At 73.1% G+C, this 57,671-nt stretch carries 41 protein-coding genes, 5 tRNA genes and 1 riboswitch (2 of these 47 cut by a window edge); of the genes, 31 read left to right on the top strand and 15 right to left on the bottom strand.

Annotated features, from left to right (window positions below):
* Together ACFYS8_RS01485 and ACFYS8_RS01480 are read left to right on the top strand one after the other, a co-directional pair.
* A protein-coding gene (locus tag ACFYS8_RS01485; protein ID WP_387634143.1) for a condensation domain-containing protein crosses the window boundary here: on the top strand, positions 1–1,373 show its 3' portion. The gene continues 271 nt to the left of window position 1, outside the view; only the last 1,373 of its 1,644 coding nucleotides appear in the window; the start codon falls outside the window, past its left edge; the stop codon is at positions 1,371–1,373.
* A gap of 120 nt (positions 1,374–1,493) precedes the next feature.
* A complete protein-coding gene (locus ACFYS8_RS01480; RefSeq protein WP_387636782.1) occupies positions 1,494–2,438 on the top strand; it encodes a DUF5996 family protein in 945 nt (314 codons plus the stop codon).
* A gap of 10 nt (positions 2,439–2,448) precedes the next feature.
* Here the strand turns inward: ACFYS8_RS01480 and ACFYS8_RS01475 are convergent, their stop codons facing one another.
* A complete protein-coding gene (locus ACFYS8_RS01475; RefSeq protein WP_387634141.1) occupies positions 2,449–3,966 on the bottom strand; it encodes an ArnT family glycosyltransferase in 1,518 nt (505 codons plus the stop codon).
* Between the two features lie 132 nt (positions 3,967–4,098).
* Here ACFYS8_RS01475 and murQ point away from each other — a divergent pair, with 132 nt between their 5' ends.
* A complete protein-coding gene (gene murQ, locus ACFYS8_RS01470) occupies positions 4,099–5,049 on the top strand; it encodes an N-acetylmuramic acid 6-phosphate etherase (protein ID WP_387636779.1) in 951 nt (316 codons plus the stop codon).
* A 5-nt stretch (positions 5,050–5,054) separates the two neighbouring features.
* On the opposite strand, the gene ACFYS8_RS01465 is transcribed toward murQ, so the two are convergent.
* Positions 5,055–7,124 (bottom strand): SpoIIE family protein phosphatase, encoded by a 2,070-nt coding sequence (locus ACFYS8_RS01465; RefSeq protein WP_387634139.1) that lies wholly within the window; start codon positions 7,122–7,124, stop codon positions 5,055–5,057.
* A 227-nt stretch (positions 7,125–7,351) separates the two neighbouring features.
* On the opposite strand from ACFYS8_RS01465, the gene ACFYS8_RS01460 reads away from it, so the two are divergent.
* Positions 7,352–8,572 carry a sensor histidine kinase gene (locus tag ACFYS8_RS01460; RefSeq protein WP_387634137.1) on the top strand — a complete coding sequence of 407 codons (1,221 nt, stop codon included), beginning with the start codon at positions 7,352–7,354 and terminating at the stop codon, positions 8,570–8,572.
* A 111-nt stretch (positions 8,573–8,683) separates the two neighbouring features.
* Here the strand turns inward: ACFYS8_RS01460 and ACFYS8_RS01455 are convergent, their stop codons facing one another.
* Positions 8,684–9,328: a response regulator gene (locus ACFYS8_RS01455; protein ID WP_387634135.1), complete on the bottom strand. Its 645-nt coding sequence runs from the start codon at positions 9,326–9,328 to the stop codon at positions 8,684–8,686.
* A 95-nt stretch (positions 9,329–9,423) separates the two neighbouring features.
* On the opposite strand from ACFYS8_RS01455, the gene ACFYS8_RS01450 reads away from it, so the two are divergent.
* From ACFYS8_RS01450 to ACFYS8_RS01420, 7 genes are all read left to right on the top strand, one after another.
* Positions 9,424–11,277: an AMP-binding protein gene (locus tag ACFYS8_RS01450; RefSeq protein ID WP_387634133.1), complete on the top strand. Its 1,854-nt coding sequence runs from the start codon at positions 9,424–9,426 to the stop codon at positions 11,275–11,277.
* Positions 11,278–11,452: 175 nt separating this feature from the next.
* Positions 11,453–11,526 (top strand) — tRNA-Val (locus ACFYS8_RS01445).
* A 12-nt stretch (positions 11,527–11,538) separates the two neighbouring features.
* A tRNA-Ser gene (locus tag ACFYS8_RS01440) sits at positions 11,539–11,611 on the top strand.
* A gap of 35 nt (positions 11,612–11,646) precedes the next feature.
* Positions 11,647–13,113: an SDR family NAD(P)-dependent oxidoreductase gene (locus ACFYS8_RS01435; protein WP_387634131.1), complete on the top strand. Its 1,467-nt coding sequence runs from the start codon at positions 11,647–11,649 to the stop codon at positions 13,111–13,113.
* Between the two features lie 25 nt (positions 13,114–13,138).
* Positions 13,139–13,211: transfer RNA gene (locus ACFYS8_RS01430), tRNA-Trp, on the top strand.
* A gap of 12 nt (positions 13,212–13,223) precedes the next feature.
* Positions 13,224–13,296: transfer RNA gene (locus ACFYS8_RS01425), tRNA-Gly, on the top strand.
* A 65-nt stretch (positions 13,297–13,361) separates the two neighbouring features.
* Complete coding sequence (locus tag ACFYS8_RS01420) at positions 13,362–14,585, top strand: ribonuclease inhibitor (RefSeq protein WP_387634128.1); 1,224 nt, start codon at positions 13,362–13,364, stop codon at positions 14,583–14,585.
* Positions 14,586–14,592: 7 nt separating this feature from the next.
* On the opposite strand, the gene ACFYS8_RS01415 is transcribed toward ACFYS8_RS01420, so the two are convergent.
* Both ACFYS8_RS01415 and ACFYS8_RS01410 read right to left on the bottom strand, forming a co-directional pair.
* Positions 14,593–15,354, bottom strand: a complete 762-nt coding sequence (locus ACFYS8_RS01415; protein WP_387634126.1) for an SDR family NAD(P)-dependent oxidoreductase — start codon at positions 15,352–15,354, stop codon at positions 14,593–14,595.
* A gap of 50 nt (positions 15,355–15,404) precedes the next feature.
* Positions 15,405–16,544, bottom strand: a complete 1,140-nt coding sequence (locus ACFYS8_RS01410) for an acyl-CoA dehydrogenase family protein (RefSeq protein WP_387634124.1) — start codon at positions 16,542–16,544, stop codon at positions 15,405–15,407.
* A gap of 220 nt (positions 16,545–16,764) precedes the next feature.
* Here ACFYS8_RS01410 and ACFYS8_RS01405 point away from each other — a divergent pair, with 220 nt between their 5' ends.
* Complete coding sequence (locus ACFYS8_RS01405; protein ID WP_387634122.1) at positions 16,765–17,361, top strand: TetR/AcrR family transcriptional regulator; 597 nt, start codon at positions 16,765–16,767, stop codon at positions 17,359–17,361.
* A gap of 92 nt (positions 17,362–17,453) precedes the next feature.
* On the opposite strand, the gene ACFYS8_RS01400 is transcribed toward ACFYS8_RS01405, so the two are convergent.
* Positions 17,454–17,612 (bottom strand): hypothetical protein, encoded by a 159-nt coding sequence (locus ACFYS8_RS01400; protein ID WP_387634120.1) that lies wholly within the window; start codon positions 17,610–17,612, stop codon positions 17,454–17,456.
* Positions 17,613–17,715: 103 nt separating this feature from the next.
* Here ACFYS8_RS01400 and ACFYS8_RS01395 point away from each other — a divergent pair, with 103 nt between their 5' ends.
* From ACFYS8_RS01395 to ACFYS8_RS01365, 7 genes are all read left to right on the top strand, one after another.
* Positions 17,716–18,243, top strand: a complete 528-nt coding sequence (locus ACFYS8_RS01395; protein WP_387634118.1) for an STM3941 family protein — start codon at positions 17,716–17,718, stop codon at positions 18,241–18,243.
* Between the two features lie 193 nt (positions 18,244–18,436).
* Entirely contained in the window at positions 18,437–18,892 is a 456-nt protein-coding gene (locus ACFYS8_RS01390; RefSeq protein ID WP_387634116.1) for an STM3941 family protein, read from the top strand.
* Between the two features lie 119 nt (positions 18,893–19,011).
* Positions 19,012–20,304 (top strand): hypothetical protein, encoded by a 1,293-nt coding sequence (locus ACFYS8_RS01385; RefSeq protein ID WP_387634114.1) that lies wholly within the window; start codon positions 19,012–19,014, stop codon positions 20,302–20,304.
* Between the two features lie 110 nt (positions 20,305–20,414).
* Positions 20,415–20,933 carry a SigE family RNA polymerase sigma factor gene (locus ACFYS8_RS01380; RefSeq protein ID WP_387634113.1) on the top strand — a complete coding sequence of 173 codons (519 nt, stop codon included), beginning with the start codon at positions 20,415–20,417 and terminating at the stop codon, positions 20,931–20,933.
* Between the two features lie 82 nt (positions 20,934–21,015).
* Positions 21,016–21,987, top strand: coding sequence for a hypothetical protein (locus ACFYS8_RS01375; protein ID WP_387634111.1), 972 nt, complete (start codon positions 21,016–21,018; stop codon positions 21,985–21,987).
* A gap of 61 nt (positions 21,988–22,048) precedes the next feature.
* On the top strand, positions 22,049–24,181 hold the full coding sequence (locus tag ACFYS8_RS01370; protein ID WP_387634109.1) for a hypothetical protein: 2,133 nt from the start codon (positions 22,049–22,051) through the stop codon (positions 24,179–24,181).
* A gap of 730 nt (positions 24,182–24,911) precedes the next feature.
* Entirely contained in the window at positions 24,912–26,636 is a 1,725-nt protein-coding gene (locus ACFYS8_RS01365; RefSeq protein ID WP_387634107.1) for a hypothetical protein, read from the top strand.
* A gap of 7 nt (positions 26,637–26,643) precedes the next feature.
* On the opposite strand, the gene ACFYS8_RS01360 is transcribed toward ACFYS8_RS01365, so the two are convergent.
* From ACFYS8_RS01360 to ACFYS8_RS01350, 3 genes are all read right to left on the bottom strand, one after another.
* Complete coding sequence (locus ACFYS8_RS01360; protein ID WP_387634105.1) at positions 26,644–28,275, bottom strand: translation initiation factor 2; 1,632 nt, start codon at positions 28,273–28,275, stop codon at positions 26,644–26,646.
* 183 nt (positions 28,276–28,458) lie between these two features.
* Positions 28,459–30,327: an FAD-dependent oxidoreductase gene (locus ACFYS8_RS01355; protein ID WP_387634103.1), complete on the bottom strand. Its 1,869-nt coding sequence runs from the start codon at positions 30,325–30,327 to the stop codon at positions 28,459–28,461.
* A 133-nt stretch (positions 30,328–30,460) separates the two neighbouring features.
* Positions 30,461–30,688, bottom strand: a complete 228-nt coding sequence (locus ACFYS8_RS01350) for a hypothetical protein (RefSeq protein WP_387634101.1) — start codon at positions 30,686–30,688, stop codon at positions 30,461–30,463.
* Positions 30,689–30,782: 94 nt separating this feature from the next.
* Between ACFYS8_RS01350 and ACFYS8_RS01345 the strand changes: the two genes are divergently transcribed.
* The 7 genes from ACFYS8_RS01345 (at position 30,783) to ACFYS8_RS01315 (ending at position 48,526) form a co-directional block, all read left to right on the top strand.
* Positions 30,783–32,051 (top strand): MFS transporter, encoded by a 1,269-nt coding sequence (locus ACFYS8_RS01345; RefSeq protein WP_387634099.1) that lies wholly within the window; start codon positions 30,783–30,785, stop codon positions 32,049–32,051.
* Positions 32,048–32,329, top strand: a complete 282-nt coding sequence (locus tag ACFYS8_RS01340; RefSeq protein WP_387634097.1) for a sulfurtransferase TusA family protein — start codon at positions 32,048–32,050, stop codon at positions 32,327–32,329. Before ACFYS8_RS01345 ends, ACFYS8_RS01340 begins: the two co-directional genes overlap by 4 nt.
* A gap of 885 nt (positions 32,330–33,214) precedes the next feature.
* Positions 33,215–33,359: riboswitch (cobalamin riboswitch) on the top strand.
* A gap of 66 nt (positions 33,360–33,425) precedes the next feature.
* A complete protein-coding gene (locus ACFYS8_RS01335; RefSeq protein ID WP_387634095.1) occupies positions 33,426–33,872 on the top strand; it encodes an acyl-CoA thioesterase in 447 nt (148 codons plus the stop codon).
* Positions 33,873–34,150: 278 nt separating this feature from the next.
* The gene (locus ACFYS8_RS01330; protein ID WP_387634093.1) at positions 34,151–35,875 is read left to right on the top strand and encodes a putative Ig domain-containing protein; all 1,725 of its coding nucleotides are present in this window, start codon (positions 34,151–34,153) and stop codon (positions 35,873–35,875) included.
* A gap of 188 nt (positions 35,876–36,063) precedes the next feature.
* On the top strand, positions 36,064–37,350 hold the full coding sequence (locus ACFYS8_RS01325; RefSeq protein ID WP_387634091.1) for an MFS transporter: 1,287 nt from the start codon (positions 36,064–36,066) through the stop codon (positions 37,348–37,350).
* Complete coding sequence (locus tag ACFYS8_RS01320) at positions 37,347–40,640, top strand: type I polyketide synthase (RefSeq protein ID WP_387634089.1); 3,294 nt, start codon at positions 37,347–37,349, stop codon at positions 40,638–40,640. The genes ACFYS8_RS01325 and ACFYS8_RS01320 overlap by 4 nt, the downstream gene beginning before the upstream one ends.
* Entirely contained in the window at positions 40,637–48,526 is a 7,890-nt protein-coding gene (locus ACFYS8_RS01315; RefSeq protein WP_387634087.1) for a MupA/Atu3671 family FMN-dependent luciferase-like monooxygenase, read from the top strand. The genes ACFYS8_RS01320 and ACFYS8_RS01315 overlap by 4 nt, the downstream gene beginning before the upstream one ends.
* Positions 48,527–48,607: 81 nt before the next feature.
* Here ACFYS8_RS01315 and ACFYS8_RS01310 read toward each other — a convergent pair whose 3' ends face one another.
* Entirely contained in the window at positions 48,608–48,781 is a 174-nt protein-coding gene (locus tag ACFYS8_RS01310; RefSeq protein WP_387634085.1) for a hypothetical protein, read from the bottom strand.
* Positions 48,782–48,909: 128 nt separating this feature from the next.
* Here ACFYS8_RS01310 and ACFYS8_RS01305 point away from each other — a divergent pair, with 128 nt between their 5' ends.
* Positions 48,910–49,506 carry a hypothetical protein gene (locus tag ACFYS8_RS01305; RefSeq protein WP_387634084.1) on the top strand — a complete coding sequence of 199 codons (597 nt, stop codon included), beginning with the start codon at positions 48,910–48,912 and terminating at the stop codon, positions 49,504–49,506.
* Positions 49,507–49,629: 123 nt separating this feature from the next.
* Here ACFYS8_RS01305 and ACFYS8_RS01300 read toward each other — a convergent pair.
* Positions 49,630–49,714: transfer RNA gene (locus ACFYS8_RS01300), tRNA-Leu, on the bottom strand.
* Positions 49,715–49,960: 246 nt separating this feature from the next.
* Between ACFYS8_RS01300 and ACFYS8_RS01295 the strand changes: the two genes are divergently transcribed.
* The 3 genes from ACFYS8_RS01295 (at position 49,961) to ACFYS8_RS01285 (ending at position 52,954) form a co-directional block, all read left to right on the top strand.
* Positions 49,961–51,283: a M20/M25/M40 family metallo-hydrolase gene (locus ACFYS8_RS01295; protein ID WP_387634082.1), complete on the top strand. Its 1,323-nt coding sequence runs from the start codon at positions 49,961–49,963 to the stop codon at positions 51,281–51,283.
* 240 nt (positions 51,284–51,523) lie between these two features.
* Positions 51,524–51,766 carry a chaplin gene (locus ACFYS8_RS01290; RefSeq protein WP_387634080.1) on the top strand — a complete coding sequence of 81 codons (243 nt, stop codon included), beginning with the start codon at positions 51,524–51,526 and terminating at the stop codon, positions 51,764–51,766.
* Positions 51,767–52,132: 366 nt separating this feature from the next.
* Positions 52,133–52,954, top strand: a complete 822-nt coding sequence (locus ACFYS8_RS01285; RefSeq protein ID WP_387634078.1) for a chaplin — start codon at positions 52,133–52,135, stop codon at positions 52,952–52,954.
* Positions 52,955–53,054: 100 nt separating this feature from the next.
* On the opposite strand, the gene ACFYS8_RS01280 is transcribed toward ACFYS8_RS01285, so the two are convergent.
* Positions 53,055–53,264, bottom strand: coding sequence for a DUF5703 family protein (locus ACFYS8_RS01280; RefSeq protein ID WP_035874678.1), 210 nt, complete (start codon positions 53,262–53,264; stop codon positions 53,055–53,057).
* A gap of 330 nt (positions 53,265–53,594) precedes the next feature.
* Between ACFYS8_RS01280 and ACFYS8_RS01275 the strand changes: the two genes are divergently transcribed.
* Complete coding sequence (locus ACFYS8_RS01275; RefSeq protein ID WP_387634076.1) at positions 53,595–54,197, top strand: hypothetical protein; 603 nt, start codon at positions 53,595–53,597, stop codon at positions 54,195–54,197.
* A gap of 103 nt (positions 54,198–54,300) precedes the next feature.
* Here the strand turns inward: ACFYS8_RS01275 and ACFYS8_RS01270 are convergent, their stop codons facing one another.
* The 3 genes from ACFYS8_RS01270 to ACFYS8_RS01260 form a co-directional block, all read right to left on the bottom strand.
* Positions 54,301–56,295, bottom strand: a complete 1,995-nt coding sequence (locus ACFYS8_RS01270) for a helix-hairpin-helix domain-containing protein (protein ID WP_387634074.1) — start codon at positions 56,293–56,295, stop codon at positions 54,301–54,303.
* A gap of 29 nt (positions 56,296–56,324) precedes the next feature.
* Complete coding sequence (locus tag ACFYS8_RS01265) at positions 56,325–57,302, bottom strand: aldo/keto reductase (RefSeq protein WP_387634072.1); 978 nt, start codon at positions 57,300–57,302, stop codon at positions 56,325–56,327.
* A 125-nt stretch (positions 57,303–57,427) separates the two neighbouring features.
* Positions 57,428–57,671: the 3' portion of a hypothetical protein gene (locus ACFYS8_RS01260; RefSeq protein ID WP_387634070.1), read on the bottom strand. 134 nt of this gene lie beyond the right edge of the window; 244 of the gene's 378 nt are visible here — the last part of the coding sequence; its start codon lies off the right edge, out of view; the stop codon is at positions 57,428–57,430.

The following is a 57,671-nucleotide window of genomic DNA, read 5'->3' as shown; positions in this document are numbered from 1 at the left end:
CCGCAGGCGAGTTCATCGTGCACGTCATTGCTCTGGGCGACGACGAGGACCCGGCCGAGCGTGCCGAACGGTTCTGCTGGGACGGTCGCCGTCAGGCCTTCGACCTGGCGGAAGACTTCCCGTTGCGGTGCGCTCTGCTCACCCGGCACGGCGTCCCCGTGCTGCTCGCGGTGGTCATCTGCCACGCCCAACTGGACGGCGTCGCCACCGGGTTGCTCTACCAGGAGTGGCTCACGCTGGCCGCCGGTGGCACCCTGCCGGCACCCACCGCGCCCACCCCCGTCGAGGTCGCCGAGCAGGAGAGGTCGAGCTCCGGGCAGCGCCGCACCCGCGCCGCCCTGCGGCACTGGGAGCACATTCTCGCCGACCAGCCGTCCGCCGTGTTCGCCGACGACCGGATCGGCTCCAACGACACCCTGCTGCCCACCCTCGGCGTCCGCTCACCCGCCGGCGCCGCCGCTCTCGCCCGCGCCGCCCAGCGCACCGGCGCCTCCAACTCGGCCGTCCTGCTGGCCTGTTACGCCGCCCTGGCCGCGCACCGCGCCGCCCGCACCACAGTCGTGATGGCCGCGCTCTCCGCCAACCGCCACCGTCCCGGCCTCGCCGAGCACATCGGCACCCTCGCCCAGGACGCCCTGCTCGCCGTCGACACCGACTGCCCCGACCTGGACACCCTGATCGGCCGCACCCAGGCCCAGGCGCTGTCCGGCTACTGGCACGCCACCTTCGACGCCGAACGCATCTGGCAACTCATCGAGGACGTCGCTCACCGCCGCGGCGCCCGGTTCGCCCGCCACGTCGTCGTCAACGACCTCAGCGCCACAGTCCCCGACGCCGTTGCCGCCACCAGACCCGACCCGCCCGCCGACCCCGACCTGGCCTGGTACCCCGCCGAACCCACCCCCACCCGGCTGATGCTCAACATCTGGCGCACCACCGGCTGCCTCGAGTTCACCCTGCACACCCACCCCGACGTCCTCGACCGCGACGAGACCGAACTCTTCGCCCACGCCCTGCTCCGCCTGCTCGACCTGGCCGGCCGCCGCACCGTCCGACTCGGCCCCGACGGTGAACTCGCCGCCCTGACCGGCCTCCCCGTCGGCCGCCGCGACAAGGGCCGCTGGCAGCAGCTCGGCACCAACTGGATCGACCTGGACGCCGTCACCGACCTGTTGCGCGCCGCACTCGATGCCAGGAACGTCGAAGTGGACGTCCAGGAGGGAGAGTTGACGGCGACAGCCGACACCGGCGGGACGGTGCTGACCCCCGGGCAGGCGCACGCCGCCGTGATGGCCGCACTGCCCGGGCACGACACCGCGATGGCACCGCACCGCTATGTCCTCAACGGTGGCAGCGGCAGCGGACGGGACTGACCGCGCACCCGGGTGGAGCAGTCTCCCGGCCACCCGGGCGCGTCGTGCCCGGGCGGCGCGGGACGCCCCGTGAGGATGGGACGCGACACCGTCCCCAACTCACCTCAGCCGGAGCCCACCATGGAGCTGTTCCCGCCCCTGCCCCTGGAGTCCTGGCGGGACACCAAGGAGACCCTGCACCGATTCGCCCAGGTCATCGGCAAGATCCGGCTGGCCGGCAGCCCCCGCCGCAACCACTGGTGGAACGTACCCTTCCACCTCACCGGACGCGGCATCACCACCCGCCCCACCGGCCCGACCCGCGGCGGCGACGCCTTCACCATCGACTTCGACTTCACCGACCACCGGCTGTACATCCGCACCCTCGACGGCGCCGAGGACTCGTTCCCGCTCACCGGCCGCTCCGTCAGCGACTTCTACCGCGACACCCTGCGGGCACTCATCCACCTCGACATCGACATCGTCCCCGAGCACCCCTACCCGTACGACCTGCCCGACGCGCACCGCCCGTTCGCCGACGACGACGAACACCGCAGCTACGACCCGGCCGCCGTCACCACCTACTGGCACATTCTCAGCCAAGTCGCCCTGCTGCTGGAGGAGTACGCGGCCGGCTACTCCGGCAAGACCAGCCCCGTGCACCACTTCTGGCACACCTTCGACCTCGCCGTCACCCGCTTCTCCGACCGCGAGATCGACCAGCCCACCGCCGTCGATCCCGTCACCCGCGAGGCCTACTCCCGCGAAGTCATCAGCGCCGGCTTCTGGTTCGGCGACGACAACGTCCCCGAGCCCGCCTTCTACTGCTACACCGCCCCCGAACCCGCCGACCTGACTGCTCGCCCCCTGCACCCCGCCGCCGCCTCCTGGGCCACGAGCCGCGGCAGCCACCTCGCCCTCCTCAAGTACCAGGACGTCCGAACCGCCGCCGACCCCTGGGCGACCGCACTCGACTTCCTCGACTCGGCCTACCGCGCCGGCGCCGACCTGGCCGGCTGGGGCCGCGAACGCGAATGCCCGGGCGGCGTGACCGACACCGTGCTGCGCGTCGAGCCGTCGGCCTAGCAGGTTCGGATCAGTAGAAGTGCCGCAGCTGGGGCCAGAGTTGGGACCAAGGGAGGCGCGGGCCCGTGCACAGCAGGACCGGGGCGCTCTGCTCCTCGTTGGCCAGGCTGTGGCCGTTGTCGACCCGGGCGACGTCGTGGCAGCCGGTGAAGGCCTGCTCGACCTGCGGGTAGGGCGCGGGGTGGATCAGCAGGACGGGGCCGGTCGCGGAGTCCGGCGGCGGGCCCCAGTCCGCGAACGACATGTGGCCCGAATACGGCACGGGCAGACCGTACTTGGCGCCGTAGCGGGCCAGCGCTCCTGCCTCGCCGTAGTTGGTGGTGAAGACCACGGCCCGGCTCCGCTGCTCGGGCGGGATCGCCGCCCAGCCCGTGCCCGCCGCCTCGGCCAGCTCCGGCCAGCCGACCTGCTCCGCCGACTCCTTGTACACCCAGGCCACGGCCGGGAGTTGATGTGCGGGAAGCACCGGCAGGGTGATCACCGAGTTCAGCGTCGCCGCGAGCAGTAGCAGTCCCACCAGCCGTACCCGGCTGCGCCGCACCGGCCACGCCCGGTCGGCCACCGGCTGGCACCCGGCCGCCATGACCAGCAGCAGTGGGGGCAGCGCGTAGTAGGGCTTGCCGCCGAGCAGCAGCACCAGCGCGGACAGGCCCAGGTAGCCGAACGCCAGCGGCCGTGCCCAGCGCAGCTCGGGCTCCTGCCGCAGGCGGCGCAGGCCACCCAGCCACACCGTCACCAACACCGGTGACAGGTACAGCAGTTGCATCGGCACGAAGGTCAACCGGTTGGCCAGGCCGTCCTGCCCGCTGATGCCCGAGGCCACCGTCAGCTGCGGCCAGCCGTGCGTGGCCTGCCAGTACAGGTTCGGCGCGGCCACCAGCAGCGCCAGCAGCGCACCCAGCGGCAGCCAACGCCCGCGCAGCACCTGCCGGTTGCCCGTGAACCAGATGGCCGGCAGCAGCGCCGCCGCCAGCAGCAGCACCAGGTCCTTGTTGAGCAGCGCGACACCCACCGCCGCACCGATCGGCACCCACCAGCGGCGGTCACCGGTGCGCAGCAGCCGCAGGACCAGCACGCCGATGCCCGTCCAGGCGAACAGGTCGAAGCTCGCCGTGGACAGCATGTGGCCCAGCGCCAGCACCATCGCCGACACCGCCGCGCCCGCCGCCGCCAGCACCTGGCCGCCCCGGCGCGCCCCCAACTCCCGCGCGGCCAGAGCCGTCAGGACGATCGTGGCGGCGGCCAGCAGCACCGCGACCACCCGCAGGCCCGCCGGGATCTCGCCGAACAGCGCCGTCGACAGCCTGGCCAACAGCGGTGTCAGCGGCGGCTGATCGACATAGCCCCAGGCCAAGTGCCGCCCGGCGGCCAGGAAGTAGAGCTCGTCCCGGTGGAACCCGTACCGCCCCGTCAATGCCAGTTCGAGCGCTGCGACACCCGCCGCGACGGCGAGCACCGGCCCGAACGCGAATCGCGACAGCCCCGTGGGCGTGGCGACGCTGGTGGATCCATCCCCCCGAAGGTCCATGCCGGGGAGTGTGACAGATGCGGCGGGCCGTGCCGCTCTATCAACGGTAAAAACCTGAACGATTGTTCGGCCACGGCCGTCCGATTAGGCTCGGGCGCTGTGAACGGCACCCCGCACCCCAGTGACCCGCCCATCTCGTCCAGCGCGGACCTCAACCGGCCTGTTGCCGCGGACCTGGCCGCGCTCGCCGGGCTGGCCACCGAGACCCGGCGGCCCGAGCACGCGGGCATCGACCTGCTGCCGACGCTGGAGATCGCCCGGCTGATGAACGCCGAGGACCGCACCGTCCCGGACGCGGTCGCCGCCGAGCTGCCCGCGATCGCGGCCGCCATCGACGCGATCGCCGAACGGATGGGCCGCGGCGGCCGGTTGATCCACGCCGGCGCCGGAACGGCCGGCCGGCTCGGCGTCCTCGACGCCGCCGAATGCCCGCCGACCTTCAACACCGCGCCCGGCGAGATCGTCGCGCTGATCGCCGGCGGCCCCGCCGCCTTCACCGCCGCCGTCGAGAACGCCGAGGACGACCGCGCCGCCGCCGTCGCCGACCTCGACGCCCTGCAACTCACCGCCGCCGACACCGTGGTCGGCATCTCCGCCTCCGGCCGCACCCCGTACGCCGTCGCCGCCGTCGAGCACGCCCGCAGCCTCGGCGCGCTCACCGTCGGCCTCTCCGGCAACCGCGATTCCGCGCTGGGCACCGCCGCCGAGCACGGCATCGAGGTCGTCACCGGCCCCGAACTGCTCACCGGATCCACCCGGTTGAAGGCCGGCACGGCGCAGAAGCTGGTGCTCAACATGATCTCGACGATCACCATGATCCGGCTCGGCAAGACCTACGGAAACCTGATGGTCGACCTCCGCGCCACCAACGAGAAACTCCGCGACCGCAGCCGCCGCATCGTCGCCCTCGCCACCGACGCCGAACCGGCCGCCGTCGCCGCCGCACTGGACGCCACCGGCGGCAAGGTGAAGGACGCCATCCTGCTGCTGCTCGCGGATGTCGACGCCACCACCGCGGCCGCGCTGCTCACCGCGCACGGCGGACGCCTGCGCGAGGCCGTGCAGGCCGCCCTCAAGAACTGACGGGATCAGAGCTGCTGTTCGGCCCAGATGGTCTTGCCACGCGGCGTGTGCCGGGTACCCCAGTTCCGGCACAGCTGCGCGACCAGCAGCAGACCGCGGCCGCCCTCGTCGTAGGTGCGGGCCCGGCGCAGGTGCGGGGCCGTGCTGCTGGCGTCCGACACCTCACAGATCAGGGTCCCGCCGTCCCGGATCAGCCGCAGGCCGATCGGCGGCAGGCCGTAGCGGACCGCGTTGGTGACCAGCTCGCTGACCACCAACTCGGTGACGAACGCGGCCTCTTCGTGCCCCCAGTCGGTGAGCGTCGTGGTGGCCAACTTGCGGGCCCGCGCCACTTCCGACGGGTCGCGCCGCAACTCCCAACCGGCGACGTCCTGTTCGTGCAGTGCCCGGGTGCGGGCCAGCAGCAGTGCGACGTCGTCGCTGGGCGCGGCCGAGCCCAGCGTCGCGTCCAGCACCCGGTTGCACAGCGCCTCCAGCGAACCTGTGGGCTCGGCGAGCGCCGACGCCAGCCCGTCCAGGCCCAGCGCCGGATCGCCGCGCAACTCCGAGGCCCGCAGCAGGCCGTCCGTGTACAGTGCCAGTACGCTGCCCTCCGGTACGGCCAACTCCATTGACTCGAACGGCAGTCCGCCGAGGCCGAGCGGCGGTCCCGGCGGCAGCTCCGGGAACGTCACCGCGCCGTTCGGGTCGACCAGTACCGGACCGGGATGGCCCGCCCGGGCCATCGTGAACGTCCGCCCCACCGGGTCGTACACCGCGTACAGGCAGGTCGCGCCCACGCTGCCGCCCGCCCAGGTGGTGGCGCTGTCCGGCAGTTCCTCCTGATCGACCCGCAGCACCAAGTCGTCGAGGTGGGTGAGGAGTTCGTCCGGCGGAATGTCGATGTCGGCGAGCGTCCGGACCGCCATCCGGAGCCGGCCCATCGCCGCCGACGCGGGCACCCCGTGCCCCACCACGTCACCCACCACCAGCGCCACCCGGGCGCCCGACAGCGCGATCACGTCGAACCAGTCGCCGCCCACGCCGTCGCGGCCGTTCACCGGCAGGTAGTGGAACGCCACCTCCACCGCCGCCTGCCGGGGCGTCCGGGCCGGCAGCAGCGAACGCTGCAGGGCGAGCGCGGTGTCCCGCTGCTGGGTGTACTGGCGGGCGTTGTCCACGGACAGCGCCGCCCGCGCCGTCAACTCCGTGGCCAGCACCAGATCGTCGTCGTCGAACGCCTCCGGCGAACGGTGTCGCAGGAAGATCGCCACACCCAGCGTCACCCCGCGTGCCGTGAGCGGCACCAGCAGCGAGGAATGGATCCCGAACCGCTCCGCCGACCTCAGCCGCCGCGGCTCCCGCTGCATCCACGTCCGCATCTTCTGATCCCGCATGTCCGTCCGCACCGGCCGGCCCGCGGACAGCACCTGCGCCATCGGCGACTCCGTCAGGATCACGTCGCGCGCCCCCACAGCCACCGCCGACTCCGGGCAGCCCGGCAGCACCGACTGCTGCGCCACCCGGTAGAACACCAGGCCCGCGCTGGACGGCGGACCGCTGCCGAACACCGTCTCCAGCAGGTCCACGCCGACGAAGTCCGCGAAGTCCTCCGTTCCGACGTCCGCCAACTCCTGGGCGGTGCGCTGCACTTCGAGGGTCGAACCGATCCGCAGACCGGCCTCGCCGAGCAGTGCCAGGCGACGCCGGGCCAGATCCTCCGGGCCGGCCTTCCGCTCGGACACCTCGGTGATCGCGGCCGGCGGATCCGTCCCCAGCGGCTGCAACGGTTGCGCGGACACCACCCAGCTCTGCTCGCCGCTCGCGGTCAGCACCGGGACGATCGCCAGCTCCACCGCCACCGGATCGCGCTCCGCGCGGGTCAATCGGACCATGCCGGTGAACGGTTGGCGGCGAACCACCGCGCGCAGGACGGCGATCGGCGCGTCACCGGCGAGCAGATCGAACGCGGAACGCCCCAGTACCCGGTCGGCCGAGAACCCCGACATGCGCTCGGCCGCCGCCGACCATCCCGTGATCGAGCCGTCGCCGTCAACCGTCGCAGTAGCCGCACGGCCCGGTACCCGTGTCGCCATGTCCGCACATTCCCCTTCGGTGCAGCAACCCCCAGGCCATGCCTTCAGCATCGCCCCGCCACGCAGACGCCTCAAACCGCCACGCCGAGCCGGAACCGGGGCCGCGTGCTGTTGCGGGAGGTCGAACGCGGTGGTAGCGCCCGGCTTCGCAGGCCGGATGTGCGGCGTTGATCGGACGGTGTGATCAGCGGATCGGTCGGATGTGTGGACCCGGTACGCTGCCGCGCATGAACGGCGGTGGCGGAAGCGAGCGGGAGGCCGAGGTGCTGGCCGCGCTCGCCGAACTGGACCGGATCGAACGCGCACGGAACCACCGGATCGGAATGCTGGACGCCCGGCGCACCCTCCGGGCCGTCGCCGAACGGGCCCGCACCGAGCACGGCTTCGAACTCGGCCTCGGCGGCCTGGTGGAGGGCCGCGACCTGGTGCTGCGGGCCTGGTCGGGGACGCTCCACACCACCCTGCACGACCTGCGGATCCCGCTCGGACTCGGCGTCGGCGGCCGGGTGGCGGCCGTCGGCAGCGCCGTCGTGGTCCGCGACTACTACCGATCCAGCCGGATCACCCACGACTTCGACCAGCAGGTCGGCAGCGAAGCCGTCACCGGCATGATCGGCCTCCCGATCGGCACCGGCCCCGCCCGCGGCGTCCTCTACGGCGCCATCCGCGGCAGCGGCCAGATCGGCGACAGTGCCATCGACGGACTGACCCGACTCGCCCACCTCGCCACCCTCGCCGTGGACGTCGCCGACGGCGCCGCCACCCTCGCCGACGCCGCCGTCACCGGCGAACGCCGCCGGATCGCCGCCGAACTGCACGACGGCGTCGGCGCCATGCTGTTCGGCCTCGGCAGCTCCGTCCGCGACCTGCGCGCCGACACCGCCCAGCACCCCGAACTCGCCGACCGCCTGCGCCGCCTCGAACGCGAACTCGGCGACGCCGCCGCCACCCTGCGCGCCTCCGTCGCCCGCCTCCACCACGACCGGCCCGCCGGCCCCGACGCCACCGCCTCCGACGGCGACCGGCTCGCGGCGGACCTCGCCGAGACACTCCGCGACTTCGAACGACGCACCGGCACCCCCGCCACCTTCGTGCCCATCGGACCCGCCCCGCGCCTGGACGCCGCACGCGCCGCCCTGCTGCGCCGCACCGTCGCCGAGGGCCTGCTGAACGTCGAGAAACACGCCCGGGCCGACTCGGTCGCCGTCACCCTCACCCACGACCGCAACCGACTCGGCCTCGCCGTCATCGACGACGGACCCGGCCCGGAACCCAACGGGAAACCGCTTTCCCGCTGGGGTCCGGCCCCGCACGCACCCGCCACCGGCGCAGGCCTGCCCGCCCTGCGGGCCCAGTACGAACGCCTCGGCGGCACTGTCCACCTGCACAGCGACGAGGACGGCACCACCCTGCGCGGCGAACTCCCGCTCCCCGCCCCGCCGGCCTGAGGACGCGGCCCGACCGCCTGCCCGCCTGCCCCGCCGGCCTGACGGCGCGGCCCGACCGGCTGCCCCGCCGGCCTGACGGCTGGGCCTGATCGGACGCCCCGGCCGTTCCGGTCAGAGCAGCTGCTCCTGCTGCGCCCGCCGGATCGCCTCGACCCGGTTGCGGGCCCCGAGCTTCTGCATCGCCGTCTGCAGATACGTCTTCACGGTGTTCCGGGTCAGCCCGAGCTCCTCGGCGATCTCCGGGTTGGTACGGCCCGTCGCGGCCGACCGGATCACCTCGTACTCGCGCCGGCTGAGCGACAGCCGGAACAGCCGGGCCTGCAACTGGGCCGGGGCCGAACCGTTCAGGCGCGGGTCCATCACCCGCTGTCCCGCCGCGGCCAGCCGCAGCTGGGAGACCAGGTCGGTGTCCGTGACGTCCTTCAGCAGGCAGCCGTGCGCACCGGCCGCAAGGGCAGCGGAAAGCGCATTCCGGTCCTCGAACGCGGTGAAGATCACCACCCGCGCATCCGGTGCGGCCGCCCGCAGCAGCGGCACGGTGCGCGAACCCGGCAGGTCCGGCAGCCGCAGATCCAGCAGCACCACGTCAGGGTGCAGCGTCGCGGCCAGCGCCACGCCCTCGCGCGCCGTCCGGGCCGAGCCGACCACGGACACGTCCTCGGCCCGCCGAATCAGCGCGGACACGCCGTCGCACACCACTGGATGGTCGTCGACCACCAGGACCCGTACGGTACGACCAGTGGAGCCATCCGCCATCCGAGCGAACTCTCCTCTCCAGGTGGGGGGACCGCAGGCTTGCGACCGGCGGAAATATTGGGTGCGACGGTAACTGAACGCAGAGGGGTCAGGCCATGGGCTCAGCCGAGAACGTCGATAACAATGAGCAACTGCCGTCCCGGCCGGGCGACGGCGCCACCACCGCGGCAGGCTCCGGGGCGCGGCTCGACCGCGCCGCGTCGGTGGCCAACTTCCGGGCCGCCCGCGAGGTGCTGTGGCAGCACGCCACCGACTACGACACCGCGTACCGCACCTTCCAATGGCCCGAGTTGGGCGAGTTCAACTGGGCGCTCGACCACTTCGACCCGATGGCGCGCGGCAACGACCGGGCCGCGCTGTGGGTGGTCGAGGCGGACGGCAGCGAGCGCATCCACAGCTTCGACCAGCTCGCCCGCCGCTCCGACCAGGTCGCCAACCACCTGCGCGCGCTCGGCCTCGGGCGCGGCGACCGGGTGCTGGTGATGCTCGGCAACGTCAGCGAACTGTGGGAGGTGATGCTCGGAGCGATCAAGCTCGGCGTGGTGCTGATCCCCGCCACCCTGCTGCTGTCCGCCGAGGACCTCGCCGACCGCCTGGAACGCGGCGAGGTGCGCGCCGTGATCGCCGCCGCCGAGGTCACCGACCGCTTCGCCGGCCTCCCCGGCGCCCCGCTGCGGATCGCCGTCGGCGCGACCGGTGGTGCGACCAGCGGTGCGACCAGCGGTGCGACCGGCAGCAGCGCGACCGTCGGCGGCGAGCCCGTCGAGGGCTGGCACGACTACGCGGAGGTGGACAACGCTGCCGAGGAGTTCACCCCCGAGGGCGTCACGCTCGCAGACGACCCGCTGCTGCTGTACTTCACCTCCGGCACCACCTCGAAGCCGAAGCTGGTCGAGCACACCCACGCCTCGTACCCGGTCGGCCACCTGTCCACCATGTACTGGATCGGGCTGCGCCCCGGCGACATCCACCTCAACATCTCCTCGCCGGGCTGGGCCAAGCATGCCTGGAGCAACCTGTTCGCGCCGTGGAACGCCGAGGCCACCGTCCTGGTCTTCAACTACGGCCGGTTCGACGCCCAGCAGTTGCTCGAGGTGATCGCCCGCTGCCGGGTCACCACACTGTGCGCCCCGCCCACCGTCTGGCGGATGCTGATCCAGGCCGACCTGGGCGCGCACCGCACCGAACTGCGCGAACTCGTCGGCGCCGGCGAACCGTTGAACCCCGAGGTGATCGAACAGGTCCGCGCCGCCTGGGGGTTGACCATCCGGGACGGCTTCGGCCAGACCGAGACCACCTGCCAGATCGGCAACAGCCCCGGCCAGCCCGTCCGCCCCGGCTCGATGGGACGGCCGCTGCCCGGCTACCGGGTCGCCCTCCTCGACGCGGACGGAAAGCCCGGCGAGGAAGGCGAGTTGAGCCTCGACCTGGCCCACCGCCCGCTCGGCCTGATGCGCGGCTACCGGGGCGACCCGGAGCGCACCGCCGACGCCATGCGCGACGGCCACTACCGCACCGGCGACGTCGCCGCGCGGGACGCCGACGGATACATCACGTACGTGGGCCGCGCCGACGACGTGTTCAAGGCCAGCGACTACCGGATCTCCCCGTTCGAGCTGGAGAGCGTCCTGATCGAACACCCCGCCGTCGCCGAGGCCGCCGTCGTTCCCTCGCCCGACCCGCTGCGCCTGGCCGTCCCCAAGGCGTACGTGGTGCTGGTCGACGGCCGCACCCCCAGCCCCGAACTCGCCCGCGACATCCTCGCGTTCACCCGCGAGAAGCTCAGCGCCTACAAGCGCATCCGCCGCCTCGAGTTCGCCGACCTGCCGAAGACCATCTCCGGCAAGATCCGCCGCGTCGAACTGCGCACCCACGAGGCCGACCGCACGGAGAACCGCAACCCGAACGAGTACTGGGACAGCGACTTCCCGGAGCTCCGCCAGGGCTGAGCCGGAGCTCCGTCAGGGCTGAGCACGCCTGCTCCGCCGAACGGGAAACCGCTTTCCGCGTGCCGTCGCCGACTTGTTGGCAGGGGCGTGCGGAAAGCGGTTTCCCGTTGCGTCGGGGCGGAGCGGAAAGCGCTTGCCGACCGCCCCGTGCGGACCGGTAATATCCTCCCAACCTCCCGGGCGTAGCGCAGAGGCAGGCGCCCCGCGCTTACATCGCGGACCACGCCGGTTCGAATCCGGCCCCCGGGAGGCTCGGGTGTCGGGCCCGTAGCGCAGAGGCAGACGCGCCGCTTAGCTGAAGCGGAACACGCCGGTTCGAATCCGGTCGGGCCCGGCCTCGTTGACGCACCGCCACCCGGAGGACCCCCGATGAGCACGCCCGTGCCGGACGAGACGCCCGTGCCGGACGAGACGCCCGTGCCGGACGAGACGCCCGTGCCGGACGAGACGGTCGAGACGGTCGACCCCCACGGCCCCACCGAGGCGGAACTCGCCGCGCTCGACCGCACCATCCGGCAGCTTCGCGCCCTCCCCGCCGACCACCCGTCGCGACTGCGCGCCGAACGCGTCGCCGAGTCCTTCGTCCGCGACGGCCGCCAGCAGCGTCGCCGCGAACGCCGCACCGAGGCCGCCCTCGCCGACACCGAACTGACCGCCGCCACCGCCACCGGCGGCGCCGCCCGCCGCGAAGACGCCCCGCTGCCCACCGCCGCCGGGCACACCCCGATCGGCGAACTCGCCCGCCCCCAGCGCTGCTACGTCTGCAAGCAGTTCTACCGGCAGGTCGACGGCTTCTACCACCGCCTCTGCCCCGATTGCGCCACCGACCACACCGCCCGCCGCAGGCTCAGCACCGACCTGGCCGGGCGGCGCGTCCTGCTCACCGGCGGACGTGTCAAGATCGGCTTCCAGCTGGCTCTGATGATGCTGCGCGACGGCGCCGAGCTCATCGTCACCAGCCGCTTCCCGCACGACACCCTTCGCCGCTTCCAGGCCGCGCCGGGCAGCGACCGCTGGCTGCACCGGCTCCGGATCGTCGGCATCGACCTGCGCGACCCGCGCCAGGTCCTCGGCCTGTGCGAGCAACTGCGCGCCGAGGGACGGCCGTTGGACATCCTGGTGAACAACGCCGCGCAGACTCTGCGCCGCCCGCCGGAGTCGTACGCGCTGCTCGCCGCCGGGGAGCGTGGCACGGTACCCGCGCAGGTCGGGCACGCGCCCGGATTCCGCCCGATGCCCGCCCTCGCCCCCGCCTGGCCCGCCGCCGAACTGGCCTCCGAGGAAAGCGCGTTGGCGCTGCCCCGGGTCACCGCCACGGCGGTGGACGAGGCCGGGCTGCTGCCCGACACCGCCCCGCGGAACTCCTGGTCGGCGACGCTCGGCGGACTCGACCCGGCGGAGGTATTGGAGACCCAGCTGGTCAACGCACTCGCCCCCGCACTGCTCTGCGACCGGCTGCTGCCGCTTCTGGAGGCATCCCCGCACCCCGCCCGCTACATCGTCAACGTGACGGCGGTGGAAGGCCGTTTCGCGGTCCGCAACAAGATGCCCGGCCACCCCCACACCAACATGGCCAAGGCCGCGCTCAACATGCTCACCCGCACCAGCGCCGCCGAACTCGCCGACCGCGGCGTCTACATGTGTGCGGTCGACACCGGCTGGATCACCGACGAGAACCCGGCGCCCAAGAAGTCCCGGCTGGCCGACCACGGCTTCCGCACCCCGCTGGACATCGTGGACGGCGCGGCCCGCGTCTACGACCCGATCGTGCGAGGCGAGGCGGGCGAGCCGTTCGTGGGCGTCTTCCTGAAGGACTATCGAGTGGCGGAGTGGTGAACGCGGCCCGTACCATCGCCGCGACGGGGCCGTAGCACAGAGGCAGGTGCGCCGGTCTCCAAAACTGGAAGACGTCGGTTCGAATCCGACCGGCCCCGTCACCTCGGGGAGGGGTCGTAGCACAGCGGCAGATGCGTCGGCTTGCCAAGCCGGAGGACGCCGGTTCGAATCCGGCCGGTCCCGCACCCGGAGGCAGCGCCCCGGCACGACGGCCCGGAACGACCGAGTGAGCACGGCAAGGAGCGGAAGTGGTGCAGGAGTTCGCCGGAGTCCCGTCGGTCGTGCCCCGCCCGGTCGGCGAACTCGCCCCGCTGCTGGCCTGGTTGCGCACCGGAGCCGGCACCGACCGGCGGATCGACTTCCCGGCCGGCACCGCCCTGCCGGACGGCCGACTCGACCTGTGCAAGCAGCAACTCGGCCCACACGGCGCACAGTTGGTCGCCGACGCCCTCGCCGAAGCAGCCGAAGCAGCCGAAGCAGCCGGCGCAGCCCGGACGGCCCCCGACGGCGGTGAGGCCCCCGTCCGGCACCTGCTGCTCGGCACCGACGGCCTCGGCGACGACGGCGCGGCCGCTTTCGCCGAACGCGCCGCCGAAATACCCGTCCGCACCCTCTACTTGGGCTGCAACGGCATCACCGCCGCCGGTGCCTGCCGGATCGCCGACCGGCTGCGCGCCTCCACCCAGACCGTCCGCGCGCTCTGGCTCAAGCGCAACCCGCTCGGCATCCGGGCCGGCCAGGCTGCCGCCGAACTGATCGCGGCCGTCGAGCAGTTGCGCACCCTGGACCTGGTGCAGACCGGCCTGGACGCGGCCGGCCTGACCGTCCTCGTCGATGCCCTGCTGGCCGGCGGTCGGCACTTCGAACGGCTCTACTTCAGCGGAAACCCGCTCGGCCCGGCCGGAGCCGAACCGCTGGCCCGGCTGATCGCCGCCGGCGCCACCGACGAGCTGTACGCCTCCGCGGCCGGCCTCGGCGACGACGGCGCGCACACCCTCGCGGCCGCGCTGCGCACCGCCCCGCACGGGCGGCTGCGCCGCCTCTCGCTGGCCAGCTCAGGTCTCGGGCCGGTCGCCGCAGCCGAGTTGACGGCCGCCGCGGCCGCCGCCGGAGTGGAACTGCTCGATCTGGGCCGGGTCCCGGCCGCCCACGTGCTGGGCGCCGCCGACAACCGGATCGACCTGGCCGCCGCCGACCGGATCGGGGCCGCGCTGGCCGCCGCCCCCCACCGCCTCGACCACCTGGTGCTCACGCACACCGGCCTCCGCAGCCGCGAGGCGCACCGCCTGCTCGACCACGCCGCCGTTGCCGCGTCCCCCACCCGCTACGTGCTGGGCAAAGGCATCGCGAGCAGCATCCGCAGCCGCCTTAACGCCCTCAGCGTCACCGTCCCCGCGCCCGTCCCCGCCCCGGACGTGGCGGCGGTGCACAGCGTGCACCGCACCGCCGCGCCCGGAGCGGAACAGGACTGAGCAGGCGTCAGCGCGCGGACATCCGCAGCGCGCCGTCCATCCGGATCGTCTCGCCGTTGAGGTAGTCGTGGTCGGCGACCATGGCCACCAGGCGGGCGTACTCCTCGGGGTGGGCGAGGCGCTGCGGGAAGGTGACGGTGGCGGCCAGGCCGGACCGGATCTCGTCGGAGAAGCCCGCCATCATCGGGGTGTCGACGATGCCGGGGGCGATGGTGACGACGCGGATGCCGAACTGGGCGAGGTCGCGGGCGGCGGTGATGGTCATCCCGGCGACGCCGGCCTTGGACGCGGCGTACGCGATCTGGCCGACCTGGCCCTCGAACGCCGCGATGGACGCGGTGTTGACGACCAGGCCGCGCTGGCCGGTCTCGTCCGGCTCCTGGCCGGACATCGCCTCGGCGGCGAGCCGCATCACGTTGAAGGTGCCGATCAGGTTGACGTTCAGCACGGTGCGGAACAGGTCCAGGTCGTGCGGGCCGCGGCGGCCGACGATCCGGGCGGACGGGGCGATGCCCGCGCAGTTGACGGCCAGGCGCAGCGAGTGGCCGTCGAAGGCGATCCGGGCCAGCGCGTCGCGGACGGGCTGTTCCTCGGTGACGTCCGCGCCGAGCAGGGTGACGCCCTCGGGCTGGGCGGGGGCGGACTCGACGGCCTTGGGCAGGTCCAGGCCGTAGACGTGGGCGCCGAGGCCAGCCAGGTGGGCGGCGGTGGCCGCGCCGAGGCCGGAGGCGGCACCCGTGACCAGGGCGGCGGTACCGGTGAGCTGCATGCTGGAAAGCCTTTCCGAACGGATGGTGACGAACCGACTGGGGGAGTGGGTCAGCGAGCGAACTGGCGGCTGATCACCAGGCGCTGGATCTGGTTGGTGCCCTCGAAGATCTGCATAATTTTCGCCTCGCGCATGTACCGCTCGACCGGGAAGTCCCGGGTGTAGCCGTAGCCGCCGAGCACCTGCACCGCGTCGGTGGTCACCTTCATCGCGGCGTCGGTGGCGATCAGCTTGGCCACGCTGGCCTGGCGGCTGAACGGGCGGCCGAGGTCGCGGCGGCGGGCCGCGTCCAGGTAGGTGGCGCGGGCGGAGTCCACGGCGGCGGCCATGTCGGCGAGCAGGAAGCCCAGGCCCTGGTGGTCGACGATCTTGCGGCCGAAGGTGGTGCGCTCGTTGGCGTACGCGACGGCGGTGTCCAGCGCGGCCTGGGCGAGGCCGGTGGCGCAGGCGGCGATGCCGAGGCGGCCCGAGTCGAGGGCGGAGAACGCGATGGACAGGCCCTGCCCCTCGGCGCCGATCAGGCGCTCCGGCCCGAGCAGCGCACCGTCCCAGTAGGCGGCCGTGGTCGGCACGCCGTTGAGGCCCATCTTCTCCTCCGGCGGGCCGAAGGTCAGGCCCTCGGCCTCGCCGGGCGCCAGGAAGCAGGAGATGCCGTGCGCGCCGGGCGCGGTGCGGGCGAACAGGGCGTAGAAGTCGGCCTTGCCGCCGTGGGTGATCCACGCCTTGGTGCCGGTGATCCGGTACCCGTCCTCGACGGGTTCCGCCTTGCAGGTCAGCGCGGCCGCGTCGGAGCCCGCCTGCGGCTCGGACAGGCTGTAGCCGCCGATCAGTTCACCGGCGAGCATCCGGGGCAGCCACTGCTCCTTCTGCTCCGGCGTGCCGAACGCGTTCAGCGGGTGGCAGGCCAGGGTGTGCACGCTGGTGGCGACCGCGACGGCCGCCCAGCGTGACGCCAGCTCCTCCAGCACCTGGAGGTACACCTCGTAGGGCTGCCCGCCGCCGCCGAACTCCTCCGAGTACGGCAGGCCGAGCAGGCCGGCCTGGCCGAGTAGCGCGAACAGGCCCTCTGGGTACAGCTCCTGCTTCTCGTGGGACTCGACCTTCGGGGCGAGTTCCTTGTCGGCGAGATCGCGGGTCAGCGCGATCAGGTCGGCGGCTTCCTCGGTGGGAAGCAGGCGGTCCACGGCCATGTTCCGGCTCCAAGCGGTACGCAAAGCGGTACGTCAGTACCGGTGAGGGTAGCGCAGCAGAGCCCGCAGCGGGGGACCCGGGAACGGTGAACAGGGAAAAGTCCGAGAAGGGACGGGGAAAACGTGGGCACGGGGGGGCGCGGGGGAGTGCGGGCCGGGCCCGGGTGCGTGCGGCGGCCGGATCTGCGGCGGCGGAGAGGCCGACTGTCATACTGGCCGGGTGATCGACAGCGCCGCCGCACCTCAGACCAGTGGACGGGGCGCCGCACGCCGCAGCGCCCTCTTCGAGGAACTCGTCGCACTCTTCGTCGCCGAGGGCTTCGCCCAGTTCACGCTGGACGACCTCGCCGCCCGGCTGCACTGCTCCAAGCGCACCCTGTACGGACTGGCCGGCTCCAAGGAACAACTGGTCCGGGCGGCCGTCGTGCACTTCTTCCGGAGCGCCACCGCCCGGGTGGAGGCCGCACTGGCCGCCGAGACCGACCCGGCCGCCCGGCTGGCCGCCTACCTGCGCGCCGTCTCCGCCGAACTCGCCCCCGGCTCGGCCCGGTTCTTCGACGACCTGGCAGCCTTCGAACCCGCCGCCGAGGTCTACGGCCGCAACACCCGCGCCGCCGCCCGGCAGATCCAGCGGCTGATCGACGACGGCGTCGCGGAAGGCGCCTTCCGGGAGACCCATGTGGCGTTCGCGGCGGACGTCATCAGCTCGGTGATGGTCCGCATCCAGCGGCGCCAGGTCGCCGAGGCCACTGGCCTCGCCGACGCCGAGGCGTACGGGCACCTGGCCGAGCTGCTGCTGCACGGCCTGCTGCGCTGACAGTCCTCCCGCTCAACTCCCGCGCGTCCTGCTGCGCTGAGAGTCCTCCCGCTCAACTCCCGCGCGTCCTGCTGCGCTGAGAGTCCTCCCGCTCAACTCCCGCGCGGTGGCTCCGCGGCAGACTCGACCGGCCCGGAACCGCAGACCGGGCACCGCCCGCCCTCCCGCACCTTGCCGCACTCCTCGCAGACCAGATTCAGCCAGCAGGCGGGCTCGCCGCCCTCGCTCTCGACGCGCTCCATGGGGTCCATGACCTCCAGTGTGCCGCCGACGTCCGGCAGCTGGGAGAACGAGGGTCGCGGGCGGCCGCGAAACTCCGTGCACGGCAAGAGCGTTGGCCACTATCTTGGGCGGATGATCGACAAGGAACTCGCTGTTCCACCTCCCACCGTCTTCTTGCCCCGGCGCGGCATGGTGTGGCGTCAGCCGGCCGCCGCTGCGGCCGTCTTCGTAGTGTCCGCGCTGGTCGTCGCGGCGCAGCTGACCCCGATCCTGGTACTCCTGGGTGTGATCGCCCTTCCGGTCTCCGGGCTGATCGTGGTGATCGGGCTGAACACCCTGATCCGACGGACGCCCCAACTGGTCATGGACGCCGAAGGGTTGACGGTCCCACAGCTTGGGCGGATCCACTGGGACGAGATCGCGGGAGTCCGCCCCTCGACAGCAGGCACCCACGAGGTGATCCTGCTGACCGGCCACCCCGGCGCACCCTTCCCGCCCCGCCCCCCGATGCTCGGACGCCTCGCCGTCCGCACCAACCGCCGGACGGGCACGCGCGAGGCCATCTTCACCGTCGCCGCGCTGCCGATGGACGCGAAGGCGCTCATCGCGGACATGCGCCGGTACCACCGCGGCCTGACGGTCCTGCCGTCCGAGGACTGACGGCGCCGCCATCGCGGTGGGCGAGCAGGCGGGCGGTCAGGCAGGGGAGCTGCGGGGATTGCCAAGACTTGGGCAGGGAAGCCCTCGTGGCCCGGGAGCCCGATCGCTAGCTAGTGCGCGTGATCGACAAGGAACCCGCTGTTCCACCCCCACCGTCCACCTCCCCCGGCGCGGAAGGCTCGGGCGTCAACTGGTGCTTTTCGCCGCCATCTTCGCGGTGGCCGCACTGGTGGTCGTCGCCGCGCGGCCGAACCCGGTCCTGGTGATGCTGGGGGTGATCACCCTTCTGCTCTCCGGGCTGCTCGTGGTGGTCGGGCTGAACGCGATGATCCGGCGGACGCCGCTACTGGTGCTGGACGCCGACGGGTTGGAGCCCCCGCAGCTGGGACGGATCCACTGGGACGAGATCGCGGCGGTGCGGGCCGCGATGCTCGGCACGAACGAGGTGATCCTGCTGATCGGCCACCCCGGCGCACCCTTCCCGCCCCGCCCCTCGATGCTCGGAGGCCTGGGCCTCCGCGCCAACCGCCGGATGGGCCTACGCGTGACCTTCTTCGTGGTCACCTCCCTGCCGATGGACGCGAAGGCGCTCATCGAGGACATGCGCCGGTACCACCGCGGCCTGACGGTCCTGCCGTCCGAGGACTGACGACGCCGCCATCGCGGTGGGCGAGCAGGCGCGCGGTCAGGCAGGGGAGCTGCGGGGATTGCCAAGATTTGGGCAGGGAAGCCCTCGTGGCCCGGGAGCCCGGTCGCTAGCTTGTGCGCGTGATCAACGACGTACCGGCGGTCCTGCCACCCACCGTCTACCGTCTCCCGCCCGGCAGGCGCACCCTGGTCCTCTGTGCGCTGTTCGTCGCGGCGGGCCTGGTGCTCGTGGGGTCGGGCGAGTCGGTGACGGCCGGTGTGGTCAGCATTCTGTTCTTCGGGCTCGGCGGCGCGGCGATGCTGGCGGTACGGATCCAGTGGGGCCCGGAACTGGTGCTGGACGCCGACGGGTTGGAGGGCCGCCGGCTGGGCCGGATCCACTGGGCGGAGATCCGGACGGCGCGGTGCAGGGTCGCGGGCAACAAGTGGATGGTCGAACTCACTGGCCACCCCGGTGCGCTCTTCCCGCCCCGGCCGTCGAAGTTCGGCGCCTGGGTGACCCGCGCCAACCGCAAGGCGGAGTTCGGCACGGTCCAGATCCACCAGGACGTCCTGCCCGTCAACGTGGCAGAGGTCCTCGGCCAAATGCTCTTGTACCACCCGGACTTGACGGCCCTGCCGCTCGTGGAGAGGACGATCGAGACCGCTCTGCGCACCCGCGTCGCCAAACCTCGAAACCGCCCCGAGAAGGACCGGCCCGAACCCATGCCGCCCACCCCGCCGCCCCCGGCCGAACCTGCGGAACCGGCCGAACCTGCGGACCCGGCCGAACCGGCCGACGCCGACCGCCTGGTCGCGGCCTTCCCGCCCCAACTGGCCGACGACGTCCGCGCGGCGCTGGTCGTCCTGCCGCCCGCCGGGCACCTGACGTCCCACGGGTTCACCGTCCAGGTCTCCGGCCGACCGGTGGCCATCCCCGTCCGGATCTACCACGACGAGCCGTCCGCCGAGGCGGTGAACGCGCTGACCCCGCGGCAGCGGCAACTCCTGCACTGCCTCTACACCCGGCACCATGACGGCCGGATCCGCCAGCGCCACCTGGAACGGATCGTCGGCTCGACCGACCCGTGCGTCGCCCCGTTCGTCCTCCAACTGGCGGGCGAATACGTGCTGGTGATCCTGCGCCTGATCCACGACCACCTCACCGAACTCGCCGCGCCCGGTACCGAGGGCCGCCGCGTCTACGGGCGGTTCGTCGCCGACAACCCGGCGTACTTCGCGCTCACCGGGCAGCGCGTACTGAGCTACTGGAACGCCTACCACCGCGACGCGTACCCGGACTTCCGGACCTACCCGGGCAGCGCCCTCCTCGACCTGCTCCGCGCCGCCGCCGCGGATGACGCCGCAGATGGCGCCGCCGATGACGCCGCCGATGACGACGAGCCGCCACGAGTGAACCGGGTGCACCAATGAGGCGCCGGGAAACCACCGTTACCGAATCTTGATCTTGATGGCGCGACGGACGGCCCGGATGCGGCGTGTATTCAGCACGTCGACGAACACCTTTCCATCCGGGGGACCACATGACCGAGGGGCTCGGCTTCGACGAGTTCGCGGCCAGTCGGGCACGCCGCCTGTTCCATCTCGCGTACCTGATGTGCGGGGACTGGCACCAGGCACAGGATCTCGTGCAGACCGCACTGTCCAAGATGTACCCGGTCTGGGGGCGGCTGCGGCGCGCCGACGGGGACGCCGGAGTCGACGCCTACGCGCGGAAGGTGCTGCTGCGCTGCTACCTGTCGCACCGCCGGCTGCGCCGCTCCACCGAACTCGCGGTCGCGGAGTTCCCCGAGGAGCCGGTGGTCGGCGCCCGGGAGGGCAGTTCGGCCGCCCTGCGGATCACCCTGGTGGCCGCTCTGCGCCAACTGCCGCCCAGAAACCGGGCCGCAGTGGTCCTCCGCTACCTGGAGGACTACAGCCTGGAGGAGACGGCAGAGGCGATGGGTATCACCGTCAGCGCCGTGAAGAGCCTCAACTCCCGTTCGATGACCCGCCTGCGCGCGATTCTCGGCCCGGACCGCGCCCTGCTGCTCCAGGACTGACCCGGGGCCGACGCCCCACCCCTCGGCAACCACCCCCGCCACTTCTGTGACATACACCTGCCAGACCGGAAGGCATCGGACATTGGACCTGGACCTGGAGCTCTCCCGGATGATGGAGACGAGCGTCATGGAACTGAGCGTCCCGGTTGCCGTGATCGTCGCCGAGAGCAACCGCCGGGGCCGCCGGCGCAGACTGGCCCGGCGGCTGCGGGTGGCGGGCGCCGCGCTCACCGTCGTCGCGCTGGCCGCGGTCGGCGCGAACGTCGGACTGTCCACCGTGGCCTCGAACCTTCCCGCCCACAGCGCCGGCCCGGCCGGCGTGGGCGTGGGCGTGGGCGTGCCCCCGCCCACCACCTCGCCGAGCCCGTCCGACGGCGCCGCGGCGAGTTCCGGGACCGAGTCCGGTCCGCTGCTGAAGATGCCCCCGGCATCCACGCTCGGTCGGCCGCCGAGCAGCGGCACCTCGGCCCCCAAGAGTCTGCAGACGTTCACGCCCGAGGCGGTGTCCGAGACGCTCGGCGCCATGCTTCCCGCGGACTACCGGCTCCTCAAGGACGCCGTCGTCCACCCCGGCCCGCTTCCCAGCGGCACCGCCGGGGTGGTGATGAAGTTCGTCGACGGCACCGGCCAAACCGCCACCCTGGAAGTGACGATGCGCCAGTCGCGGCTGGTCTTCCCGAAGAACGGGCAGGCGCACACCGACCCCAGCGACCTGCCGTTCCAGTGCGCGGAGAGCGTCCTGGGCAACGGAGCCCGCACCGTCATGGGCTGCGAGTACGGCTTCCTGACCGACGGCACCTGGGAGATGGTGGAGAGCAACGGCGCGGTGGCGCCGCCCCTGTACAGCTACCGGGTCCGGCTGTGGCGGATCGACGGCACCGTGCTCGAGTTCACCGAATACAGCGGGACCCGCGACTTCACCGGCGACGGGGAGACCTTCGCCCGCGGCGACCAGCCGATGAACGCCCGCACCACGCCGCCGATCCCGATGCCCATCTGGCGCGGCGTCGCCGAGAGCCAGGACTGGCGCTGGTTCACCCTGCCCAAGGACTGACACCCCGCCCCGGTTGCGGAGTCTCCCGGTCAGGGCCCGTGCCACCGCGTAGGGTTGGCGCGTGACCGAACAGACGCGCAACGTGGCGGGCGACCACGCCCGGGTGGACACCGTGGTGCAGGCGCAGCACGTCAGCACGGTGAACATCCACCAGGCGGCCGCCGTCGTCCACGCCCCGGCCTTCGAACTGCCGCCGGAGCGCGCCCACTTCGTCGACCGCACCGAGGAACAGGCCCGCATCGCCGAGCTCCCCGAGCCGGACGGCATCAACCAGGGCACCCCGCAGGTGGTGACGATCAGCGGCCTGGGCGGCATCGGCAAGACCGCCCTGTGCCTGCGCGTCGGCCACCGCCTCGCCGAGCGCTACCCGGACGGCGCGCACTACGTCGACCTGGACGAGTACCGCCGCGACGGCGCGGTCGACCTGGCCGCCGTCCTCGCCGACCTGCTCTCCGGCCTCGGCGTCGAACGCGCCTGGCTGGCAACGGACTTCCGCTCGCTGGCCCGCCAGTACTGGGCCCGCACCCGCGGCGGCCGCCGACTCCTGGTGATCGACAACGCCCGCACCGGCGCCGAGGTCCAGCCGCTGCTCCCCGCCTCCGCCGCCAGCCTGGTACTGGTCACCAGCCACGGCCCGCTGTACGACCTCGGCGACACCGCCCCGCTGGAGCTCGCCCTCGCGCCGCTCTCCACCGACCACACCGCCGAACTGCTGCGCCTGCTGTTCGGCGACAAGCGCTGGGCCGCCGCCGACCCCGCCACCGTGCACACCCTGGCCACCGCCTGCGCCGGACTCCCCAAGGCCGCCGAGGTGGCCGGCGAACTCGCCCGCCGCGTCCCGCACCGCACCCTCGCCGCGCTCGCCGAACGCCTCACCGCCGAACTCCACCAGCAGGGAAGCAGGCCCGTGGAAGCCGTCTGGGACGCCGCCTACGCCGAACTCGGCGACGACGCCGCCCAGTTGTACCGCACCCTGACCGAGTGCCCCGGCCCGTTCGCCACCGAGTACACCGCCGCCGCGCTGCTCGGCCAGGGCCTGGCGGCCGCCGAGGACGCCCTCGCCGAACTCGTCGCCGCCGGACTGCTCGACTACCGGGCCGGCGGTTACCGCCGACACGCCCTGGTCCGCGGCCACGCCGACCGCCGGGCCCGGCAGGCCGACCCGGACGGCACCGAACGTGCCGACGCCCGCCGCCGAGTCCTGCACTGGCTGCGCCGCCAGAGCGCCCGCGCCGACCTGGTGATGGCCGGCGCCCGCCTCACCGTCGAAGCGGAGGTGCCGCCGCTGCCGGGCGTCCCCGACGCCGACCTCGGCACCGTCAAGTCCCAGGCGCTGCACTGGATGGAGGCCAACCGGCAGGCCCTGTACGGCGCCGTCGCGCTCGCCCACGACAGCGGCCGCGACCAGGACGCCGTGGCACTCGCCGAATCGCTGTGGACGCACTTCCTCGACCACCCCCGGCACGCCGACGCCATCGAGGCCTTCGCCGCGGCCGTGGCCGCCGCCGACCGCGCCGACCGGCTGCCCGCCCGGATCCGCACCCGCTGCCTGCTCGCCCGGCCGCTGTGGGAGACCGCCCGCTTCGAGGAGGCCGCCACCGCCCTCGACCGGGCCCGCGCCCTCGCCGACCTGCTCGGCGACGCCTCCGCCGACCGCCGACTCGCCGCCTCCGCCATCGACTTCCACGGCCAACTCGCCCTCGCCGAAGGCCAATGGGCCACCGAACACCGCGACGCCGACATCGCCCGCGCGCACTTCGCCACCGCCCGCGCCGACTTCGACGCGGCCCGCGCCATCCACCAGGAGATCGGCAACGCGTACGGCGCCGCGCTGCAGACCTACCAGTGCGCCAAAGCCGCTGCCGCCGCCGACCAGCCGGACGCCGCCGACCTGTTCGCCCGGGCGTACCAGGCGTTCACCGGCATGCCGGGCCGTCAACGCATCTCCGCCCGCGCCCGCTTCGGCCTCGGCCAGGGCCTGCTGCGGGCGGGCCAATTCCTCGACGCAGAGCCCCACTTGACCGCCGCACTTGCCGACGCCGAAGCCCGCCGCTCCACCTTCGACGAGGCCCGCATCCGCACCGACCTCGCCACCCTCGCCGAGCGCACCGGCCACCCCCAGGACGCCGCCCGCCACCGCGCCAGGGCCGCCGAACTGCGCGCCGCGCACGGCGGCGTACCGGACAGCGAGTAGGCCGCGGACCGGACCGCGATCAATCTGCGGGTTCTGCCCCCGCGGCGGGTCCCGGTCCGGTGGACCGTTCTGCGTGACGTGAGTTCAACTGCCAGATGCAGAAGGGGAGTTCGCCGAGCCGTTGCTTGACATGTGCACGGTGTGCTGCCTGGGCCGCGGACTGTCCGATTGGCGACAGCCGAAGGCCCTTCCGGGCCGCTGTCGGATGGGCGAAGCTATTGATCGCCGCCAGGGAAACCGACCGGGCGGCGAACCGGAGCAAGTGCCAACCGCGGGGCGCTGCAGCCTCGGCCGGGGCTGATCCGGCGGCCATGGTCGCCCGCGGCCACCCGGCCGTACTCCTACCGGCCCGTCGATGATTCCCGGCGGCACCGGCCGTCGACCGAACTCTTGGCGTCGGCACCCGGATGCGATCGCTGTTCCTGCAGGACAGCCGTCTGCCGGCCCGCGCCGGGCCGAACCCGGAGGCCCGGGACGCCGCTCCACCGCCTGAACCGCCACGAGGCACCCCACGTGCCCTCACGGTGCGATGCCGGCTGCCCCTGCAGGGCAGCCGCCCCGCCCCGTCTCAGTGCCGCACCTTGTGGCTGACCCACTGGTCGTAGACGTCGCCGCCTGCAGGGCAGTCGCCCCGCCCCGCCTCCGTGCCGCCCCGCGACGCCACCGCTCGAACGGATGCCCCGAAGTGCGGGTACCGCCATGCCTTCTTACGTTTTGTCAAGGAGTCCCCATGTCTAGCCGTATCCTCCGTGTGGCCGCCGCGTTCGCTGCCGCGTCCGCCCTGCCCATGGTCCTGAGCCTCGGCGCCCAGAGCGCCTCCTCCGCGAGCCCGCTGCCCGTCACGGGCCATACCGTCACCAGCTCACCAACGCCCGGTATCGCCTCGAAGGGATACGGAACCGCGTTCACCCCGACCGTCAAGAACCCCGCGACGGCCACCCAGGCCGAACTCGCCGCAGCCGGCGTCGCGAAACCCCAGGGCCTCTCCGCCGGAGCTGCCGCTTCCGGGGTCAATGGCGCGATCACCCGCGACGAGGTCATCGCCCGCGCCCAGTCCTGGGTCGACCAGGGCGTCCCGTACAGCCAGACCAGCTACTGGACAGACTCCAACGGCACCTACCGCCAGGACTGTTCCGGATTCATCTCGATGGCCTGGCACCTCTCGACGGCCGGCACCAACTACGGCGACACGACCTGGACGCTGCCCAACTACGCTACGCAGCTCGGAAGTTACGACGACCTGAAGCCCGGCGACATGCTGGACAACATCGACACCCACGTCGTGCTCTTCAAGGAATGGGCCGACTCGGGCCACACCGTCGCCACCGTGATGGAGGAAGCCCACAGCGGCACCGACGCGCGCATCTCCACCCGGACCCGCAGCGATCTCACCTCGGGCAACTTCAGGCCCTACCGCTACGACAACATCGTGGACAGCGCCCCGCCCCCCACGTCCCTGTCGCACTCCTCCTCGACGGTGGTGGACCAGAACGGCACGGTGCGGGTCTACCGTCGCGGGGCGGACAGCCACATCTACGAGAACCACCTGGACAAGGGCGGCCCGTGGTCGGGCTGGTGGGACATGGGCGGCAACGTGGCCGGTCAGCCGGCCGCGACGGTGGCCAAGGACGGGACGATCATCGTTGTCGGCGTGGGTGCCGACCACGTCCTCTACGAGGCCGACCTGCGTCCGTTCCAGGGCTGGAACAAGTGGATGAACCTCGGTGGCAGCAACCTGGACAACAACCCTGCCGCGGTCACCGACAACAACGGCACCGTCCGGATCTACGCGCACGGTACCAACGGCCACCTGTACGAGAAGACCGTCGTCCCGGGTGAGCCGTGGTCGGTGACGTGGGACATGGGCGGCGACAACTACCTGACCGGCTCTCCCTCCGCCACTGTCGCGAAGGACAACACCGTCATCGTGGTCGCCGTCGGCGCCGACCACAGGCTTTACGAGAACGACCTCCGCCCGAACCAGCCCTGGAACGTCGGCATGGACCTCGGCGGCAGCAACCTGGACCACAACCCCGCCGCGATCACCGACAACAACGGCACCGTCCGGATCTACGCGCACGGCACCAACGGTCACCTGTACGAGAAGACCGTCGTCCCAGGTGAGCCGTGGTCGGTGACGTGGGACATGGGCGGCGACAACAACCTGGTCGGCTCGCCCTCCGTCGCCATCGGCCAGGACAACACCGTCATCGTGGTCGCCCACGGTGCCGACCGAAAGCTCTACGAGAACGACCTCCGCCCGAACCAGCCCTGGAACATCGGCATGAACCTCGGCGGCGAAATCCTCGCCGGTTCGCCCTCCACGGTCACCGACACCGACGGCACGGTCCGGGTCTACTCCGGCGCCACCAACGGCAACGTCTTCGAGAAGTCCGTCGTCCCCGGCCAGCCCTGGTCCGTGATGTGGAGCCTGGGCGGCAACTTCCCCGCCTGATCGCCGGTCACAGCTCCGCGTCGAGCTCCTCCGAGCGGGCCGGGCGGATGGTGAGGCGGGCGGTGAACGGGCCCAGCACGCAGTCGAGTTCGAACGGGCCGTCGGCTGTCGGGTGGGCGCCGAGCCAAGCGTGGACGGCTGAGACGGCGGCGGTCGGGTCGATGCGGTGGATGCGCCCACCGGACCGGCCCGGGGCGAGCTGCACGGTGAACGGGCCGTGGTGGCGGTGCCGTAGCACGAAACGGTCGGCGGACAGGACGGCCGCGGCGGTCTGGCAGGCGGGGAGTTCGGCGAGCACGTGGGCGGTCCAGCCGGCTGCCGTCCAGCGGCCGGAGCCCGGGCGTCGCCACAGCACGGCGGCGCTGCGCACCTGGGCCAGCGCGGCCACCGGGTGCTCGGCGGACAGGTGGTGGATCGGCAGCTCGGTCGCGGCCGGGAAGCGCTCCACCCGCACCCGCTGCCCGTCCACCTCGGCGCGCACCGCGAGCGCCGGCGCGGCCGACCGCGGCACCGACGGCAGGGGCAACGGCTGGGCCAGCACCGGCTGCCGCGGGGGCGTCAGGTCGAGCAGCCGGTACAGCTCGGTGCGCAGCAGGCCCAGCGCCTGCCCGGGCCGGTCGAACGCGTCGGCGGCCGGGCCGGGGGGAGCGGTGGCCGGGGTGAGGTCGCGGACGGTGTCCAGTCCGGTGAAGCGTGGTGCGGCGGCCAGCAGCCGGGCCATCGGGGTACCGGCGATCAACTCCCGGCCGCCGTCGTAGGCGTTCAGCACCGGACGGCCGAGCGCGGCGGCGTACAGGGCGGTGGAGCCGTGGTCGGTGATCACCGCGTCGGCGGCGACCAGGACCGCCGCCCAGTCCTGGTGCGGGGACGGCAGCAGCAGACCGGCCCGCAGCTCGGGACGGAACTGCTCGGCGAGATCGAGCCGGCTGCGCTCGCCGACCTCGTTGGGGTGCACCAGCAGCGCGACCCGGTACCGGTCCACCGGTAGGCCGAGCACCAACTCGCCCGGCAGATCAGGGCGTTGGACCAGCAGACTCTCCGGCCCCCAGGTGGAGAGCACCGCCAGCAAGGTCCGGTCGCCGAGGTCGAGCGCGGCCCGGTACGCCTCGCGGCGGGGGTAGGACTCCAGCATCCGGTCCAGCGTCGGATCGCCGACGACGACCGCGCGGGTGGCCGCCGGCGGGCAGAACTCGGCCAGCCGGGACAGCTGTTCGGCATGACCGAGACCGTGCAGATCGGCCCACGGCGCGCCGTCGGAGAGCAGGAACGCCGGGTCGAGGCCGGACGGCAGCTCGGGCGAACCCTCCTCGCGCAGCGCCTTGTTGAAGCCCGCGCCGTGCGGCAGCAGCGCCCGGGCCCGAGCGGACAGGCTGGCCAGCGCGCCCTTCGGGCTGGTGGTCAGGACCAGGTCGAACGGCCGGGCGGTGGCCTGCTCGAAGTCGATCACCCGGGCGCCGGAACGGTCCAGCGCTGCCAGCGCCTCCAGATCGAACCGGGAACCCGGCACCAGCGTGAACCAGCGGGAGATCCGCCCGTCGCCCTCGAACACCGGCAGTACGTCCAGCAGTCGGTGCAGTGCCACCGCCGAGCGGAACGCCAGCAGCACGGAGCGCCGCTGGTCCCCTCCGGTGTCGCGCATGGGCCGATGGTATCCGTGCGCCCGCCGCGACGCCCTCCGGGACACGGCCACCGACGGCCGGCCGGGCAGCGCGGGGCCCGGCCTGATCCGCCGTCGGAAAGGCTCGGGCCGGGACGGCGAAACGCCCGCCGCCGGTGCCCGATTGACGAGACATCGGGTACCGGCGGCGGGTGGTGTGAATGGTCAGACCGTGTTGGCGACCTGCAGGGCGGCCTCCACGCCGGAGGCGATCGCGCCGGAGATCCACGCGTGGTAGCGCGGCTGGCAGTGGTCACCGGCGAAGAACAGCTTCCCTTCGACGGGCGTCGCCACGTGCGGGCCGAGGCTGAGCAGCTGCCCGGGCGTCTCGATGACGGCCTCGCCCAGCGCCCAGCGGTTGCGCAGCCAGGACTGCGAGACGTGCCGGTCGGTGACGTAGCGCCGGATCCGCTCGCCGTACAGGCCGGTCAGGTGCTCCAGCGCCTCGGTGTGCCGGTCGGCGGGGGTGAGGGCGTCGAAGCGCAGCGCGTCCTCCGCCCAGTTGTAGGCGGCCAGCACGACACCGCCGGGCGCGCCGCCGTCGCTGGGGTGGGAGGGGAAGTAGATGAACCGGCTGGCCTCGTCGGAGATGCAGCCGCCGCCGACCGCGGCCACCGCCGCGCCGTGCGGGGCGGGCTTGTAGTCGTTGCCGAGCTTGCTCTTCCAGGTGTTCTCGTCCCACTCCCACCAGCGCTCGGTGAACTCCAGCAGCACCTTGTGCGCGGTGTCGTGCTTGAGTTCGCTGATCGCGCGGCGCTTGCCGTAGGGGAGCAGCGGCTCGAAGTCGACGTGCCGCAGCGCCGCGAACGGCACCGCCAGCACCACCATGTCCGCCCGGTAGTCGGTGGACTTGCCGCCGATCGCGCCGTCGCAGGCCTCGTCCTCCGGGCCGGTCTCGGGCTCGGCCGTCACCGTCACGCCGTGCTCGTCGGTGCGGACCCGGGTGGCCACCTGGCCGCGCGCGATCGTCAGGCCCTTGGAGAGCGCCTCGGTGAGGGCGTCGGTGCCCGCGTTGAACTCGAAGTAGGTGACGGACGGGTTGATGTCGCCCGCGTCGAACACGGAGTGCAGGAAGCCGTAGGACAGCCGGCTGGTCAGGTTCTCCAGCGTGCCGACCGCCTGGATCTGGGCGTCGCCCCAGCCCTCGCCCTCCTGCAGGTAGCGCAGCAGCGAGTAGCCGTCCATGTCGTACAGCAGCTCGGCCATGCCGGTGACGCGTTCGGCGATCGGCTTGTCCGTCCAGGTGCCGTCCTTGTTCTTGTCCATGGTGTAGCCGCGGGCGGTGTCGAGTGCCTTGTCGAAGGCCTTCGAGGCGGTCTGGTTGCTGTCCCAGCCGAAGCTCTTGTTGATCGGCGCCGGGTCCTGCGCGTACTGCTGCTTGGTGACGGTCTGCCCGTTGACGTGCAGGAAGCGGCTGCCGAGACCCTTCGGCGCGACGTACGCGGGCGCTTCGCCGCTGGCGAACTCCTCGCCCGTCCACGACTTGTAGACCACCTTGGCGTCCTGCGAGACCTGGTCCGGCACCGGCGGGAGGTCCACCAGGTCGAACGGGCGGCGCGGCACCTTCAGGTGGTCGGCCAGCGCGAGGGTCAGCACGTGGCTGGACGGGATGCGCATCGCGCCGGCCTCCGCGTGCAGCCGGGAGTCCTGCCACACGTCGCCGCGGAAGGTCTTCACCCGGCCGCCCACCCGGCTGCGATTCGCCTCCAGCACCCGCACCTTGTGGCCCGCCGCCTGCAACAGCCGGGCGCACACCATGCCGGCCACGCCCGCGCCGACCACCAGGACGTCGCGCGTCTCGGTCTTCTTCACGCGCTGACGGCCGGTCAGTAGCTTCAGGTACTCGAGCGTCAGGTCATTGTGGTCGGCGTCGGTCAGCAGGATCCGGCGCGCCATGACGAGCGCCGCCGCCTTCCGCGCCGGGTCGGACGGAGCCGTGTCCGCCGCACGAGAGATGTCGGCCCCGGGGCCGGCCAGGGCGGCGGCCGTCACCGCGCCACCGGAGGCAAAGAGGAGTCCGCGTCGAGAGATCATCGGCCCAGCGTGGCAGCGCGCCGCGCCCCGGAACGCGCGCTCCGCCCATCGAGTCCCTTTCACCACTCGCACAGGGGGCGCTCGTCGCACCCGCCCAGCGCGCCCCCTCCCGACATGTGCGCCGGGCGCTCGTTCAGCACACCCAGTCGGCGGGGTGCGCCTCCCGGAACGCCGTCAACTCCTCGGCGGTGCGCGCGTGGACGTGCAGCCAGCACAGGTCCTCGCCGCCGTCGTGCCGCACCAGCACGCCCGGGGCGGCGTACCAGCGCAGGAACGCCCATGCGGCGTGCTGGTCGGGCAGGCCGCCGCGGAGGGCGAGCGCGGCGTCGGGGGAATCCTGGGCGTCGGGGCGAGTGTGCACGGCCGGGGACGGTAGCAGTGCGGTCGGACGCGGTCTGCCGGGAGGGGCGGCCGATATGGTATTCCACAGAACCATGGAGAATCGAGGAACGTCCGTGACCAGTACCACCGCGCCGCCACCCGCCGAACTCGCCGCCGACCCCGCCGTTCAGCGGCACATCCTGCGGGTCCTGGTCACCTCCCAGATCCTCAGCGGAGCCGGACTGGCCGCCGGCATCACCGTCGGGGCGCTGCTCGCCCAGGACATGCTCGGCAGCACCGGGCTGGCCGGGCTGCCCAGCGCGCTGTTCACCGCCGGCAGCGCGCTCGCCGCGATCGTGGTCAGCCGAATATCCGCCGCCCGCGGCCGTCGCCCCGGACTCGCCCTCGGGTACGCCACCGGCGCCCTCGGCAGCGTCGGCGTGATCGCCGCCGCCGCGCTCCACAGCCCCGTCCTGCTGTTCCTCGCGCTGTTCGTCTACGGCGCCGGAACCGCCACCAACCTCCAGGCCCGGTACGCCGGAGCCGACCTCGCCGCACCCGGGCACCGGGCCCGGGCGATCTCCACCGTGCTGGTCGCCACCACCCTCGGCGGTGTCCTCGGCCCCAACCTGGCCGACCCCACCGGCGCCCTCGCCGAGGCCCTGCACCTGCCCCGCCTCGCCGGACCGTTCCTGCTGGGCGGCGTCGCCTACGCCGCCGCCGCGATCGTCCTCGCCACCCGGCTGCGCCCCGACCCGCTGCTGCTCGCCCGCGCCGCCGCCGCGGCCGCCCCGACCACCGAGGCCGACACCTCCGCCGCCACTGACGCCACGTCAACCGCCCGCGTTCGCAACCGCGTCCTGCTCGGAGCGCAGGTCATGGTGGTCACCCAGCTCGTCATGGTCGGCGTGATGACCATGACGCCCGTCCACATGCACGACGCCGGACAGAGCACCGCCGCCGCCGGATTCGTCATCTCCCTGCACGTCGCCGCGATGTACCTGCCCTCCCCGCTCACCGGACGGCTCGTCGACCGGTACGGCCCGCTCGCCATCGGCGCCGCCGCCGGACTCACCCTGCTCGCGGCCGGCACGCTCGCCGCCGTCGCCCCCGCGGACTCCGCCCCACTGCTCGCCCTCGCGCTCGTTCTGCTCGGCCTCGGCTGGAACTTCGGCCTGGTCTCCGGCACCGCGATCCTCACCGACGCCGTCCCGCTCGCCACCCGCGCCAAGACCCAGGGCAGCATCGACGTCGCCATCGCCATCTCCGGCGCCACCGGCGGCCTCGCCTCCGGCACCGTCGTCGACCTGGCCGGCTACCCCGTCCTCGCCTTCGGCGGCGGCCTGCTCGCCCTGCTGATCCTCCCCGCCCTCGCCACCGCCGCCACCCGGGCCAAGCGATGACCGACCACCAGACGCCCCAACTCACCGTCGACGGACGCGGATTGCTCTGCGTCACCCTGCTGCTGCGCCTGCGCGCCGCCATCGCCGACGCCCCCGCCGGCACCATCGTCCACGTCCACGCCACCGACCCCGCCGCCCCCCTCGACCTCCCCGCCTGGTGCCACCTCACCGGCCACCACTACCTCGGCCCCATCTCCGCCGAGACCTACGCCCTCCGCCTGACCGCCACCCCCACCCCCACCCGCCCCGACGCCCCATGGCACCGCCCGGCGGACTGACGCCCCTCCGGGCGGACGCCGGGCGGTCCCGCCGCTGCCGAGCCCCGCGCGCTGCGCCCGGCCGCGGACCCGTCCCTCACCCGCGCCGGACGGCCCGTGGCACCGCCCGCCGGACTGACCCCCTCCGGGCGGACGCCGGGCGGTCCCGCCGCTGCCGAGTCCTGTGCGCCGCGCCCGACCCGCGCCGACGCCCCGTGGCGCCCCCGGCGGACTGATGCCTCTGGGGTGGAGCGCCTCGCGGTCGTGTTGCTGCCGGGTTCGTTTGTGCCGCGCCTGGTGGACTGACGTCACTCCACGCGGAGCGCCCTGCGGTCGCGTCGCTGCCGAGCCGTTCGCGCTGCGCCCGGCAGCCGATCCGCCCCCCGGCCCGTGCCGACGTCCCGTGGCACCGCCCGGCGGACGTACACCCCTCCGGGCGGGCGCAGGGCAGAGCGCCTCGCGTGACCTCCCCGCCGGTCACGGCTACTTCGTTCCCGTCGCCGTCGAGGCCTTCGCGCCTGTCCATCGACCCGCCCCCACCCGCCCCGACGCCTGCGCCGACGCCCACCCCGACGCCTGCGCCGACGCCCGCGCCGACGCCCGTGACATCGCCCGGCGGACCCGGTCCCGTCGCCGTCGAGGCCGTCGCGCTGCGCCGGCCGCCGGTCCGACCCTCACCCGCCCGACGCGTCGTGGCTGCCCGGCGAACTGACCCCCTCGGGGGCGCGACCTTCCCACCGGTCGCCCCCGCCCCTCCGCCGCCCCGCCGTCGAAGTCGGCCCCGACGCCCCGCGGGCCGACAGCTCCCAGGCCTCCCGGCCGGAGGGCGGACTGAGCACCTCGGATGGGGATATAGGCTGGTCGGGCAGCGGTTCGCCCCCGTCCGAGCCAGGGCTGGAGCGTCGCAAGAGGGAACCTGGTGCGAGTCCAGGACTGCCTCGCAGCGGTGAGCGGGAACGACCGCCGTCACATGCACTGGGCCCGACCGGTCCGGGAAGCGACGGCCAGTAGACAGGCCCTCCTGGGGAGATGCCCGCGAGTCCGAAGACCTGCCGCCGCCCGCGGTGCCCACCGGTGCCGCGGATCGTCCAGCCGCGACTCGCGAAGGAGAGTTGACGTGGCAGATCAGACCGTGGCACCTGTGGTGTCCGCCGCAAAGCCCGCAAAGCCCGCACAGGTGTCCCGGGTGACGCTCGCGCACATCATGAGTGAGCACGACACCAACCTGTACGGCACCATCCACGGCGGCGTGGTGATGAAGCTCATCGACGACGCCGCCGCCGCGGCCGCCGCCCGGCACGCGGAGGGTCCGGCCGTCACCGCCGCGGTGGACGGCATGGCGTTCCTGGCCCCGGTCCGGGCCGGTGACCTGCTCACCGCGCACGCGGAGCTGGAGCGGGCGGGGCGTACCTCGATGACCGTCCATGTCACCGTCACGGCCGAGCGCTGGAACGCCACGGGGCCGGTCACCCGGGTCGCCACCGGCCGGCTCACGTTCGTCGCCATCGACGCCGACAGCCACCCGCGTCCCGTCCCGGCCCTGCTGGAACCCGCGGCTGCCTGACGCGGCGCCACCGTCCGTGCTGGAACCCGCGGCCGCCTGACGCGGCGCCACCGTCCGTGAGCCCGGAATGCCGTCCCACCTGGCGTTCCGGGCTCATGGCTGTCGCCGCCGCAAGGTGATCACCCTCACGTAGGGACAAACCGCACCATTGCGGACGGCGTGTGATCGACATGTTCCGTTCAAGCTCCGATTACCCCACCATGGCAGCGTGTGCCCGCCTACGCGCGTAGCGCACCGCACCACACCCCATGGTTCCTGTGGTCCTAGGAGATTGACAGATGATCAGAACGTGGAAGGCCGCCCGCCCGCTGGCCCTCGCCGCCGCCGCACTGGTGGTCGCCGCCGGCGCGAGCGCCGTCCCGCAGCACGCCACCGCGGCCACCCCCAAGAACGCCGCCGCGGCCGCCACCGGCACCCCGAAGCGGGTGCTGTTCGACAACACCAAGGCGGAGACCGCGGGCAACGCGGACTGGATCATCTCCACCAGCCAGCCCGACCCGCTGGCGCAGAACGCCAACCCGACCAGCGAGACCAGCTGGACCGGCGCCATCTCGGCCTGGGGCGTGGCGCTGCAGAAGACCGGCAACTACAGCCTGAAGACGCTGCCCGCCGGCAACACCATCACCTACGGCACCGGCGGCGCGCTCGACCTCGCCAACTTCGACGAGTTCGTGATCCCCGAGCCCAACATCCGCCTCAGCGCGGCCGAGAAGACCGCCGTGATGACGTTCGTGCAGAACGGCGGCGGCCTGTTCCTGATCTCGGACCACACCCAGAGCGACCGCAACAACGACGGCTGGGACTCCCCGGCCATCATCAACGACCTGCTGACCAGCAACGGCGTCAACAACAACGACCCGTTCGGCTTCTCCGTCGACCTCCTGAACATCACCACCGACAACCCGCGGGCGATCTCCTCCGCCACCGACCCGGTGATCAACGGGCCGTTCGGGACCGTCACCGGCTCGATCATCCGCAACGGCACCACCTTCACCCTGAAGCCCGCCGACAACCCGAACGTCAAGGGCCTGGTCTACCGCACCGGTTACAGCGGCAACACCGGTGCGGCGTTCGTCACTTCGACGTTCGGCAAGGGCCGGGTGGCGATCTGGGGCGACTCCTCGCCGATCGACGACGGCACCGGCCAGCCCGGCAACACCCTCTACAACGGGTGGAACGACCCGGCCGGCACCGACGCCGCGCTCGCCCTCAACGCCACCGACTGGCTCGCCCAGGGCGGCGGCTCCGGCGGCAACACCGGCTCGGTCTCGCTGACCAACCCGGGCGCCCGCACCGCCACCGTCGGCACCGCGACCAGCCTCCAGCTGTCCGCCACCGACACCGCCGGCGGCACGCTGTCCTACGCGGCCACCGGCCTGCCCGCCGGACTGACCGTCAACCCGGCCACCGGCCTGATCAGCGGCACGCCCACCACCGCCGGCACCAGCGCGGTGACCGCCACCGCCACCGACTCCACCGGGCCGTCCGCCACCGCCACCTTCACCTGGACGGTCGCCGCGAGCGGCGGCACCACCTGCACCCCCACCCAGCTGATCACCAACCCGGGCTTCGAGACCGGCAGCACCTCCGGCTGGACCGAGACCAACAGCGGCGGCGCCAGCACCATCAACAGCAGCACCAGCGAGCCCGCCCACTCCGGCACCTACGACGTCTGGCTGGACGGCTACGGCGCCGCCAACACCGACACCCTCGCCCAGACCGTCACCCTGCCGACCGGCTGCAGCAGCTACAACCTCAGCTTCTGGCTGCACATCGACACCGCGTCGTCCCCGACCACCGTCTTCGACACCCTCACCGTCACGGCCAACGGCACCACCCTGGCCACCTACTCCAACGTCAACGCCGCCGCCGGCTACCAGCAGCGCACCTTCAACCTCGCCGCCTACGCCGGCCAGAGCGTCACGCTGAAGTTCACCGGAGCCGAGGACTACACCAAGCAGACCTCGTTCGTCCTCGACGACATCACGCTGAACGTCTCCTGACGCACCGTCAGCGCCCTCATCGCCCCGGACCGGGCAGCCCCATCCGGTCCGGGGCTTTGCCGTTCGCTTACCTCGGCATCGAAATCCGAACTGCTTTGTGAAGGTCTTGCCATGAGGATCTTCACCTTCCTAGACTGCGGCAATCCATACCAGGCGCGTCCATGTCACGGATTTGGGGGTGGGCCGAGGTGAAGCGTTTCCGCTTACTCGTCGCGGGCAACGCGGTTTCCGCGTACGGCAGTTATCTGAACATGGTGGCGCTCAACGTCTTCGTCTACCACCTGACGGGCAGCGCGCTGACGGCCGGTCTGTACATGGCGGTGCGGCTGCTGACGAGCGTGGCGTCCGGGGTCGTCGCGGGCGCTCTCGCGTCGCGGATTCCGCGCAAGCGGCTCATGGTGGGGGCGGATCTCACCCAGGCCGCCGCGTTGGTCCTGCTGCTGCTGGCGCCGTCGGGCGCCCGGGTCGCGCTGTTGTTCGGGCTGGCCGTCATCGCCGGCGCCTGCTCGACGGTGTCGGGGGTGTCGCTGCGCAGCGCGGTGCCCGAGATCGTCGGGGCGGAACTGCGGACCAGGGCCAACAGCCTTCTGGCGACCGGCCGTTCGCTCGCGATGGTGGCCGGGTTCGGCTCCGCGAGCGTCATCGTCTCCCAACTCGGCTACCGCTGGGCCTTCGCCTTCGACGCGCTGTCGTTCGTCGTCTCGGCGAGCGTGCTGCTGTCGCTGCCGATCCGGACCGAGGCCGCGCGGGAGAAGGAGACCCCAGCCGCCGCGAAGGCCGAGCCGGCGGGCGGCGGCGGACGGTGGGCCACGCTGGTGCTGCTGCGGTCGATGCCCGTGGTGGCCGTGATGGTCCTGGTCCGGGCGGTGGACGGCCTGGGCTCCTCGTCCCACAACGTGGCCCTGCCGATCTACTCCGACGCGCTCGACCACGCCCATCCGGCCGCGTTCATCGGCCAGTTCTGGGCGACCTGGGCGATCGGCAACATCGCCATGCAGCAGATCCTGTCCCGCTGGACCTCCCGTACGGGCCGCAGCCCGGGTGAGCGGATCTTCGCGCTGGGCGCCTGCGTGATGTCGGCCGCGTTCATCCTCGTCTTCAGCGGGCTGCCGACCGCCCTCGCGGTCGTGGTGTCCCTGGTGGCGGGCATGGCGGACGGCCTGACCGAGGTCGCCTACGTTTCGCGGCTCCAGACCACCCCGGACGCGCAGCGGGCCCGGCTGTTCGGCCTGTCGGCGTCGGTGGAGAACCTGGGCTTCGGCCTCGGCATGATCCTCAGCGGCGCATTACTGGAGCACTTCTCGCCGCTGCAGGTGGTGGGCGGCCTGCACGGGCTGGCGATCCTGCTCTGCGTCGGGTTCCTGCTGCTGCTGGTGCGCGGCGCCGTCGCGGGACGGGCCACCCCGGCGCGTGAGCGGAAGACGGAGGAAGCGGTCGACGACCGGGTCCCCGCGTCCGAAGGAGGACGGACATGACCGCTCCCGACGACCGCCGGGTCGCCGTCATCGGGCTCGCGCTCCGCCTTCCCGGCGCCAACACCGCAGACGACTTCTGGCGGCTGATACGCGAAGGCGAGGACCGCGTCCGGCATTTCACGGAAGAAGAACTTGCCGCCGCCGGAATCCCGCCCGAGAAGTACCGGGCACCGGATTTCGTGGGCGCCAGCGCCGTCCTGGACGACATCTCGCATTTCGACGCACCGTTCTTCGGCATGAGCGGCCGAGAGGCCTCCTACACCGATCCGCAGCACCGCCTGTTCCTCGAAGTCGCCTATCACGCACTCGAGAACGCCGGTTACCCGCAGGAGCGCCCGGGTGCGCGCATCGGTGTCTGGGCCAGCACCGGGTACCAGCTGTATCCGATGCAGACCTACCTGCTCAACAACGTGTTCCAGGGAGCGCTCGCGGACGACTGGCTCTCCCGCCTGCAGGTGGTGATCGGCAACTCTCCCGACTTCACCGCCACCCGCACCTCCTTCCGGCTGGACCTGACCGGCCCGTCCGTCAACATCCAGACGGGGTGCTCCAGTTCGCTCGTCGCGGTGAAGACCGCCGCGCAGGCGGTGCTGGACGGCGAGACCGACATCGCGCTGGTCGGGGCCACGGCCGTGCACACGCCGCAGGTGCTGGGCTACGAGTACGTCAAGGGCTCGATCCTGTCGAGGACGGGCCGGGTGCGGGCGTTCGACGGGTCTGCGGACGGCACGGTCGGCGGCAACGCCGTGGCCGCGATCGTCCTCAAGCGGCTCGACCGGGCCGTCGCCGACCGGGACACCGTCCACGGCGTCATCAGCGGCTGGGGCGTCAACAACGACGGCGCCGCCAAACACACCTTCAGCGCGCCCAGCGCGGTCGGCCAACAGGGCGCGATCCGGCGGGCGTTGGAGACGGCCGGGGTCGGCGCGGACGAGATCGGCCTGCTGGAGACCCACGGCACCGGCACACTCAAGGGCGACCCGATCGAGTTCGACGGCGCCACCGCGGCGTACCGCGTCGACACCGACCGCACCGGCTACTGCGCACTCGGGTCGACCAAGGCCAACATCGGCCACCTGGACGTCGCTTCGGGCCTGGTGGGCCTGATCAAGGCGATGCTCGCGGTACAGCACGGGGTGATCCCGCCGATGGCCAACTTCGAGCACCCCAACCCGGCGCTCGACCTCGACACCAGCCCCTTCTACATCCCCCGCGAAGCCCGGCCCTGGCAGCCGGACGGCCGCCCGCGCCGGGCCGGGGTCACCTCGCTGGGCATGGGCGGCACCAACGCCCACGTCCTGCTGGAGGAGCCGCCGCCCGCGTCCCCCCGGCCGGCGGACGACGCCCACCCCACGCCCGGCGTCCTGCTGGTCTCCGGACGCGACCCGCAGGCGCTCACCGCGAACGCCCGCGCCCTCCGCACCCACCTGCGCCGGCACCCGGACACCGCCCTGCCCGACCTGGTCACCACCGCCGCCCTCGGCCGCACCCACGGACGGCACCGGCTCGCCGTGCGCGGCGACAGCCCCGCGGCACTCGCCGCCGCGCTCGACCGCTGGCTGACCGGCCCGGCCCCCGCGGGCGGCGGGCGCGGTCCGGTGTGGACCGGCCTCGCCCCGCGCGAGGGCGCGACCCCCGTCGGCTTCCTGTTCGCGGGCCAGGGCAGCCCCTCCCGAGGCATGGCCGCCGCCCACGACGGCAGGTTCCGGGAGGTCGCGGACGTCCTCGACGCCTGCGAGGCCCAGTACCGCCGGGAGTACGGCACACCGCTGCTGGACGCGTTCCGCACCGGCACCGAAACCGCCGAGCACCAGACCTGGCCGACCGGCACCGCGCAGCCCGCACTGTTCGCCCTCCAGGCGGCACTCACCCGGATGTGGGACCGGGCCGGCGTACGGCCCGCGATCGTCGCCGGGCACAGCGCCGGCGAGTACGCGGCGCTCGCCGCCGCCGGGGCACTCACCGTGGCGGACGGCCTGCGGCTCACCGCCGAACGCGGCCGGCTCATGCAAGGCTGCCCGCCCGGCGCGATGGTCGCCGTCGCCGCCGACCGGACCACCGCCGAACAACTGGCCGCCGAGATCCCCGGACTCGAGATCGCCGTCGCCAACGGCGAACGCTCGCACGTCCTGGGCGGACCGGTCGAAGCGGCCGAGAAGCTTCTCGCGCTGCTCGCCGAACGCGGCATCCCCGGCGAGCGGCTCCCGGTCGACCGCGCCTTCCACACCGCGCTGACCGAACCGGCGCTCGGAGCGTTCCGCACGGTCCTGGAAGGCATCGACTTCCGGCCACTGACCATCCCCTTCGTGAGCGGGCTGGACGGCAACCTCCGCCCTGCGGGCTGGGTACCGGACGCGGACTACTTCCTGCGGCACACCCGGGAAGAGGTGCGGTTCGACGCCGTACTCGCGACGCTCGGGGCGGGCGATCCCGTGCTGCTCGACATCGGCCCGCACCACACCCTCGGCGGCCTGGCCCGACGCGCCCTGCCCACCGCCACCGTGGCCTCGGCGATGCGCCGCGGCGCGGGCACCGACCCCCTGTGGTCCGCAGCCGCCGCCCTGCACTGCGCGGGCGCGCCCGTGGACTGGCACCACCTGCTGGAAGGCACCGGCGGCGGCCGCACCCCGCTGCCCGCCTACCGCTTCCAGCGCCGGCACTACTGGACAGGCCCCGAACCGGCGATCAGCGCATTCGGTGAACCAACGGAAGACGAGGACGCAGTGGAACTGAGCAACGCAGGCACGATCACCGCCGACGACGTGTGCCATCACATCGTCGAAGTGACGGTCGGTCAGCTGGGGGCGGACCCCGGGACGGTGAACGACGACACCTCGTTCTTCGACCTGGGCGCCGACTCCTTGCAGCTGATCCACATGCTGCGGCTCATCGAGCAGGAACACCAGGTCAAGATCGCCATGCGCGAGCTGTTCGAGGAGGCCGGCACGCCTCGGCTGCTGGCCGAGCTGATCGTGGGCCGGATCCCGGGCGCCCCGGCACCCGCCCCTGCTGCGCCCGCCGCTCCTGCCCCCGCGCCCGTCGCTCCTGCCCCCGCGCCCGTCTCCGCGCCCGTCCCCGCTCCTGCGCCGGTCGTCCCCACGCAGGTCGCCCCCGCGGTTCAGCCCGCCGCCCCGGTGTACGCGACACGTCAGGAGATCGAAGACCTGGCCCGCCAGATCCAGCAACTCACCCAGATCCAGCTCCAGATGATGACGCAGCTCTCCGAACTGGTGACCCGTCAGCTCGCCTCCCTGCCCGGCGGCGCGTCCACCCCGGCCGGTGGCCGATGAGCGCCCGGCAGCACCAGGACGGCATCGCGGCCGTCACCGCCGCGGCCGACAGCGACCTCTCCGCGATGGCGGAACTCTCGCGACGGATCGCCGAGCAGCTGGCCGGCGCAGCCCCGACCGCTGCTGCGCCGTCCGAGCCGACCGCGCCCGTGCCGTCCGGCGCCGCACCGAAGATGCACGGCCCGCGGGTCGCCGTCGACCGCGCCTCCGGCATGGCCAGCGGCACCGGGCCGGAGAGCCGCAAGCGGCACCTGGACGAGCTCGTCCGCCGGTACACCGCGAAGACGCCGACGTCGAAGGAGCTGGCGCAGCGCCACCGCCGGGTGCTGGCCGACAGCCGGGCCGTGGTCGGCTTCCGCTCCAGCACCAAGGAGATGCTGTACCCGATCGCGGCGCGCGGTGCTTCCGGCGTGTCGATCACCGACATCGACGGCAACGGCTACACCGACATCACCATGGGCTTCGGTGTGCTGATGTTCGGCCACGAGCCGCCGTTCGTCCGCGAGGCCGTACGCGAACACCTGTCTCGCGGTGTGCAGTTGGGGCCGCGCAACGCCGAGACGGGCGAGGCGGCCGAGCTGCTCGCCGAGATCACCGGCATGGAGCGGGTGGCGTTCGCCAACTCCGGAACGGAGGCCAACTCGGCCGCGATCCGGCTCGCCCGCGCCGCCACCGGACGCCGGAAGATCGTGACGTTCCACGGTTCGTACCACGGGCACGCGGACAACGTCCTCGGCCGCGCGGCGGGGACGGGCGAGGAGCACGCGACCGCGCCCGTGTCGATCGGCATCCCGGACAGCGCGGTCGCCGACCTGCTCGTCCTCGACTACGGCGACCCGGCGTCGCTGCGCGTCATCGAAGAGCAAGCGCCGTTCATCGCCGCCTGCATCATCGAACCGGTGCAGAGCCGCCACCCGTCCCTGCAACCGGTCGAGTTCGTCCGGGAGTTGCGCGAACTCACGCAGCGCCACGGCATCATCCTCATGTTCGACGAAATGCTGACCGGCTTCCGCCCGGCGCTGCGCGGCGCGCAGGAGCTGTACGGGGTGACACCGGACCTCGCCACCTACGGAAAGCTGCTCGGCGGCGGCTTCCCGATCGGCGCGATCGCCGGACGGGCCGACATCATGGACGGTGTCGACGGCGGCTACTGGAGCTACGGGGACGCCAGCTACCCGCCCGGCGAGACGACCTTCTTCGGCGGCACCTACATCCAGCACCCGGTGTCGATGGTCGCCGCCCGCGCCGTCCTCACCCACCTCAAGACGCAGGGGCCGTCGCTCCAGCAGCGCCTCAACGACCGGACGGACCGGTTCGCGGCCGGGCTCAACGGCTTCTTCGAGGCCGAGGAATTCCCGCTGCGGCTCGCCCACTTCGGCTCGATGTTCCGCTTCGAGCACCGCGCCGACATGGAACTGCTCTACCACCACCTGCTGCTGCGCGGGGTGTTCGTCTGGGAGTGGCGGAACTTCTTCCTGTCCACCGCGCACACGGACGAGGACCTCGCCGTCGTCACGGACGCCGTGCAGGGCTCGCTGCGCGAGCTGCGCGACGCCGGGTTCTTCCCGGGCGCCCGCCTGCTGACCCGGCCGGCCGCCGCGCCGGTTGCTGCCGCGCCGGCCGCCGCCGCGCCGGCTGCCGTGCCGGTCGCCGTGCCGGTCGCCGTGCCGGTCGTTGCCGCGCCGGCTGCCGTGCGGGCCGCCGTGCCGGTCGCCGCCGCGCCGGTCGTTGCCGCGCCGGTCGCTGCCGCGCCGGGTGTCGCGCCGGTCGTTGCCGCGCCGGTTGCCGCGCCGGTCGTCCCCGCCCCGGTGGCCCAGACGCCCGTCGCGCCGCAGGCACCGGCACCGGTCGCGCCGATGCCCCTCTCCGGTCCGGCCCGCGACCGCACCCCGGGCCCCGCCACGGTCCCGGCCGCCGCTCTGGCCCCCGCCACGGTCCCGGCCGCCGCTCTGGCCCCCGCCACGGTCCCGGCCGCCGCTCTGGCCCCCGCCACGGTCCCGGCCTCCGCCCCGGCCCCGGCCTCCGCCCCGGCCCCCGCTCTGGCCCCGGCCACCGTCCTGGCCTCGGCCCCCGCCACGGTCCCGGCCGCCGCTCTGGCCTCGGCCACCGTCCCGGCCCCGGCCACCGTCCCGGCCACCGTCCCGGCCCCGGCCCCCGCCCCGGTGTCCGTCCAGCCCCGCACCGCCGGTCCCGGCCCCGACTTCAGCATCTACTTCTTCGGCGACTACCCCCAGGAGGACGCCCCCCGCCTGGACAAGTACGCCATGATCCTGGAGACCGCCCGGTACGCCGACACCCACGGTTTCCACTCCCTCTGGATGCCCGAACGGCACTTCCACTCCTTCGGCGGCCTGTTCCCCAACCCCGCCGTGCTCGGGGCGGCCCTCGCCCGTGAGACGGAACGCGTCCGCATCAACGCGGGCTCGGTCGTCCTGCCGCTCCACGACCCGATCCGGGTCGCCGAGGAGTGGTCGATGGTGGACAACCTCTCCGGCGGACGGATCGGCATCGGCTGCGCGAGCGGCTGGAACGCCAACGACTTCGTCTTCTTCCCGGAACGGTTCGGCCGTCACCGGGAGTCGATGTTCGACCAGCTCGCCGAGGTCCGGAAGCTGTGGCGCGGTGAGGCCCTCACCCGCACCGTCGGGGACGGGAGCGAGACCGAGCTGCGGCTGTTCCCGCAGCCGGTCCAGGACATGCCGCCGATGTTCACGGCGGTCGTCGGCAACCCGGCCTCCTACGAGTTGGCGGCCCGCCACGACCTCGGCATCGTCACCAACCTGATGTCGCAGAGCATCGACCAGCTGCGCGAGAACATCGCCCTCTACCGCCGTGCCCGCGCCGCCCACGGCCTCGACCCGGCCACCGGGCGGGTCGCCATCCTGCTGCACACTCTGCTCGGCGCCGACCACGACCAGGCGCGCGAGGCGGCGTTCGAGCCGCTCTCGCGGTACATGCGGGCCTCGCTCTCGCTGTTCGGCGGGGTGGCGAACAGCCTCGGGTACAAGGTCGACATGTCGTCGCTGAGCCAGGACGACCAGGACGTGCTGTTCGAACGCGCCTACCGGCGGTACTGCGACGACCGGGCACTGATCGGCACGGCCGACAGCGTGCGGCCCGTCGTGGACGCCGTCAGGGCGGCCGGTGTCGACGAGATCGTCGCGCTGGTGGACTTCGGCGTCCCGGCGGCCACCCTGCGGGCCGGGCTGCCCCACCTCGACTCGCTGCGCCGCTCCTACGCCCGGCCCACCGCCGCGCAGCCCGTGCTGGCCGCCGCGCAGCCCGTGCTGGCCGTCGCAGCACCGCCCCGCACCACCGACACCCCGGCACCCGAAGCGCAGCAGCAGCACCCGCTCTCCTTCGGCCAGCAGCGCATCTGGATGCAGGAGCAGATCCTGCCGGGCCGCACCGCCTACAACGAGTCCAAGGCCCTGCTCCTGGACGGCCCGCTGGACGTCCCCGCGCTCCGGTCCGCCGTGCGTGCGCTGGTGGCCCGTCACGAGAGCCTGCGGACCGTCTTCCGCGACGCCGGCTCGGGCGAGCCCGTGCAGGTGGTGCTGCCGCCGCACGAGCCGGACTTCGAGGTGATCGACCGCTCGGCCGAGACCCCGGCGGGGGCCGACGCGCACGCCGCCGTCCAGGACGTGCTCGACGCGGAGAGCGCCCGCCGCTTCGACCTCGCGAACGGGCCCCTCTTCGTCACCCGGCTGGTGAAGCTCGCCGAGCAGCGGCACGTCCTGGTGCTGTCGCTCCACCACATCGTGGTGGACGCGGCGTCGGCGGCCGTGATGACCCGCGACCTCTCCGCCTTCTACCGGGCCGAGACGGCCGGCCGGACCGTCCCGGACGGCGAGCTGCCCGCACTCACCTGGTCGTACACCGACCACGCCCGTGCGCAGCGGGATGCCGCCCGGAGCCCCGGGGCGTCGGCGGACCTCGCGTACTGGCGGGAGACCCTCGGCGGCGACCTGCCGGTGCTGGACCTGCCCACCGACCGTCCCCGCCCGGCGGTGATGAGCTCCGAGGGCAAGGCCGCATTCCGCACCCTGACGCCCGAACTCTCCGACGGGCTGCGGGCGTTGAGCCGGGGCCGGCGGGCCACCCTGTTCATGACGCTGATCGCGGGCTACGCGGCGCTGCTGCACCGCCTCACCGGCGACCAGGACGTGGTGATCGGCACGCCGATCTCCGACCGCCCCGAGGGCTCGGAGGACCTGGTCGGCTTCTTCATCAACACCCTGGCGCTGCGCGTCGATCTGTCCGGCGACCCCGACTTCGGCACCCTGCTCGACCGGGTGCGGCGCACCGCGCTGGACGCCTACGACCACGCCGACGTGCCGTTCGAGTCGGTCGTGAGGGAGCTGGCGCCGAGCCGCGCCACCGACCGCACACCGGTCTTCCAGGTGCTCGCCGAGTTCGAGCGGGACGAGCCGTTCCGCCTCGACCTGCCAGGCGTGCGGGCCACCGCGCTGGACGCCGGGGCCGACAAGTCCCTCGCCGACCTGTGCGTGTACTTCACCGACGGCGGCCCGTCGGAGGGCATCCGCTGCCACCTGGAGTTCAACACCGACCTGTTCGACCTCGCCACGATCGACGGCTGGTTCACGGCGTTCTCCGGCATCCTGACGCAGGCCGTGGCCGACGCTTCGACGCCGCTTTCGCAGTTGGGCGCGAGCACCGCCGACGGCTGGCTCCGCGGCCCGGTGCGCGAGGTGCCCGACACGACCGTGCACGCCTGGATCGCCCGGCAGGCGGCCCGCCACCCGGGGCGCCCGGCCGTCGTGGACGGCGAAACCGTCCTGACGTACGGCGAGTTGGAGCGCCGGTCGACCCGGCTCGCCGCCGTCGTCCGGGACCGGATCGGCGCGCCGGTGCCCGGCGTGCACCGGCCGGTCCCGGTGTGGCTGAACCGCTCGCCCGAGCTGATCGTCGCGCTGCTCGCCGTCCTCAAGGCCGGCCACGGCTTCGCGCCCATCGACCCGGACCTCGGGCTCGCCCGCGCCAAGGCCGTGCTGGCCGACTGCGCCTCGCCGCTGCTGCTGACCACGGGCGACGCGGTGGCCGCCCTCGACCTGCCCGCCGACGTCACCGTGCTCGACGTCACCGTGCTCGACGTCACCGTGCTTGACGTAAACGACCCCGGCACCGCCCCCGCCGCGGCCGACGACCCGGCGACGTCCTCCTCGCTGTGCTACGCGCTGCACACCTCGGGAACCACCGGCCGGCCCAAGGGCGTCGCCGTCCCGCACAGCAGCCTGGTGTCGTTCTGCCAGTGGCACCACCAGCACTTCGCGACGACGTCCGAGGACCGCACGGCCCTGGTGTCCAGCGTCAGCTTCGACGGCTCGCTGATGGAGATCTGGCCGACCCTGACAGCGGGCGCCACGCTCGTCGTCGCCGACGCCGAAACCCGCAAGGACCCGCTGGCGCTGGCCCGTTGGTACACCGTGCACGGCATCACCTTCGCCTTCCTCACCACGGCCTTCGCCGAGTCGCTGCTCGGCCTCGACGAACGCCGCCAGCCGCCGCTGCGCCATCTCGCCGTCGGCGGCGACGTGCTGAGGGTGCGGCCGCACGCGTCGGCGGCGTACCGGGTCACCAACGTGTACGGGCCGACGGAGGCCACCATCCTGTGCACGGTGGCGACCGTCGCCCCCAAGGGCGCCCAGGCCGGCCCGATCCCGATCGGCCTGCCCGTCGACAACGTCCGGATCCGGCTGGTGGACGCCGACGGCAGGCCGGTGCCCGACGGGACGCCCGGCGAGCTGTACGTCGCCGGAGCCGGAGTCGCGCACGGCTACCTGGACCGGCCGGACGAGACCGCCGCACGGTTCCTGCCCGACCCCGAGGGCCCGATGTACCGCACCGGCGACCTGGTGCGGCGCAACCCCGCCACCGGGGAGCTGGAGTTCTGCGGGCGCGCCGACGACCAGGTGAAGATCCGCGGGTTCCGGGTCGAACCGGGCGAGGCGACCGAGCAGTTGCGTCAGGTGTGGGGCGTGCGGGAAGCCGCCGTCCTCGCCCGCCGCGACGCCCGCGGGGACGCCCACCTGGTCGGCTACCTCGTCCCGGCCGAACCACTGGGCGGCGACGACGCGACGGCCGCCGCACAGCGCACGGCCTTCGCGACCCTGGCCGCCGGGGCGCTCGCACGCCGGGTGCCGGACTACCTGGTGCCGCGGGCCTGGGCGGTCCTCCCGGCGCTGCCGCTCAACGGCATCGGCAAGCTGGACCGTTCCGCCCTGCCCGAGCCGGACATCACCGTCCCGACGGCGCCCGCCCCGCCGACGGCGCCCGCACCGGCCCCCGCCCCGTCGCCGACCCTCCAGCGGGTGCGCCGGCTGTGGGCGGCCGAGTTCGGCATCGACGCGACCGCGGTCGACCCGCAGACGTCGTTCTTCGAGCTGGGCGGGCACTCGATCACCGCGATCCGGCTGGTGAACCGGGTGCGCGAGGCACTCCAGGTCGACGTGCCGGTGACCCGCCTCTTCCAGCAGCCGACCCCGGAGGCGATGGCCGCCTTCGTCGACGCGTCCCGCCCGTCGGCGGACGAAGCCTCCGCTCCGGCCGCCTCGCCCGACCGCCCCCCTCTCACCGCCACCCAGGGGAGGTTCGCGGACCGCATCGGCAAGCTCCCCGTGCCCGAGGTGTTCAACGTCGCGATGCGGCTCCTCATCACCGGCCCGCTGGACGTCGCCGCCCTCCACGCCGCCCTCACCGGCCTGATCGAGCGCCACGAGTCGCTGCGCACCAGGTGCGTCCGCGACGACCGGACCGGGGAATGGTGGCAGGACGTCCTGCCCGCCGTCCCGGTCGAGCCCCCCGTGGAGGACCTGCGCGGTCTGCCGGAGAGCGAACGCGAGGCCGAGCTGTCCCGGATCAGCACCGAGGCCGCCAGGCACCCGTTCGACCTCGAAGCGGGCGTCCGTCCGGCCGTCCGGCTGGTGCGCACCGGCGAGGAGTCCTGGGCGCTGGTGTTCGTCATGCACCACTCGATGTGCGACGGCTGGGGCGTCAGCGTCCTGTTCAAGGACCTCGAGACCCTCTACCGGGCCGCCCTGACCGGCGAGCCGCACAGCCTGCCGCCGGCGACCCAGCAGACCGACTACGCCCGCTACGAGCGGAGCCTCGACGAGGCCGACCGCGAGGACGACATCGCCTACTGGGAACGCCAGTTGAAGGACGCCACGTTCACCCACGACTTCCCGCTGGACCACCCGCGACCCGAGCAGCTCAGCGGCCAGGGCCAGGTGGCACAGTTCACCGTGTCACCCGAAGCACGAGGCCGCATCGAGGAGTTGGCCAAGCGACTGGGCACCACCCCGTTCGCCGTCACCGTCACCGCCCTGGGCCGCTTCATGGAAACCCTCAACGGCCGCGCCGACAACCTCCTCCAGGTCGCCTACGCCAACCGCCCGCGCCGCGAGGACGAAACACTGCTCGCCTGCACCGTCTCCTCACTGCTGCTGCGCCTGCGCACCGACACCTCGACCCCGTTCGCCGACCAGGTCCGCGCGACCGCCCGCTCCGCCCACGAGGCCCTGGAACACCTGATGCCGCTCTCCCGCTCCGGCCCCCTGCTCCGCGAACGCGGCTACCCGAACGTCCCCGACCGGCTCGCCCACGGCTTCCAGTACCAGAACTCCCTGGAAACCGACATCGACCTCCCCAACCTCACCGTCCAGGTCGAGGACCTGATGGTCCCGGCAGCCCGCGGCGAGTTCAACCTCGGCCTCGTCCCGGCCGGCGACGCCCTCGCCGGCTACCTCGAGTACACGACCGACCTCTGGAACCCCGAAACCATCACCACCTGGACCACCCGCTACACCACCCTCCTGGACAACCTCGTCACCCAGGCCCTGACCGACACCCCCGAAGGCAGCTAGCCCCACCGAAAGGCGAAAGACCCCCAGGAGAACCTGGGGGTCTTTTCATTCGGTGTCCGAGGGGGACACGCACCGTCCCGGTCACGTCCCGGCGGAACCAAGCGCGATCTCCGTCCAGTCGGCCTGGTCCCGCCGAAGGACGCGGTTGGCCATCCCCTGCAGTTCGGAGAGGCGGGTACGCGCATCGGAGACGTCGCCGTCGTTCTCGATCAGCTCGTCCAGGACGTTCAGTGCCGCGATGTACCGCTTCGCCATCGTGTCCGAGTCGGGTGCCCGGGAGGGCGACCTTCGTCCGCGAGGCCTATCCCGTACTTCCCCGCATGGACGGACCGACGTCCCGTAGCCTCTTGGGCACGGACGAGGGGCCTGGACAGGGTGGGGACATGGAACGACAGGGCGGGGAACAGCGGCTCGGCTACTGGCGAGTGGAGAACGGCTCGGCCGTGGCTGTCGGCTACGCGGAAGCCCTGGCCGCGTGGCGTGCGGCGGCGTATCCGGTTCTGGTCCAGGTCGCGGGGAGGTATCGCGCGGTCATCACCTACCGGGAACTCGGCGAAGCCGTGCAGGAGGCATCCGGTGTTCGCACCAGGGCGCTCCTGCACAACTGGATCGGGCGGGTACTCGGCGGAGTCGTCCACGAGGCGCACCGCCGTGAGGACCCGCCCCTGACAGCGCTGGTGGTCCACAGCGCTGACGGCATGGTTGGGGAGGGCTACAACGAGGTTCTGCAGGTCGCCGGCCTGCCTGCCGCGGCGGACGCGCACGACCGCGAGGTCCACGCCGCCACCTCCCGGCTGGCGTGCTACCGCGCGTACTGCACCGCACTGCCGGCCGACGGCGGGAGCCCGGCGCTGGCACCCCGCTATCAGGACACCGTCGCCCGCCGACGCACAGCTGCCGCTCTCCGCGAGCCGGTGCCGGTATGCCCGTCCTGCCACGTCCAGCTTCCTGCCACCGGTATCTGCGACAACTGCGACTGATGCCGGCCGCGGGGCGCATTTCTCGTTCACACGGCTCTGATCCACAGTTGGTCACGTGGTTGGTCACGCCACTGCCCGGAAACGCGAAAGACCCCCAGGAGAACCTGGGGGTCTTTCATTCGGTGTCCGAGGGGGGACTTGAACCCCCACGCCCGATAAAGGGCACTAGCACCTCAAGCTAGCGCGTCTGCCATTCCGCCACCCGGACTAGGTGTTGTCTTCGCGGGGTGTTCCCCGCGGCGACATGGACAACAGTAGCAAAGATCGCCTGGTAGACCCAAAACCGGGGGCGGTGGGGTGGGCGGGGCTTCGAAAGCGGGGGTGTCCGGGGCCGCACCCTTGGGGTGGGGCGGGTGCTGGGGGGAGGATGGCGGGATGGCGCCCGCGGCTCCCGGCCGGGCCGGGGCGGCGCGGGCCGCAGCCGCGCCGGGCGGGCCGAGGTTAGGTGGGAGCGATGAGTGTGGGCAGCGAGCGCGCGGTGACGGCCGAGTCGGAGGTCGCCGAGATCTGCCGTGACCTGATCCGTATCGACACCAGCAATTACGGCGACGGCTCGGGCCCGGGGGAGCGGAAGGCGGCCGAGTACGTTGCCGAGCAGCTCGCCGAGTTCGGGCTGGAACCGCAGATCTTCGAATCGGCGAAGGGCCGCGCCTCCACCGTGGTGCGGATCGAGGGCGAGGACCGCTCCCGTCCCGGGCTGCTGATCCACGGCCACACCGACGTGGTGCCCGCCAACGCCGCCGACTGGACGGTCCACCCGTTCTCCGGCGAGATCACCGACGGCTGCGTGTGGGGCCGCGGCGCGGTCGACATGAAGGACATGGACGCGATGACCCTCGCGGTGGTCCGCGACCGGCTGCGCACCGGCCGCAAGCCCCCGCGCGACCTGGTGCTGGCGTTCCTCGCCGACGAGGAGGCCGGCGGCACCTACGGCGCCCGCTTCCTGGTCGACCGTCACCCCGAGCTGTTCGAGGGCGTCACCGAGGCGATCGGCGAGGTCGGCGGCTTCTCCTTCACCGTGAACGACCAGGCCCGGCTGTACCTGATCGAGACGGCGGAGAAGGGCATGCACTGGATGCGCCTGACCGTCGAGGGCCGCGCCGGGCACGGCTCGATGGAGAACGACGACAACGCCATCACCGAGCTGTGCGAGGCGGTGGCCCGGCTCGGCCGGCACCAGTTCCCGCTGCGCATCACCAAGACCGTCCGGGCGTTCCTGGACGAGCTCTCCGACGCGCTCGGCGTCCGGCTCGACCCGGACGACATGGACGAGACGCTCCGGGTGCTCGGCGGCATCTCCAAGATGATCGGCACCACCCTGCGCAACACCGCCCAGCCCACCATGCTCGGCGCCGGTTACAAGGTGAACGTGATCCCCGGCCAGGCCACCGCTCACGTGGACGGCCGCTTCCTGCCCGGCTACGAGGAGGAGTTCCTGGCCGAGCTGGACAGCGTGCTCGGCCCGCGCGTCAAGCGGGAGAGCCTGCACTACGACAAGGCGCTGGAGACCAGCTTCGACGGCGCCCTGGTCGAGGCCATGCAGACCGCGCTGCGCGCCGAGGACCCGATCGCCCGGGCCGTCCCGTACTGCCTGTCCGGCGGTACCGACGCCAAGTCCTTCCAGGACCTGGGCATCCGCTGCTTCGGCTTCGCCCCGCTCCAGCTCCCGCCGGACCTGGACTTCGCCGGCATGTTCCACGGCGTGGACGAGCGGGTGCCGGTGGACGGCCTGAAGTTCGGCGTCCGGGTGCTGGACCGCTTCATCGACCTGGCCTGACGGCACGCGACGGCACGCGACGGCACGTAACGGCACGTAACGGCATGTGAGGGCACGCGAGGGCACCGGAAACCCGGAAAGTATGAGAAGCAGTCGAGCGTGAGAAATGCCGATCAGCTGTTCGCTTGATCACTTCAACGGGTGAATGTCGGCCCGGCCCCGCATCCCGGGTGCCGGGCCTTCGTTCTTCCGTGTGCAGCCCGGGGGAACGGGCTGGAAACGACCAGGAGGAACAGTCAGATGAAGGTCAAGAAGATCGCTGCCGTCGCCGCCGCCACCGGTGGTCTGGTGCTCGCCGGCGCGGGTGTCGCCTCGGCGCACGGCGGGGCGCACGCGGAAGGCTCCGCGGTCGGCTCCCCGGGCGTGCTCTCCGGCAACCTGATCCAGATCCCGGTGCACGTCCCCGTCAACGTCTGCGGCAACACGATCAACGTGATCGGCCTGCTCAACCCGGCGTTCGGCAACGGCTGCGCGAACTTCTGAAGGGATTGCTGACGGCGTTCCGTCGACGAACGACGGGGCGGCCGACGCCCTGAACTCCCGCCCCCGTACGGCTTCTGCGCCGTACGGGGGCGGACGCGTGTCCGGGGTTGTTAAGGGGCTCCCCGTACGGGTGAACGTCGCGGTTCCCGGAATACCGGAGACCTCACCCGATCGGATGAACTGACTGCAACTGGCTCAACCTTCACCACCGAGGGTCGTTGAACGTAGTGCTGCCGCAATTGCGGCACGGAATTCCGACTATCGGATCGATGAGTGGTCCCGGCTGACGGAATGCCGAAGTCATCGGAAGTCGGTTCAGCAATCCACCGGCATCAGTCCACCGGACAGAGAAAACAAGGGGAGTCAATGCGACAGGTCGCCAGGAAAGGCCTCCTCACGGCCATGGCCACCGGCAGCGTGCTGGCCTCGACCGCGGGCTACGCCCACGCCACTGCCGACGCCCACGGCGTGGCCGCGAACTCGCCGGGCGTCGGCTCGGGGAACGCGGTGCAGGTCCCTGTGGAGCTCCCCGTGAACGCGTGCGGAAACACCCTCAACGTGATCGGCCTGCTCAACCCGGCCTACGGCAACAACTGCGCGAACCACAGCGGCTCCGGCACGGCCGGCACCGGCTCCACCGGCTCGAACAACGGCGGTTCGGGATCCACCGGCTCGAACACCGGCGGCTCGGGGACGTCCGGGACGGGCGCCTCGGCCGGCGGGACGGCCACGAACTCGCCGGGCGTCGGCTCGGGGAACCAGGCGCAGGTGCCGGTCGACGTGCCGGTCAACGCGTGCGGCAACACGATCGACGTGGTGGGCCTCGGCAACCCGGCGTTCGGCAACAACTGCGGCAACCAGGTCACGCCGCCCGTCATGCCCCCCACCCCGGTCGTCGAGACGCCGCCGGGCTGCACCCCGCCGAGCGGCGAGTGCACGCCACCGGTCACCCCGCCGGTCACCCCGCCCGTCACCCCGCCCGTGACGGAGCACACCACCCCGCCGGTCGACGCACCGCCGGCCACCCACCCCGCGGGCGGCGAGGTCCGGGCCGCCGCGGACAACACCGGCCAGCAGCTTGCCTCCACGGGCGCCTCCGGCCTGGAGATCCTGGCCCCGGCCGGCATCCTGCTGCTGCTCGGCGGCGGCGTGCTGTACCGCCGCTCCCGGGTCCTCGCCCGCCGCTAGAACAAACCCGCCCGGCCCCGGCGGCCGCCGCCGGAAACACCCGCGCCCGGGCCGCCCCGTCGCACGATTCGACGGGGCGGCCCGGGCGCGGGCATGCGCGCTACCAGGTGGAGCGGACCTGCCGGATGATGCGCCGCTTCAGTCGGACCGTCCGGCTGCCGTCGGGATACAGCCGGAGCCGGTCGAGCTCCCAATGCCCGTACTCGGCGTGGTCGGTGAGCAGCTGACGCGCGGCGTTGCGGGACGTGCCGCGTGGCAGACGAAGCGACTGGTACTCGTACTCCGGAAGCCGGACCGGTTTGGTAGGGATCAAGACTTTTCCTCCGCTGCTGTGCTGCCTGCAAGCCTACGGCGCGCCGCCGGCCGGTGGCCGGTTCGGGTCCTTACCGCCCCGGGCGGCAGGACGAGCCTTGCCCGGGGCGGAGCTGACCGTCAATCAGTTTTCCCCTCCGGTAGGGATACCCGCCCCGGGCCGCGCTGATGCGCGGCCGAGGAGTCCCCAACAGGGCCGGAGCGCCCTCGTGAAGCGCGGTGACAGAAAGGGGCGGAACGGACATCCAGGGTGAACTTGCCCGATTTTCAGGGCCGTAGGTGACAACCGCTGTGCGTGTCGTCGCCAGGTGGATATAGCGTCTGCACCATGTCTGATGCCGCGCAGCTGACCATCACCGAGGTACGGGCCGCCGCAGAGGCGGTCAAGGCCGCTATCGACCGCCACCTGCAGGCCGTCTCCAGCTCCACCGAGCCCGGGGATCCGGTCGTCGTGCACGCCTACGAGGAGCTCGCGGCGGCCGCCATTGCCTACGACCAGATCCTTTACGAGGTCTACGACGAGGTCACCCCCTTCGAGATCCCGGGCGACGAGTCCGGGACGGGTTACCAGGGCCCCGAACAGCCCGAGGCGATCAGCGTGCTGATCCGCCGCGACTACCTGATCACCGACCCGAAGCGCCTGCGTGCCCAGGCCGAACGGGTCGACGAGGCGCTCACCCCCGGCGGGGGCAGCGAGGCCGAGGTGACCGCGGCGATCGGCGTGCTGTTCGGCGAGTACGAGCCGGACGAGATCGCCGCCCGGGCCGAGGAGTTCGGCCTTGAGGAGGGCGACTCCACGCTGTGGGTGTCGGCCACCGACCCCGCCGAGCCCGGAGAGTGGCTCCCCGAGCCGTTCGACGGCGCCGACCCGGAGCTGCTGATCTGCCGCTTCGACGTCAGCGAGGTCTACGACGACGAGCTGGACGACTGACGGACCACCCGCCCGACCCGGGAACTCCGAGGGCGAAGGGCCCGGGACGCATCGGCGGCCCGGGCCCTTCGCCGTCCACCCGGCGGCTTCCTGCAGCGGCTTCCTACTGGTCGGTGAGGACCGACCGCAGGCGGGTGGTGCGGTCGGCGGCGGGGCGGTCGGCGACCGCCTGGGCGAGCGCCGGGCCCGCCGCGTGGACCACCGACAGGTGCCGCTCGGCCCGGCCGAACGCCGTGTACACCCACTGCCTGGTCAGCTGCCCGGCCGCGTCCTCCGGCAGTACCACGACCACCGCCGGCCAGCGCCGGCCGACCGCCTGATGGGCCGTCATCGCCCAGCCGTGGCGCAGCTTCGCGGCCTGCTGCGGGGAGAGCGTCAGCCGCCCGCCGTCAGCCAGCTCCAGGTGCAGGCCGGCGGCGTCGCCGTCCAGCACCCGCCCGGGCAGGTTGACGCCCAGCGCGGGGGAGTGCACCACCCGGTCGCCCGGGTCGAAGCCGCCGAACCGGCCCGGGCCGGGGTTCAATCTGGCCTTCGCGGCGGCGTTCAGCGCCCGGGTGCCGGCCGGGCCGCCGTGGCCAGGCGTCAGCAGCACCGTCTGCTCGGACGGGATCGACAGGGCGCGCGGAATGGAGTCGGTGAGCAGCTGCACGGCGCGGTGCACGGCCTCGCCGCCGTCCTTGGCGGTGAGGATCACCACCTCCTTGTCGGGGGCGTCCACCGGCTGGAGCTCGCCGATGCCGATGCCCGAGACCAGCTCGCCGATCGGCCCGAAGTCCGGCGTGCGGGACGCCACCGCCGGGCACGCCTTGGCGGCCAGCAGGTCGGCGAAGAACCGGCCCGGGCCGGCCGACCACAGGCCGCCCGGGTCGCCGGACAGCACCAGCCGGGTGCCGTCCGCGAGCGCCTCCAGCAGCGTGGCGGCGGTCTCCACGTCGAGCAGCGGGGCGTCCAGCACCACCAGCACGTCCAGCGGCAGGGTGCCGTCCACCGCGCGCGGCAGCCGCTCGCCGTACAGCAGTTCGGCCAGGGTGCCGATCCGGTCGGCGGCGGGGGAGCCCTCGGGGAGCAGCGCGGCCAGCGCGTCCCGGCCCTGACCCGTCCAGGTCGCCGCCCAGGCCCGCAGGCCGAGCCCGGCGGCGGCGTGCAGCAGCGCGGCCGGTTCGGCGCGGGCCGACTCGCCGCCGGTGTGCAGCACCAGACCGGACCCGGCGGCGGTGCGCACCAGCTCCTGCGCTGACCGGGACGGCGCGGCCTCGGCCGCCGCCTCCCACGCGGCCGGGCCGGGCTGCTGCACTGGGGCTTCCGCAGCCGCGCCCTCCTCGACGGTCTGCTCGGCAGCGTCCTCGACCGGCTCCTCGGCAGCGTCCTCGACCGGCTCCTCGTCCGTGTCCTCGCCCGGCGCGAAGGTGGACAGCAGCCGGACCAGGCCCTCGCCGAGGCTCTCCTCCGCCAGCGCCAGGCGCTCCAGGGCGAGCAGGGTGCGGACGGGCGGCTCCTCGTCCTCGTCGTGGCTGCCGGGCGGCATCGGCAGCTCCTCCTGGAACGGCATCACCCGCCCGTCCTCCAGCACCGCCTGGAGCGCGCCCGCCGCGTCGGGGACGTGCTGGGCGCGCAGCGCCTCGGAGACCTCGCCGAGCTCCTGCGCGGAGTGCCCGCGCAGCGCGGCCTGCTCCAGCAGCCAGGCCACCAGCGCCTGGGCGCGCCGCGGGTCGCCGGGCTGCGCCTTCGGGCCGAGCAGCCCGCGGGCGAAGCCGTCGGCGTGCTCGGGGCGGACGCCGGGCAGCGAGAGCACCGCCCACGGGTCCTCGCGCAGCTGTTCGGCCGCGTCCTCACCGAGCGCGGCGACCGCGGCGGGGGCGAGCTGCGCGGGCGCGCCGCCGGCCGCCAGCACCTCGGCGACGGCCGTCAGCGCGGCCTGCCGCTGGGCGTCGGCGGTCGGGCCGTCGGCGCGCGGCGCGGCGGACGAGCCGGGGGCGGACGGCTCGTCAGGGCTGCCCGAGCCGCTCCGGCCGACGGCCCGGATCGCTTCGGCGAGGGCGGCGACGGTACCGGCGTGCTGCTCGGCGGCCGGGGCCGGGCTCTCCTCGGGGGTGGTCATGCGGAAGGCTCCTTCAGCGGGCCGGACGGCTACAGCTCCGTCCAGCCCTGGTCCGGGTAGCGGTGCACCGGGGCCGACACGTCGTCCAGGGCAGCGCGGATCTCACTCGGAAGCGTAAGGGCCTCCACCGACAGTGAGGACTGCAGCTGGGCGGCGGTGCGGGCCCCCAGCAGGGCGGCCGACACGCCGGGGCGGTCGCGGACCCAGGCGAGCGCGACCTTCAGCGGCGTGGAGGCCAGACCGTCGGCGGCGGTCGCCAGTGCGTCGACGATCCGGCGGGACGTCTCGCCCAGGTACGGCTTGACCGGCCCGGCGGGGTGCTGGCCGGCGCCGCGCGACTCCGCCGGCACACCGTGCCGGTACTTGCCGGTGAGCACGCCCCGGCCGAGCGGCGAGCCGGCCAGCAGGCCCACCCCGGCGTCCAGCGCGGCGGGCAGCGCCTCGCGTTCGATACCGCGCTGGAGCAGCGAGTACTCGAGCTGGACGGCGGCCAGCGGGGCGCGGCCGGGCGAAGCGCGCTGCCAGGCCGCGGACTTGGCGAGCTGCCAGCCGCTGTACTGGCACACCCCGGCGTACCGGGCCCGGCCGGAGGAGATCGCCAGGTCGAGCGCGTGCAGGGTCTCCTCGGTGGGCGTCGCCGGGTCGTACGCGTGCACCTGCCACAGGTCGACGTGGTCGGTGCCGAGGCGGCGCAGCGAGGCGTCCAGGGCGTTCAGCAGGTGGCCGCGGGAGCTGTTGTGGCGCCCGGAGCCGGGCAGCAGGCCGGCCTTGGTGGCGATCACCAGCTCGGAGCGCGGGACGAGGCCATCGGTCAGCCGGGACAGCAGGTACTCGGCGCCGCCGTCGGCGTAGACGTCGGCGGTGTCCACCAGGGTGCCGCCGGCGTCCACGAAGGCCTTCAACTGCTCGGCGGCCTCGTGCTCGTCGGTGTCCCGGCCCCAGGTCAGGGTGCCCAGGCCGAGCCGGGAGACCCGCAGACCGGTGCGCCCGAGCTGTCGCTGTTGCATCGCGTCCCTCCGTCAACCCTGCTGCGCCACCCGCGACGGCGCAGGTCGGGGGCGGTGCCCCCCACGTGCGTGAGAGTAGCGGCGAAACCGGTTGCCGCCCGGGACGACCCGCCCGGCCGACAGGCTCAGCAGTACGTCTCGACGAACAGCAGGACGTGGCCGTCGCCGTCGGTGAACTCGTGCGTTTCGTGGATGGGCAGCTCGGCGGCGCCGAACCGGGCCCGCGCCGCCAGCCAGGCGGCCGGGCGATCGTCCGCCCCGAGGAAGCGGGGGAGCCACTGCCCGGCCCGGTCGTCGTAGGCCACTCCCATCGACGTCCGGTCGGCGGTGACGGCGAGCCGCTTGGCCCGGCGGGGGTCCAGCGGTCCG

Origin of the sequence: Kitasatospora sp. NPDC004615 (assembly GCF_042873545.1) — a bacterium.
In the GTDB taxonomy this organism is placed as follows: Bacteria; Actinomycetota; Actinomycetes; order Streptomycetales; family Streptomycetaceae; genus Kitasatospora.
Note: the sequence above shows the minus strand (reverse complement) of the source record. Positions and strands in the feature narration are given on the sequence as shown.

Coding starts and splice junctions, on each gene's coding strand:
- ACFYS8_RS01480 (WP_387636782.1), top strand. CDS start 1,494: ATGGAGCTGTTCCCGCCCCTGCCCCTGGAGTCCTGGCGGGACACCAAG.
- ACFYS8_RS01475 (WP_387634141.1), bottom strand. CDS start 3,966: ATGGACCTTCGGGGGGATGGATCCACCAGCGTCGCCACGCCCACGGGG.
- ACFYS8_RS01465 (WP_387634139.1), bottom strand. CDS start 7,124: ATGGCGACACGGGTACCGGGCCGTGCGGCTACTGCGACGGTTGACGGC.
- ACFYS8_RS01460 (WP_387634137.1), top strand. CDS start 7,352: ATGAACGGCGGTGGCGGAAGCGAGCGGGAGGCCGAGGTGCTGGCCGCG.
- ACFYS8_RS01455 (WP_387634135.1), bottom strand. CDS start 9,328: ATGGCGGATGGCTCCACTGGTCGTACCGTACGGGTCCTGGTGGTCGAC.
- ACFYS8_RS01450 (WP_387634133.1), top strand. CDS start 9,424: ATGGGCTCAGCCGAGAACGTCGATAACAATGAGCAACTGCCGTCCCGG.
- ACFYS8_RS01435 (WP_387634131.1), top strand. CDS start 11,647: ATGAGCACGCCCGTGCCGGACGAGACGCCCGTGCCGGACGAGACGCCC.
- ACFYS8_RS01415 (WP_387634126.1), bottom strand. CDS start 15,354: ATGCAGCTCACCGGTACCGCCGCCCTGGTCACGGGTGCCGCCTCCGGC.
- ACFYS8_RS01410 (WP_387634124.1), bottom strand. CDS start 16,544: ATGGCCGTGGACCGCCTGCTTCCCACCGAGGAAGCCGCCGACCTGATC.
- ACFYS8_RS01400 (WP_387634120.1), bottom strand. CDS start 17,612: ATGGACCCCATGGAGCGCGTCGAGAGCGAGGGCGGCGAGCCCGCCTGC.
- ACFYS8_RS01395 (WP_387634118.1), top strand. CDS start 17,716: ATGATCGACAAGGAACTCGCTGTTCCACCTCCCACCGTCTTCTTGCCC.
- ACFYS8_RS01380 (WP_387634113.1), top strand. CDS start 20,415: ATGACCGAGGGGCTCGGCTTCGACGAGTTCGCGGCCAGTCGGGCACGC.
- ACFYS8_RS01365 (WP_387634107.1), top strand. CDS start 24,912: ATGTCTAGCCGTATCCTCCGTGTGGCCGCCGCGTTCGCTGCCGCGTCC.
- ACFYS8_RS01360 (WP_387634105.1), bottom strand. CDS start 28,275: ATGCGCGACACCGGAGGGGACCAGCGGCGCTCCGTGCTGCTGGCGTTC.
- ACFYS8_RS01355 (WP_387634103.1), bottom strand. CDS start 30,327: ATGATCTCTCGACGCGGACTCCTCTTTGCCTCCGGTGGCGCGGTGACG.
- ACFYS8_RS01340 (WP_387634097.1), top strand. CDS start 32,048: ATGACCGACCACCAGACGCCCCAACTCACCGTCGACGGACGCGGATTG.
- ACFYS8_RS01330 (WP_387634093.1), top strand. CDS start 34,151: ATGATCAGAACGTGGAAGGCCGCCCGCCCGCTGGCCCTCGCCGCCGCC.
- ACFYS8_RS01320 (WP_387634089.1), top strand. CDS start 37,347: ATGACCGCTCCCGACGACCGCCGGGTCGCCGTCATCGGGCTCGCGCTC.
- ACFYS8_RS01315 (WP_387634087.1), top strand. CDS start 40,637: ATGAGCGCCCGGCAGCACCAGGACGGCATCGCGGCCGTCACCGCCGCG.
- ACFYS8_RS01310 (WP_387634085.1), bottom strand. CDS start 48,781: ATGGCGAAGCGGTACATCGCGGCACTGAACGTCCTGGACGAGCTGATC.
- ACFYS8_RS01305 (WP_387634084.1), top strand. CDS start 48,910: ATGGAACGACAGGGCGGGGAACAGCGGCTCGGCTACTGGCGAGTGGAG.
- ACFYS8_RS01295 (WP_387634082.1), top strand. CDS start 49,961: ATGAGTGTGGGCAGCGAGCGCGCGGTGACGGCCGAGTCGGAGGTCGCC.
- ACFYS8_RS01290 (WP_387634080.1), top strand. CDS start 51,524: ATGAAGGTCAAGAAGATCGCTGCCGTCGCCGCCGCCACCGGTGGTCTG.
- ACFYS8_RS01285 (WP_387634078.1), top strand. CDS start 52,133: ATGCGACAGGTCGCCAGGAAAGGCCTCCTCACGGCCATGGCCACCGGC.
- ACFYS8_RS01275 (WP_387634076.1), top strand. CDS start 53,595: ATGTCTGATGCCGCGCAGCTGACCATCACCGAGGTACGGGCCGCCGCA.
- ACFYS8_RS01270 (WP_387634074.1), bottom strand. CDS start 56,295: ATGACCACCCCCGAGGAGAGCCCGGCCCCGGCCGCCGAGCAGCACGCC.
- ACFYS8_RS01265 (WP_387634072.1), bottom strand. CDS start 57,302: ATGCAACAGCGACAGCTCGGGCGCACCGGTCTGCGGGTCTCCCGGCTC.